A 55685-nucleotide genomic window follows, 5' to 3' on the forward strand; every position below is an offset into this window, starting at 1 on the left:
TTACGCGCTGGCGTCGGACGAAGTCGCCGACCTGATGAATCGCGTCCGCCAGCCGTTCAACGTCAACAATCTGGCGCTGGCCGCGGCCGACGCGGCGCTCGACGATCATGAATTCCTGCAGGCCAGCCACGACCTGAACCGGCGCGGCCTGGCCCAGCTGGTCGAGGCTTTGGAAGGCCTCGGGCTCGAATACATTCCGTCCTACGGCAATTTCGTCGCTTTCCGCGTCGCCGATGCAGCCTCGGTCAATCGCAAGCTGCTCGAGCAGGGCGTCATCGTCCGGCCGATCGCCGGCTACGGTCTGCCCGACTGGCTGCGGGTGACGGTCGGTACGGCGGCCGAGAACGCCAGCTTCCTCGACGCACTGGCCAAGGCGCTGTAAGTGAGCGAAGCGATGGCCGCCCGCGAGCCCGAATTCGCCAAGGTCGTCGTTTTCGGCACCGGCCTGATCGGCGGTTCCTTTGCGCTTGGCCTGAAGCAGGCCGGGGCGGTCGAGGAAGTCGTCGGTTTCGGCCGCACGCCGGCGACGCTGCGCGCCGCGCAGCAACTCGGTGTGATCGACCGCGCCGGGATCAATCCGGCACATGAAATCGCCGATGCCGACATCGTGCTGGTCGCCACGCCGGTCGCCCAGATGCCGGAAATCTTCGCCCGCATTGCGCCCTATCTCGGGCCGAACACGTTGGTCACCGACGGCGGTTCGACCAAGGGCGACGTGGTTGCCGCGGCGCGTACGGCGTTCAAGGGACACATCGGCAAGTTCGTGCCGGCGCACCCGATCGCCGGCGCCGAGAACAGCGGCCCGTCGGCTGCGCGCTGGGACCTCTACTGGGGCAAGAAGGTCGTCGTCACGCCGCTGCCGGAAAACAACGACGAACGACTGGACCGCATCAAGCGCGCCTGGTCGCTGTGCGGCGCCGATATCTACGAACTGACGCCCGAACAGCACGACCGCGTGTTTGCCGCCGTCAGCCATCTGCCACACCTGCTGTCGTTCGCACTGGTGCACGATCTGGCGGTACGCGACGACGCCGATCTGTTCTTCACCTTTGCCGCGTCCGGTTTCCGGGATTTCACGCGGATCGCCGCCAGCCATCCGGAAATGTGGCGCGACATCTGTCTGGCCAACCGGCAGGCGCTGCTCGGCGAACTCGATAGCTATCGCGCCCAGCTGGCCGATCTGCACGATGCCTTGGCTGCCGGCGACGGTGCCCGGCTGGAGGCGGTCTTCGACATCGCCCGCCAGCGGCGGCGGGCCTGGGGCGGTCAGGACTGAGCATGTCCGGGCTGCGCGCGCTGCTGCTCTGGCTGGCGCTGACGTGGCCGATCTGCGTTTTCCCGGCGCCGCCCGAACTGCTGCTGGCCAATCTTTATCGCGACGGTCTCGATCCGGCGCATTACCTGGTCAGCGAAAAACTCGACGGTGTGCGCGCCTACTGGGATGGTCACCAACTACTGAGCCGTGCCGGCCATCCGATCGCCGCCCCGGCCTGGTTTGTCGCCGGCTTGCCGGGGCAGCCGCTGGACGGCGAACTGTGGATCGGCCGCGGTCAGTTCGAGCGACTGTCCGGCATCGTGCGCAAGGCGGAGCCGCTCGATGCCGACTGGCGCGACGTGCGCTACATGATCTTCGAACTGCCCGGCGCCGACGGCAGCTTCGCCGAACGGGCGCAGCGCATCGCGGCCCTGGTGCGTGCCGCCAACGTGCCGTGGTTGCGGGAAATTCCCCAGTTTGCTGCGGTCGACCGCAACAAACTGCAGAAAATGCTCGCCGACGTCCTGGCCGGCGGCGGCGAAGGCCTGATGCTGCACCGGGCCGATGCGCCTTACGAAACCGGGCGCAGCGATACCCTGCTCAAGCTCAAACCCTGGCTCGACGCCGAAGGCGTGGTCGTCGCGCATCTGCCGGGCAAGGGCAAATATGCGGGCATGCTTGGCGCGGTTCGGCTGCGGCTGCCGGACGGCCGCGAATTCAATCTGGGCACCGGTTTCAGCGATGACCAGCGGCGCGATCCGCCGCCGCTCGGTGCGACCGTGACCTACCGTTACCGCGAGCTGACTTCGCGCGGCCTGCCGCGGTTTGCCAGTTTTCTGCGGGTGCGCGACGAGTGAGCGGCGGCTGCGCTAAAATTGCCGGCTTTTCCCTGGCGGATTTTCCGACATGATCCTGGTCACCGGCGGCGCCGGCTTCATCGGCAGCAATTTTGTCCTCGACTGGCTGGCGCAGTGCGACGAGCCGGTCATCAACCTCGATGCGCTGACCTACGCCGGCAACCGGCAGAACTTGGCCACGGTCGACGGCGATGCGCGGCACATTTTCGTCCATGGCGACATCGGGGATTTCGAACTGCTCAGCAAGCTGCTGGCCGAGCACCGGCCGCGCGCGGTGGTCAATTTTGCCGCCGAATCGCACGTCGACCGCAGCATCCACGGGCCGGAAGACTTCATCCAGACCAACATCGTCGGCACCTTCCGGCTGCTCGAAGCGGTGCGCGCCTGGTACGGTCAACTGGACGAAACCGGGAAAAACGCCTTCCGTTTCCTGCACGTGTCGACCGACGAAGTTTACGGCTCGCTGACCAAGGACGACCCGGCCTTCCGGGAAACCAACCGCTACGAGCCAAACAGCCCGTACTCGGCGAGCAAGGCGGCCTCCGACCATCTGGTGCGCGCCTACCATCACACCTACGGCCTGCCGGTGCTGACCACCAATTGCTCGAACAACTACGGCCCCTATCATTTCCCGGAAAAGCTGATCCCGCTGGTCATCCACAACGCGCTGGCCGGCCAGCCGCTGCCGATCTACGGCGACGGCCAGCAGATCCGCGACTGGCTCTACGTCAAGGATCACTGCAGCGCCATCCGCCGCGTGCTCGAAGCCGGCCAACTGGGCGAAACCTACAACGTCGGCGGCTGGAACGAAAAGGCCAATCTGGACGTGGTGCACACGCTGTGCGCCATCCTCGACGAACTGAGCCCGCGTGCCGACGGCCAGTCGTACGGGACGCAGATCACCTTCGTGACCGACCGTCCGGGCCACGACCGGCGCTACGCGATCGACGCCACGAAGCTCGAACGCGAGCTGGGCTGGAAACCGGCCGAGACCTTCGAGACCGGCATCCGCAAGACGGTGCAGTGGTATCTCGACAACCAGGCCTGGGTACATGACGTGACCAGCGGTGCCTACCGCGACTGGATCGGTCGCCAGTACGCCTGAAACCCTACGAAACAGGAACTTCATCCGCATGACCTTTCTCGATCTTCCGCAACTGACCGGCGCTGCCGGTACCGTCCGTCTGCCCGGCTCGAAGAGCATTTCCAATCGCGTTTTGCTGCTCGCCGCGCTGGCCGACGGTGAGACCGAGGTGCGCGACCTGCTGGCGTCCGATGACACCGAGCGCATGCTCGAGGCGCTCAGGACGCTGGGTGTCGGCGTCACCTCCCTGGGCGGCGAAGCCTGGAGGATCGTCGGTTGCGGCGGTCGTTTCCCGGTCAGGCAGGCGGAACTCTTCCTCGGCAATGCCGGCACCGCCTTCCGGCCGCTCACCGCGGCGCTGGCGCTGGCTGGCGGCGACTATGTGCTGAAGGGCGTTGCTCGCATGCACGAGCGGCCGATCGGCGACCTGGTTGACGGCTTGCGCCAGCTCGGCGCCGACGTTACCTACCTCGGTAACGACGGTTATCCGCCGCTGCAGCTGAAGCCGGCGATGATCCGCCCGGACGGCGCGATCAAGGTGCGCGGCGACGTTTCCAGCCAGTTCCTGACCGGCCTGCTGATGGCGCTGCCGCTGACTGGCGAGACGGTCACGGTCGACGTCGTCGGCGAGCTGATTTCCAAGCCCTACATCGAGATCACGCTGGCGATCATGGCCCGCTTCGGCGTTGTCGTCGAGCGCGATGGCTGGCAGCGCTTCACCGTCAAGGCTGGCAGTCGCTACGTCTCGCCGGGCACGGTCTATGTCGAGGGCGATGCCTCGTCGGCGTCCTATTTCCTGGCGCTCGGCGCGATTGGTGGCGGGCCGGTACGTGTCGAAGGCGTCGGCGCCGATTCGATCCAGGGCGACGTCAAGTTTGCCGAAGCGCTGGTGCAGATGGGCGCGCTGATCGAAACCGGGCCGAACTGGATGGAAGCGCGTGCGCCGCAAGGCGGTCTGGTCGCGGTCGACCTCGATTGCAACCACATTCCCGATGCGGCGATGACGCTGGCCACGGCCGCGCTGTTCGCCAAGGGTACGACCACCTTGCGCAACATCGCCAGCTGGCGGGTCAAGGAAACCGACCGCATCGCGGCGATGGCGACCGAATTGCGCAAGCTCGGCGCGGTAGTCGAGGTGGGCGCGGATTTCATCAAGATCACGCCGTCGACCGTCAAACCCGCCGCCATCGATACCTACGACGACCACCGCATGGCGATGTGCTTCTCGCTGGCCGCCTTCGCGACGCCGTTGCGCATCAACGATCCGAATTGCGTGGCCAAGACCTTCCCGGATTATTTCACCCGTTTCGCCGCGGTGACCCGCGCCGCACCGGTGATCGCCATCGACGGCCCGTCGGCTTCCGGCAAGGGCACGGTGGCGGCGCGCGTTGCCGCGGCGCTTGGGTTTTCCTACCTCGATTCCGGCGCGCTTTACCGGCTGACGGCGCTCGCCGCGCAGCGGGCGAACGTTGCCTGGGACGACGAGCCGCGCGTCGCGGCAATCGCCGCCGGGCTGGATGTGGTCTTCACCGAGAACGACATCCGCTTGGCCGGCGTGCCGGTCGGCGATGCCATCCGCACCGAGGAAATCTCGGCCGGCGCCTCGAAAGTCGCGGCGCTGCCGGCCGTGCGCGAGGCCTTGCTGTTCCGTCAGCGCGTCTTCAACACCGCGCCCGGCCTGGTCGGCGACGGCCGCGACATGGGCTCGGTGATCTTCCCGCAGGCGGGTCTCAAGGTCTTCCTCACCGCCAGTGCCGAAGCACGCGCCGAGCGTCGCTATAAGCAGTTGATCGAAAAAGGTTTCTCTGCTAATCTCGCGGACCTTCTGTCAGACTTGCAACAACGCGATGCGCGCGATTCGCAGCGCAGCGTGGCGCCGCTCAGACAGGAGGCGGATGCAAAGCTGCTCGACACCACGCACCTCACCATCGAACAGGCGGTGAACCAGGTGCTGGCGTGGGTGGCGGAAGCGCCGTAGCAAGGCGTCGCCGGTTGGTGCCGGCGATGGTTTTCAACCTCAACCCGCTGTGGACCGCAAGGTTTGCGGCATGAAAGTCAGTCCGTAATGGAATCTTTTGCTCAACTTTTTGAAGAATCCCTGGCTCGCCAGGAAATGCGTCAAGGCGAAGTCATCACCGCTGAAGTGGTGGCCATCGATCACAATTTCGTCGTGGTCAATGCCGGCCTGAAATCGGAATCCTATGTTCCGCTCGAAGAATTCCTGAACGATCAGGGCGAGATCGAAGTCAAGGAAGGCGACTTCGTTCAAGTTGCCATCGAAATGCTGGAAGACGGCTACGGTGCCACCCGCTTGAGCCGCGACCGCGCCAAGCGCATCGCCGCCTGGAACTTCCTGGAACAGGCCCTGAACGACAACTCCCTGGTCACCGGCACCATCACCGGCAAGGTCAAGGGCGGCCTCACCGTCATGTCCAACGGCGTCCGTGCGTTCCTGCCGGGTTCGCTGGTCGACATGCGTCCGGTCAAGGACACCACGCCGTACGAAGGCAAGACCCTCGAATTCAAGGTCATCAAGCTGGACCGCAAGCGCAACAACGTTGTGATGTCCCGCCGTGCCGTGCTCGAAGCCACCGCTGACAAGGATCGCGAAAAGCTGCTCGAGAACCTCAAGGAAGGCACCACCGTCAAGGGTATCGTCAAGAACATCACCGACTACGGCGCATTCGTCGACCTGGGCGGCATCGATGGCCTGCTGCACATCACCGACCTGGCCTGGCGCCGTGTCCGTCACCCGTCCGAAGTGCTGGCCGTGGGCGACGAAGTTACCGCCAAGATCCTCAAGTTCGACGCCGAGAAGAACCGCGTCTCCCTGGGCATGAAGCAGCTGGGCGACGATCCGTGGGTCGGCATCGGCCGCCGCTACCCGGCCGGCACCCGCCTGTTCGGCAAGGTCACCAACCTGACCGACTACGGCGCATTCGTCGAGATCGAACAAGGCATCGAAGGTCTGGTGCACGTCTCCGAAATGGACTGGACCAACAAGAACGTTCATCCGTCCAAGGTCGTCCAGCTGGGCGACGAAGTCGAAGTCATGATCCTCGAGATCGACGAAGAGCGTCGCCGTATCTCGCTGGGCATGAAGCAGTGCCAGGCGAATCCGTGGGACGAGTTCGCGATGAACCAGAAGAAGGGCGACAAGGTTCGCGGTGCGATCAAGTCGATCACCGACTTCGGCATCTTCATCGGCCTGCCTGGCGGCATCGACGGCCTGGTTCACCTGTCCGACCTGTCCTGGTCCGCAACCGGCGAAGAAGCGATCCGCAACTTCAAGAAGGGCGACGAAGTCGAGGCAGTCGTGCTCGGCATCGACGTCGAGAAGGAGCGTATCTCCCTGGGCATCAAGCAGCTCGACGGTGATCCGTACGCCAACTTCATCGCCACGCACGAAAAGAACAGCATCGTGCGCGGTGTCGTGAAGACGGTTGACGCCCGTGGTGCCGTCGTGGCGCTGGAAGGCGACAACGAAGGCTATCTGCGTGCCTCCGAGTTCGCCCGCGACCGTATCGAGGACCTGAGCCAGCACCTGAAGGTGGGCGACGAAGTCGAAGCGATGATCATCAACGTCGATCGCAAGACCCGTGGCATCAACCTGTCGATCAAGGCGAAGGACCAGGCCGAACAGCACGAAGCGATGCAGAAGTTCTCTGCCGATTCGTCCGCTTCCGCCGGTACGACCAACCTGGGTGCGCTGCTCAAGGCCAAGCTGAACCAGCAAGGCTGATAGGCAGGCAACATGACCAAATCCGAGCTCATCGCCCGGCTGGCGGAGCGTTTTCCGCAGTTGGTGGCGAAGGACGCCGATTTCGCAGTCAAGATGATTCTCGATGCGATGTCCGAAGCGCTGGTGCGCGGGGACCGCATCGAGATCCGCGGATTCGGCAGCTTCGCGCTCAACTACAGGCCACCGCGCACCGGCCGTAACCCGAAATCCGGGGACAAGGTCAGTGTGCCGGCGAAGTGGGTTCCCCACTTCAAGGCCGGCAAGGAGTTGCGCGAACGGGTCGATCAGTCGATCTGACGCCGGGCTTGGACCGCGGACTTGTGCCGTGTGGTAGATTCGGGGCAGTGATAATTCACTGCCCCTTTTCATTGGTATCGTCATGACTGCTCTGACCTGGGCCATACGGCTGATCATTTTTGCCTTTCTGGTGGTCTTCGCCATCGGCAACACCGAAACCGTCACCCTGCATTTCCTGTTCGGCTATCTCTGGGATGCGCCGCTGGTCATCCTGCTGCTGGCCTTTTTCGCCGCAGGTGCCGTGCTTGGTGCCTTGTCGCTGCTTGGCGTGATCTTTCGCCTGCGTCGCGAAGTCGCCCGTCTCAAGCGCGCGCAGAATGCGCCGGTCGTCGTGCCGTCCGAGGTCGTGCAACCTCCCGTCTTATGAATGAATTTTTCGAATACTGGCAGTTGCTGCTGATCCCGGCCTTTTTCGGGCTGGGCTGGATGGCCGCACGGGTCGACATCCGTCAGGTTGTCCATGAATCGCGGGCTTTGCCGCGCTCCTATTTCCAGGGGCTCAATTTCCTGCTCAACGAACAGCCCGATAAGGCCATCGACTCCTTTCTCGAAGTCGCCCGCGTCGATTCGCAGACCGCCGAACTGCATTTTGCGCTGGGCAATCTGTTTCGCCGGCGCGGCGAGACCGAGCGGGCGATCCGCATGCACCAGAACCTGGTCGACATGCCGGACATCGAGGAGAAAGTGCGCCTGCAGGCACTCTTCGAACTCGGTCAGGATTTCCTGAAGGCCGGTCTGCTCGACCGCGCCGAGGAAATCTTCGAAAAATTGCTGTCGACCGCAGAATGGCGCGAGGAAGCCAAGCGCAATCTGCTGGAGATCTATCAAATGGGCAAGGAATGGCAGAAGGCCATCGACATTGCCCGCGAACTGCCGGACGCCGCTTCCGGCCGCGATGTGGCCGAGTATCACTGCGAACTGGCGGCCGGCGAGATCATGCGCTCGCGCGGCGATACGGCCCGGCGTCATCTGGAAGCGGCATTGCAGGAAAACCGCAAGTGCGTGCGGGCCAATCTGCTACTGGGCGATTTGCTGCTGCAGGAAGGCGATCCGGCGGCCGCGATCGAAGCCTGGCAGCGTATCGAACAGCAGGATCCGGGCTATCTGGCGCTGGTCGCGCAGCGCCTGCTGCAGGCTTATCGCAAGCTGGGCCGGACGGACGAGGGGGCGGCCCTGCTCAGTGCGTATCTCGAGCGCTATCCTTCGCTCGACCTGCTCGAGGTGGTCTACCAGTTGATTCTGGAACGGGATGGCAACGAAGTCGCCTATCACCTGGTGCGTGCCGAACTGCAGCGCAATCCGACGATGCTCGGCCTCGACCGGCTGATCAGCGCCCGTTTGCCGATGGCTTCGCCGGAAATGCGTCCCGACCTCGAGCTGGCCAGAACCATCGTGCAGGGCTACACCCGTCGCCTGGCCCGCTATCAGTGCAATAATTGCGGATTCAAGGCCCGCCAGTTCTACTGGCGCTGTCCGGCCTGCGGCGGTTGGGAAAGCACGCCGCCGCGGCGTAGCGAAGAATTCGATCAATCCATCTAGGGTTTGTCATGCTGGAAAAATTGTCGCAGGTTCGCCTGCTTGTCGTCGGCGACGTCATGCTCGACCGTTACTGGTTCGGCGAGGTCAGCCGGATTTCGCCGGAAGCGCCGGTGCCGGTGGTCAAGGTCGAGCGCATGGAAGAACGCCTCGGCGGCGCCGCCAACGTCGCCCGCAATGCTGCCTCGCTCGGCGCGCGGACGACCCTGTTGTCGGTCGTCGGCGACGATGAGGCCGGAAGCTCGCTCGGTCGCCTGCTGGCCGAGGGCGGAATTTCGGCCGATCTGCAGGTCGACCGTGACATCGCCACGACGGTCAAGCTGCGCGTCATCGGTCGCCAGCAGCAACTGCTGCGCATCGATTTCGAGACGGCGCCGTCGCACGAGGTGCTGCAGGCCAAGCTGGCCGAATTCGAGCGCCGGCTGGCCGATTGCGACATCGTCATCCTGTCCGACTACGGCAAGGGCGGTCTCACCCACATCGCCGAGATGATCCGTCTCGCCCGCGCTGCCGCCAAGCCGGTGCTGGTCGATCCCAAGGGCGACGAGTGGGGCAAGTACGCCGGGGCGACGGTGATCACGCCGAACCGCTCGGAATTGCGCGACGTCGTCGGTCGCTGGTCGTCGGATGCCGAACTGTTCGCCAAGGCCGACAAGCTGCGCGGCGAACTCGGCCTCGAGGCCCTGCTGGTCACCCGCAGCGAGGAGGGCATGACGCTCTTCGCCGACGGCCAGACCTTCCACCAGGCGGCGCAGGCGCGCGAGGTCTTCGACGTCTCCGGTGCCGGCGATACCGTCATCGCCACGCTCGCCGTGATGCTTGCCGCCGGCGCCGACTGGGCCGAGGCCATCCGTATCGCCAACATCGCCGCCGGCATCGTCGTCGGCAAACTCGGCACTGCCGTCGTCACCCGCGACGAAATCGCCGGCGCCCTGTAAAGGAGAGAACATGTACACCATCGTCACCGGTGCTGCCGGCTTCATCGGTTCCAATATCGTCAAGGCGCTCAACGAACGCGGCGTGACCAAGATCATCGCGGTCGACAACCTGAGCAAGGCGGAAAAGTTCAAGAACCTGCTCGATTGCGAAATCGCCGACTACATCGACAAGCAGGACTTCATCGAGCGCATCCAGGCCGGCCATTTCGACGGCGAGGTCGACGCCATCTTCCACGAGGGTGCCTGCTCCGACACCATGGAAACCGACGGCCGCTACATGATGGAGAACAACTTCCGTTACTCCAGCATCCTGCTCGACTGGTGTCTCGACCAGGACGTGCAGTTCCTCTACGCCTCGTCGGCAGCGACCTACGGCGCGTCCAGCGTGTTCAAGGAAGAGCGCCAGTACGAGGGGCCGCTCAACGTCTACGGCTACTCCAAGTTCCTGTTCGATCAGGTCGTCCGCCAGCGTCTGGCGCAGCAGCCGTCGTCGCAGATCGTCGGTTTCCGCTACTTCAACGTCTACGGTCCGCGCGAGAATCACAAGGGGCGGATGGCCTCGGTCGCCTTCCACAACTTCAACCAGTTCCGCGCCGACGGCAAGGTCAAGCTGTTCGAAGGCTCACACGGCTACGAGAATGGCGGCCAGATGCGCGATTTCGTCTTCGTCGGCGATGTCGCCAAGGTCAATCTGTTCTTTCTGGATCACCCGGAAAAGTCCGGCATCTTCAACCTCGGCTCGGGTCGCGCGCAGAGCTTCAACGACGTCGCCGTGGCTGCGGTCAACGGCTGCCGCAAGGCAAAATCCGAGGCGCCGCTGGCGCTGGCTGAACTCCGGGCACAGGGCTTGCTCGAATACGTCGCCTTCCCCGAGGCGTTGAAGGGCAAGTACCAGGCGTTCACGCAGGCCGATCTGAGCAAACTGCGCGACGCCGGCTATGTTGCGCCGATGGCGACGGTCGAGGAGGGCGTTTCCCAATATATCGACTGGCTGCATGCCCATGTATAAAACCCTGCAGGATTTTGTCGGAAACACGCCGCTGGTTCGCCTGCAGCGCATTCCCGGTGCCATCAACGAGGCGCGCGGCAATGTCATCCTGGCCAAGCTCGAAGGCAACAATCCGGCCGGTTCGGTCAAGGATCGGCCGGCGCTGTCGATGATCCAGCGCGCCGAGGCGCGCGGCGACATCAAGCCGGGTGACACGCTGATCGAGGCGACCTCCGGCAACACCGGCATCGCGCTGGCCATGGCGGCGGCGATCAAGGGCTACCGGATGATCCTGGTGATGCCCGAGAACCAGAGCGTCGAGCGCCGCCAGAGCATGCGCGCCTACGGCGCCGAACTGGTGCTGACGCCCAAGGACGGCGGCATGGAATTGTGCCGCGACGTCGCCGAACGGATGCGCGACGAGGGCAAGGGCATCATCCTCGACCAGTTCGCCAACCCGGACAACCCGGTTGCCCACTACGAAGGCACCGGCCCGGAAATCTGGCGCGACACCGGCGGCCGCATCACCCATTTCGTGTCGAGCATGGGCACCACCGGCACGATCATGGGCACTAGCCGCTACCTCAAGGAAATGAATCCGGCGATCACCATCGTCGGCTGCCAGCCGGATGACGGCAGCCAGATTCCCGGCATCCGCAAATGGCCGGAAGCCTACCTGCCGAAGATTTATTCGCCGACCAATGTCGACCGCATCGAATACGTCAGCCAGGCCGACGCCGAGGCGATGACCCGGCGGCTCGCCGTCGAGGAAGGCATCTTCGCCGGCATCTCGTCCGGCGGCGCGCTCGCCGTGGCCTTGCGCATCGCCGCCCAGGTCGAGAACGCGACCATCGTCTCGATCGTCTGCGACCGCGGCGACCGCTATCTGTCGACCGGCGTCTTTCCGGCGTAACATCGTGCTCCCGCGGGGGATTTTTCTCCCGCGCCTGCGGTCGACCGCAGTTTTCGGCAAAAAACCTCACGGATTCCCGTTTTTCCATGAAGCCCGTACTCGTCTTCGATATCGAAACCATTCCGGATGTCGCCGGCCTGCGTCGCCTCAACGACCTGCCGGCCGAACTGTCCGACGCCGAGGTCGCCGAACTGGCCTTCCAGCAGCGCCGCGCCAGGAACGGCAGCGACTTCCTGCCGCTGCACCTGCAGCGCATCGTCGCCATCTCCTGCGTATTGCGTACCATCGAGGGGTTTCGCGTCTGGTCGCTGGCCGAACCGGAGCTCGACGAAGGCGCGATCATCCAGCGCTTCTTCGACGGCATCGAGAAATTCACGCCGCAGATCGTCTCGTGGAACGGCGGCGGCTTCGACCTGCCGGTGCTGCACTACCGCGGCATGCTGCACGGCGTGTCGGCGCCGCGCTACTGGGACATGGGCGATGGCGACTACGCCGACTCGCGCGACTTCAAGTGGAACAACTACATCAGCCGCTACCACACCCGTCACCTCGACCTGATGGACCTGCTGGCGATGTACAACGGCCGCGCCAACGCGCCGCTCGACGAGCTGGCCAAGCTGTTCGGCTTTCCCGGCAAGCTCGGCATGGACGGCAGCAAGGTGTGGGATGCCTGGCAAGCCGGGCAGGCCGCCGACATCCGCGATTACTGCGAAACCGACGTGGTCAATACCTACCTGGTCTACAACCGTTTCCGGCGCATGCGCGGTGAATTGAGCGCCGACGAGGAGCGTGCCGAGCAGGCCTTCATCCAGGGGCAACTGGCGAAAATCGATGCCGTGCACTGGCGCGAGTTTCTCGCCGCCTGGCACGAATGACGCCGCCGTACTGGCGCTATAATTACCGTTTTCCAAACCAAACGCAGAGAGCGCAGACATGTCCCTGAACAACGTGCCTTCCGGCAAATCGCTGCCCGACGACTTCAACGTCATCATCGAAATCAGCGCCAATTCCGACCCGATCAAGTACGAAGTCGACAAGGATTCCGGCGCCGTTTTCGTCGATCGTTTCATGGGTACGGCGATGCACTATCCGTGCAACTACGGCTACATCAATCACACCATCGCCGGTGACGGCGATCCGGTCGACGTGCTGGTCATCACCCCGTTCGCGCTGCCGCCGGGCGTCGTCATCCGCTGCCGTCCGCTGGGCATGCTGGCCATGGAAGACGAAGGCGGCCAGGACGCCAAGCTGCTGGCCGTGCCGGTCGACAAGCTGACCCCGCTGTACAAGGACATCAAGACCTTCGAAGACGTCCCCGAGCTGCTGCGCAAGCAGATCGCGCATTTCTTCGAGCACTACAAGGACCTCGAGCCGGGCAAGTGGGTCAAGGTGCTGGGCTGGGAAGGCATCGACTCCGCCAAGAAGGAAATCAACGAAGGCGTTGCCCGTTACCAGGCTGCCAAGTAATCCATGCTGCGTATTGCCGTTGCCCAGTTCAATGCCGTCGTCGGTGACCTGACGGGCAACGTCGAACGCATCCTGGCCCGTGCTGCCGAGGCGCAAGCCCGCGGCGCACGGGTGCTGCTGACGCCGGAACTGGCGTTGAGCGGCTATCCGCCGGAAGACCTGCTGCTGCGCCCGGATTTCTACCGCGCCTGCCGGCAGGCGCTGGTCGACCTGGCGGCGCGCGCTGCCGCCGTCGCGCCGGGCCTGGCGCTGATCGTCGGTCATCCGGAAGAAGCCGACGGCGCCTGCCACAACGCCGCCTCGGTCATCGAAAAAGGGCGTGTCATCGCGGTTTACCGCAAGAATCGCCTGCCCAACTACGATGTGTTCGATGAAAAGCGCTATTTCGAACCGGGCCATTCGGCCTGCGTCGTCGATATCGACGGCGTGCGTTGCGGCATCAACATCTGCGCCGACATCTGGGAAACCGGCGCCTTCGAGGCCGCCTGTGCGGCCGGTGCGGAAATCGTGCTGGCGCTCAACGCCTCGCCCTGCCATCTGGAAAAGCAGAACGAGCGTCTGCAGGTACTCGGCGACCGCATCGCGGCCACCGGCATCCCGGCGATCTACTGCAATCTGGTCGGCGGCCAGGACGAACTGGTCTTCGACGGCGGCTCCTTTGCCCTCGACGCCCGGCGCCAGGTGGCGATGCGCCTGCCGCAGTTCGACGAGGCCGTCGGCATCGTCGACGTCGACGGGCCGCGGCTGATCTCGTCCGACCGGGTCGAACCGCTGTCGCTGGAAGCCGAAGCCTATTCGGCGCTGGTTCTCGGCGTGCGCGACTACATCGGCAAGAACCGTTTTCCGGGCGTCGTCATCGGCCTGTCGGGCGGTATCGATTCGGCGCTGACGCTGTGTGTTGCGGTCGACGCGCTGGGGGCCGAAAAAGTCCGGGCGGTGATGATGCCTTCGCCCTACACCGCGCAGATGAGTCTCGACGATTCGCGCGAGATGATCCGCCAGCTCGGCTGCGCCTACGACGAAATCGCCATCGCCCCGGCGATGGCCACTTACGAAGGCATGCTGGCGCCGTTGTTCGCCGGCCTGCCCGGCAACACCACCGAAGAGAACATCCAGGCGCGGATCCGTGGCAACCTCCTGATGGCCTTGTCCAACAAGACTGGCAAGCTGGTGCTGACGACCGGCAACAAATCCGAAATGGCGGTCGGCTACTGTACGCTGTACGGCGACATGGCCGGCGGCTTTGCGGTGATCAAGGACGTCTACAAGACGCTGGTCTATCGCCTGGCGCGCTATCGCAATTCGCTGTGTGCCGGCGAGCCGGTGATTCCGGAGAACATCATCGTCCGGCCGCCGTCGGCCGAGCTGAAGCCGGACCAGAAGGACCAGGATTCGCTGCCCGATTACGAGGTGCTGGACGCCATCGTCCGCGCCTACATGGAAGAAGACCGCAGCCCGCGCGAGATCGTCGCCGCCGGGTTGCCGGAAGACGCTGTCCACCGGGTCGTGCGGCTGCTGCGCATCGCCGAGTACAAGCGCCGTCAGGCGCCGGTCGGCATCCGCATCACGCCGCGCGGTTTCGGCAAGGACTGGCGCTATCCGATCACCAACCGTTACCCCGACGAATACTGAGACACCTAGAGAGAGGGCACTGCCATGAAGAAAATCGAAGCGATCATCAAGCCGTTCAAGCTCGACGAAGTGCGTGAAGCGCTGTCGGAAGTCGGCATCACCGGCCTGACGGTGACCGAGGTCAAGGGCTTCGGCCGCCAGAAGGGGCATACCGAACTGTATCGCGGCGCCGAATACGTCGTCGATTTCCTGCCCAAGATCAAGATCGAGATCGTCGTTACCGGCGACAACGTCGAACCGGCGATCGATGCCATCGTCAAGGCGGCGCGCACCGGCAAGATCGGCGACGGCAAGATCTTCGTCATGCCGGTCGAACAGGTGGTGCGCATCCGCACTGGCGAAACCAACGAATCGGCGGTCTGATTTTTTGCCGAATCCTGCGGTCGACCGCAGGATTCACGCGATTTCCGACGGGGCGGCTCAGGCTGCCCCGGGTTTTTTCGGCGAGCGGAGCAGCACCAGCAACGCGCCTTCGCCACCGTCCTGCGGTTTGGCCTGGCAATAGGCCAGCACTTCCTCGCGCTGGGCCAGCCAGCCGCGGACCAGTTGGCGCAGGATCGACAGTTTCTGCGGCGAGCCATGGCCCTTGCCGTGCACGATGCGCACGCAGCGCCAGCCCTGCTGCAGGCTGTGCTGCAGGAAGCCGGCGACCGACTGGCGAGCCTGTTCGCGATCAAGTCCGTGCAGGTCGATTTCTCCCTGCTGCACCCAGCGACCGCGCCGCAGGTCGCGCAACACCGTGTTGGCCAGACCGTGACGCAGGTAGGCCGGTTCGTCGCCGCCTTCGAGCCGGTCCTGCAACGCGATCGGTGCGTGCAGGCTTTCGTGCAGTACCGCGGCGCGGTCCGCCTGCGACTGTTTCGGCCGCGGCGCCGGCGGCGGTTTGTCGAGGCTCGCCAGGTTGCGCTCGGGCAACGGTTCGACGCCGCTCATCGCGCGCAGGAAGGCGGCCTGTTCGGGATCGTCTGGCAGTCGGCGCGGCGCTTGATCGTTGTGCCAGAACGCTGGTAGATCGTCATCGTCGTGGCGCGTCCGGGATTGCGCCGGCGGGTCTTGCGGGCGCGGCGGCGCAATGCGGCGCGACGGCTTTTTGCTCAGTTCGACGCGGTTGACCGCAGGCAGCGGCCGGGCGTCGGCAACGGCGCGGCGGAAGGCCGCCTTGCCGTCATCCTCCGGCAGGGCGGGTGTCGCCGCGATTGCTGCCGGGGCGGCCGGGCGAATGGCCGGCGTGGCCACCTGTCCCGACCGCCAGACGGCCCGCAGGCCGTCCTTGAGGCTGGATTTTCCCGGCTTAGTGGCCAAGGTTGTCGAGGTAGCGCTCGGCGTCGAGTGCCGCCATGCAGCCGCTGGCCGCCGAGGTGCAGGCCTGCTTGTAGATCTGGTCCTGCACGTCGCCGGCGGCGAACACGCCGGGGATGCTGGTCTGCGTGGCGTTGCCGTTGCGCCCGGCCTGGGTGACCAGGTAGCCGTGGTCCATCTCCAGCTGGCCTTCGAAAATGTCGGTGTTCGGCTTGTGGCCGATGGCGATGAACACGCCATGCACGTCGATGTTCTGCGTGCTGCCATCCCGGGTGCTCTTGACGCGCAGGCCGGTGACGCCGGAATCGTCGCCGAGCACTTCGTCGAGCGTGCTGTTCCACAGGATCGTGACCTTGCCTTCCTTTTCCTTCTGGAACAGCTTGTCCTGCATGATCTTCTCGGCCTTGAACTTGTCGCGGCGGTGGATCAGCGTGACGTGGCTGGCGATGTTGGCCAGGTAGAGCGCTTCCTCGACGGCGGTGTTGCCGCCGCCGACGACGGCGACCGGCTTGTTGCGGTAGAAGAAACCGTCGCAGGTGGCGCAGGCGGACACGCCCTTGCCCTGGAAGGCCTGCTCGGATTCCAGGCCGAGGTACATGGCGGAAGCGCCGGTGGCGATGATCAGCGCGTCGCAGGTGTAGGTGCCGGCGTCGCCGATCAGCGTGAACGGCTTCTCGGTCAGCTTGGTCGTGTGGATGTGGTCGAAGATGATTTCGGTGTCGAAGCGGCGTGCGTGCGCTTCGAAACGCTGCATCAGCTCCGGCCCCTGGACGCCGTTGACATCAGCCGGCCAGTTGTCGACTTCGGTGGTGGTCATCAACTGACCTCCTGCTGCGAGGCCTGTGATCAGCACCGGCTTGAGATTGGCTCGTGCTGCGTAAATGGCGGCCGTATGTCCGGCCGGGCCGGAACCGAGAATGATCAGCGGGGTGTGACGGGTCGTCATGTCTTCTTCTGCCTTCGGATTGAGTCGGAAAATTATAGCCTGCTGATACAGCGCTGTTTTGTCTGCGCACGTAACCGAATTGCCAAACAGGTTTATAATCCTTCGCTAACTGTATGAAGCAAAAGATTTATGTCGATTCCCGCGCCTTCGGGGATCGAATGAGGGGAAAGCCGATGGCCAAACGAAACGATCCCAGTCCGATGCCCGAGAAAATCGGCAGCCTGCTCCAGGAATCCCGCTGGCTCGGCGTCGGTGCGCTGGCGGTCTTCCTGATCATGGCGCTGTGGGGGTTCCGCCGCGAGGACCCGGGCTGGTCGCATGCGGTCAACGGCAGCGGTCTGCACAATCCGGCCGGCAAGGCCGGCGCCTGGGTGGCCGATCTGATGCTCTACCTGTTCGGCCTGTCGGCCTGGTGGTGGGTGATCCTGCTCGGCATGGTCGTCTGGTGGGGCTTCCGCAAACTGCATAGCGGCAACGACCATCCGCTGCCGTCGCCTTACCTCGCGCTGCCCGGATTCGTCGTGCTGCTGGTCGCCAGCAGCGCCCTCGAAGCGCTGCGTTTCTACAGCATGGACGCCCAGTTGCCGTTGGCGCCCGGCGGCATGATCGGTCTCGAAACCGGTCGCGTGCTGGCCGAGGCGCTCGGCTACACGGTCGCCACGCTGCTGCTGCTGGGAACCATCGCCGCGGCCTGGAGCGCCTTTTCCGGCATGTCCTGGTTGTGGGCCTTCGAAAAACTCGGCCTGATCCTCGAAGCCCTGTTCGGTTTCGTCTACGGTCGTATCGATGCCTGGCGCGACCGCCGGATCGGCAAGGAAATCGCCCAGCAGCGCGAGGTCGTCGTCGAGGAGGAGAAACGGCGCGTCGAACTGCACGAACCGGTCTTCATCGAGCCGCCGGCGCCGGTTGAAGTGCCGGTCTCGAAGAAGGCCGAAGCGCGTGTCGAGCGCGAAAAACAGGCATTGCTGTTCCCCGAGGCGGTGGTCGGCGGCACGCTGCCGCCGCTGCACCTGCTCGATCCGGCGCCGCCGGCCACCGAAACGGTGAGCCCGGAAACCCTCGAATACACCTCGCGCCTGATCGAACGCAAGCTCGCCGACTTCGGCGTCCAGGTCAAGGTGCTGGCGGCGATGCCGGGGCCGGTGATCACCCGCTACGAAATCGAGCCGGCGGTCGGCGTCAAGGGCTCGCAGATCGTCAACCTGGCGCGCGATCTGGCGCGGGCACTGGCCATGGTGTCGATCCGCGTCGTCGAGACGGTGCCCGGCAAGTCGTGCATGGCGCTCGAACTGCCGAACCCGAAACGCCAGATGGTCAAGCTGTCCGAGATCATTTCCAGCAAGCCGTACAACGACATGAGCAGCCCGCTGACGGTCAGCCTCGGCAAGGACATCGGCGGCCAGCCGGTGGTTGCCGACCTGGCGAAGACACCGCACATGCTGGTGGCCGGGACGACCGGTTCGGGCAAGTCGGTCGGGGTCAACGCGATGATCCTGTCGATGCTCTACAAGTCCGAGCCGGATCAGGTGCGCCTGATCATGGTCGACCCGAAGATGCTCGAACTGTCGATCTACGAAGGCATTCCGCACCTGCTGGCGCCGGTCGTCACCGACATGAAGCAGGCGGCCAACGCGCTGCACTGGTGCGTCGCCGAAATGGAAAAGCGCTACAAGCTGATGTCGGCGATGGGGGTGCGCAACATCGCCGGCCTCAACGGCAAGATCAAGGATGCCGAGAAGAAGGGCGAATCGATCCCGAATCCGCTCAGCCTGACGCCGGAAGCGCCCGAGCCGCTGAAGAACATGCCGTACATCGTCGTCATCATCGACGAACTGGCCGACCTGATGATGGTGGTCGGCAAGAAGGTCGAGGAACAGATCGCCCGTCTGGCCCAGAAAGCACGCGCGGCCGGCATCCACCTGGTACTGGCGACGCAGCGGCCGTCGGTCGACGTGATCACCGGCCTGATCAAGGCCAACATCCCGACCCGTATCGCCTTCCAGGTATCCAGCAAGATCGATTCGCGGACCATCCTCGACCAGATGGGCGCCGAGGCGCTGCTCGGCCAGGGCGACATGCTTTATCTGGCCCCGGGGACCGGCTACCCGACCCGGGTGCACGGTGCCTTCGTGTCGGACGACGAGGTGCACCGCGTTGTCGAGCATCTGAAGACGACCGGTGCGCCGGAGTACGTCGAGGACATCCTGAGCGGTGCCGGCGGCGACGACGAAGGCGGTGAAGCGGGCGAGGGCGGCGCCGGCGATGCCGAGAGCGATCCGCTCTACGATCAGGCGGTCGACATCGTGCTGAAAAACCAGCGCGCCTCGATCTCGCTGGTCCAGCGTCACCTGCGCATCGGCTACAACCGCTCGGCGCGCTTGATCGAAGCGATGGAACAGGCCGGCCTGGTGTCGACGATGGACGCTCGCGGCGGCCGCGAGGTGCTGATGAAGAAGCCCGCCGAATGATCGGTTACACCCTGCAACAGCGGTGCGTCGCCGGCCGCGCTAAGCTGCCCCGCATGAAAAAACTGTTCCTGACCCTGTCGACCGCAGCCGCGCTGCTCGCTTCACCGTTTGCCCTGGCGGGCAGCATCGACCAGTTGCGCAGCTTCCTCGACAACACCCGCACCTACCGCGCCGACTTCGATCAGGCGGTGGTTGCGCGCAACGGGCGCAAGCCGCAGCAATCCTCCGGCACCGTCGCCATTGCCCGGCCGGGCAAGCTGCGCTGGGAAATCCTCAAGCCTTATCCGCAACTGGTGGTCGGCGACGGCGAGAAGATCTGGATTCACGATCCGGAACTGCAACAGGTCACCGTGCGCAAGGCCGGTCAGGCGATCGGCGGCTCGCCGGCCGCGCTGCTCGCCGGCAGCAACGAACTGGAAAAGAATTTCACGCTGCGCGAAACCGGCGATGCGGAAGGCCTGAGCTGGGTCGAGGCGACGCCCAAGCGCGGCGACAGCGGCTTCGAGAAAGTGCGCATCGGCCTCTTGGGCAACGAGCTGAAAGCGATGGAGCTGTTCGACAACTTCGGCCAGACCACGCACATCCGCTTCTCGCGCGGCGAACGCAATCCGGCGCTGGCCGCCGGTCTGTTCCGCTTCACGCCGCCGGCAGGGACGGACGTCATCGGCGAGTAAGCCCGGCGATTTACCCCCTTTAACCGGTGGCTAACCGCATTTAACGCATCGCCCGACAAGAATCGGCGGCATCTGCGATTCCTTTCCTGATGCGCCATGAACTCCCCGGAAGCCAGTTTGCTGCGCTTGCTGCAGGCAACCGAAGTGCGCCTGGCGGGCGATCTTTCCGCAGCACGCGGGCTGCTCGATGCCTTGCTCGACGCCGATCCGGATTTCCTGCCGGCCCGTGTCGAGCGCGCCAGCGTCAGCGATGCGCTGGGCGACTATGAGACCGCGCTGAGTGATCTCGAAGGTTTCCTGTGCCGTCTTCCCGGCAACGATGACATTGCGGCACTGTACGGCGAAATCCTGGACCGCGCTCTGCGTCGCCAGGACGACACCCTGCGCCGACAACCCGCCGACGATGAATGTCGGTTGCGCCGGGCTCATCTGCGTTGGCGCGCAGGGCAGGCCGGCGCGGCGCTGGCCGATTGCCGGCGTCTGCTCGCCGTCAATCCCTGGCACGATGCCGCGTTGAATCTTCAGGGCAACTGCCAGATCGATCTCGGGCGGCCGGAAGCGGCAATCGTCTCTTACCGTGAGGCGCTTGAGGTGCGGGACCGGCCAGACTACCGTTTCAATCTCGGCAACGTGTTGCAACAAACGGCTCGTTTCGACGAGGCGCGGATCGCTTATCGGCAGGTGCTGGAAGCTTCTCCGGCATTCGCGGAAGCGGCGCTGGAAATGGCGCATTGCGACCTGTCGACCGGGGACTTCGCGGCGGGCTGGGCTGCTTATGAGTCTCGTTGGCAGACGGCCCAGCTGGCGCCGTTCGCCTGGCGCGGGGAACGGCCCCGGTGGTCGGCGAATCTGGGGCCGAGGCCCGAGGCGACGCTGCTGGTCTGGGCAGAACAGGGATTGGGCGATGCGATCCAGTTCCTGCGTTATGTTGCTTTTCTGCGTCCCTGGGTCGGTCGGGTCGTACTGCGTTTGCCGCTTGCCTTGCTCGATCTGGCGGCGACGTTGGCCGTCGACTGCGTACGGGTGGCCGATATCGATCCGCTGCCCGAGCACGATTTTCAGTGTTCCTTGCTCAGCTTGCCGCAGGCGCTGAATCTGGCCGAGCCTCCGGCGGTCGGCGCTTATCTCCATGCCGATGCACAGCGCAGTACCCGTTGGCTGGCAGAACTGGGGCTGGCCGATCGGCCGCGGATCGGTCTTGCCTGGGCCGGCCGTCAGGGCTGGCGGGCGAATCCGACGCGCGATCTGCCGTTTGCCGAACTGCGTCTGCTGCTTGATCTGCCATTCGACTGGGTGTCGCTGCAACAAGGCGTGCCAGCGGTCGATGCGGCCGCGTTCGAACGGTCGCCGCTGCGTCGATTCCCGGCGTTTGGCAGTCTGGCCGATACCGCTGCCCTGATCGACCGGCTGGCGCTGGTGATCACCGTCGACAGCGTCATCGCCCATCTTTGCGGTGCGCTCGGCAAACCCTGCTGGCTGTTGCTGCGTCATGCCAGCGAATGGCGCTGGCAGCGCGAGCGTAGCGACAGCGTGTGGTATCCGTCGTTGCGCCTGTTCCGTCAGGCGCGGCCAGGCGACTGGGCGGGCGTTGTCCGGCAGGTCGGCCGGGCTTTGCTGGCCGCCGACAGTCCGCTTGCCTCGGCCGCGCGCACCATGTAGCGCGGCGTGCCGGGATATGCCTGCAGATGGGTGCGTTGCACCGCGTCGTCGACGGCGTGTTCGACAAAACCGGCTCGCTGCCAGAAATTCAGCGCATCCTGCACGCAGACCAGCGCGGCCGGGTAATCCGGTACGCCGCTCAGGGCATGCCGGACCAACGCCGCGCCGACGCCCTGTCCGCCGGCTTGCGGTGCGACGGCCAGGTCATGGATGTACAGGCAGTCCGGTGCTTCGGCGATTTCGAAGCTGCCGCCCAGCGGCGTGATCTTGCCGAGCTGCGACGGATAGGTCGCCAGATAGGCGCAAATCCTGCGGTCGACCGCCGCCACCCAGCAAAATCCCGGCGCCTGCGTCAGCCGTTCGAGGATCACTTCGCCCGGCTCGTTCATGGCCGGTACGTAGCAGTTGCGCTGGACGTCGAGTACATCGTCGAGGTCGGCCACGCGCATCGGGCGGATGGCGATTTTCGGGAACGCCATCGTCAGGCCGCTGCCACGGGCTTGCCGTCGGCACTGACGGTCAACCGGCCTTGGGCGTCAAAATTCAGCGCGATCTGCGACGACGGGTTCGTGCCGTCGAACAGGTAGCGGTACTTGGCGAGTACCGCAGCGATCTCGGCCTGGCTCTGAGCGGCCTGGTATTCGGTAATGAACGGCAGGCTCTTTTCCATTTCGACCTTGTGCGACGTCAGCGCGGCGACGGTCGACATCTGTCGTGCCAGCACCGGTTCGTCGTCGAGCGCGGCGCGGAACTCCTTGGCGTAGGCATAATCGGCCGGAAACTGCGGTTGACCGTAGGCATCGTAGCGGATGCTCGCCGGTGCCTCCGGAATGCCGTGTCTGGCCAGGAAGTCGGGCATCGCGGCGGAAACGTGCCGGCTCAGCGCGTCGATGTTGCGCTGGGTCGGTGCCAGCAGCGGCGTGTCTTCCAGCGAACGCGAGGGGTCCGGCGTGAAATAGGCGTCGATATCGATCGGCTGGCTGCCCTGGAAAGTGTCGTATTCGGCGCTGCTGCTTGCTTTAGGGGGCTCTGCGGCAAGTTTGTCGCGGGCAGCCTGCGAAATGGTGGCGACGGCAGAATTTTCCGCGGTGGCGGCCGAACTTGCCGTACTGCGGACCGAAGCCGCGCTGCCGCGACTAATCGACGAAAACAGGGAAAGTGCCGCGGAGGCGGCCAGACTGTTGATTTCCATGATCCGGACTGGGTTTGCGGTGGTCGAAGACAGCCCTTCAATCGCAAGGTCCGTGCCCGGCTCGCGGGCCGGCCGTTTCAGCGCAGTGCGTCGAGCACGATGCGCGTGGCGTCGGCGATCACCTCGTCGCGCCAGGGCGCCTTTTCCCGTTCCTGCGTGTAGTAGATGGCGAGGACCAGCGGCGCGCCGTGCGGCGGCCAGAGCACGGCGATATCGTTGGCGCTGCCGTAATCGCCGGAGCCGGTCTTGTCGCCGGCCTGCCAGCCCTCCGGCAGCGCGGCGCGGATGCGTTTGCCGCCGGTGGTGTTGCCGAGCAGCCAGTCGTTGAGTTGTCGGCGCTGGGCGGCTGGCAGCGCGTCGCCCAGGCACAGCGCGTTCAGGCTGTGCGCCATGTCGGCCGGCGTGGCGGTGTCGCGCGGGTCGCCGGGAATGGCGCTGTTCAGGTCGGTTTCCCAGCGATCCAGGCGAAAGGAGAGATTGCCGATCCCTTGCGCGAAGGCGTTCAGGGCGGCCGGCCCGCCCAGTTCGCGCAGCAGCAGGTTGGCCGCGGTGTTGTCGCTGTACTGCAGTGCCGCGGCGCACAGTTCGGCGACGCTCAGCCCCTGGTCCACGGATTTTTCGGTGATCGGCGACCAGGCGACCAGATCCTGCGCCGCGTAGCCGATCCGTCGGGCCGGCAGGCCGTCGTCGCCGGCGGCGCGTTGCAGGATGGCGCCGCACAGCAGCAGCTTGAAGGTGCTGCACAGCGCGAAGCGTTCGTCGGCCCGCCAGGCGATGTGGGCCGGCCGGCCGGTATCCTGCGCGAACACGCCGAGCCGTCCGCCGGCCTTCTTTTCCAGCCCGGCCAGGCGGTCGACCGCAGAAAAGGACGCGGCCCGTAGCGCGCCCGCGCTCAGCGCGAAGCTGCCGGCCGCCAGCAGGAAATGACGGCGCCGCATGTTCAGGCGACCAGCACGTGGCCGACCGTGCGCAGCGCAATGCCGACGCAGGCGCCGAAAGCCGCCGGTTTCCACACTGCGGCGACGCGCTTGCCGGCCGAAATCAGCACGGCGACGCCGGGCAGGTCGAACGGCGAGATCAGGAAGCCGGCGCTGGCGTTGAGCAGTTCCGCGCTCATCTGGCCGGCGCGCCGCATTTCGTCGACCACGCCCATCATCGCCGTACCGCCGGCCAGGTACTTGGTCAGCGACGGCAGGATCAGCAGCGGATCGATGTTGGCCAGCCGCAATACCGGCGTCAGTACGCCGGACAGCAGATCGATGGCGCCGAACTGCTTGAGCGCCGTCACCGCGACCAGCGACAGCACCAGCATCGGGATCGCGCCGACGGCGATCTTGAACGCCTCGGCGCCGGCCCGGTTGATCACGTCGAGGACGCCCTTGGCGCTCTCGGCGACCGGGTGCTGCAGGGTTTCGTCCAGTGTCGCCTCGGCCGTCGACAGCCTGCGTCCGAACAAGTAGTAAGTGGCCGCTGCTGCGGTCAACCCGCCGAGCAGCGAAAAAAGCAGCGTCGTACCGAAATCCAGTCCCATGGTCAGCATCGGGAAGGCGGCGTTGGCCTGCGACATGGCAAAGACCATGGCCATCGTCGCCGCCAGGTGGCGGTCGGAAGCGCCGCGCTGCTCCATCATGGTCAGCGTCGCCAGCGGTGCCGCAAAACTGACGAAGTTGATCTGCAACGCAGCGAACACGCCCAGCCCGGTCAGCCCGAAAGGCTTCAGCAGCGGCGCCAGCCAGACCACCACGCGGTCCAGCGCGCCGCGCGCTTCCAGCAGCCGCATCAGCGACAGCATGACCACCATGACGGGCAACAGGACGAACAACGACAGTTCGACCGCCGAGCGGCCGGCTTTCAGGATGATCTCGATCAGGATGTCCATGCGTATGCGAAACCGGGCAACAGACCGGCAGCTTGGACGAGCCGGCGACGGCGGTCAACACGAAGCAAGCTTCCTGGCGATCCGTCGCAGTCGCAAGCCGGCTAGAATGCCCGCTCACCAAACACGCCAAGCGATCAACCGAGGTCAGATGCCTTCGTTCCCCGATTTTTTCCGACGCTGGTTCGCCGGCCAGGGCCGCAGCGGTCTGCTGCTTGCGTTGAGCGCGCTGTGGATTTGCGCGACCGGAAATCTCGCCTTCTTCTCGCTGTTCGCCCAAAGTTATCCGCTGCAGTGGCCGCATCTGTTCGACTGGCTGACCGTCGCCGTGCTGCTCTTCTGCCTGCTCGGCATCTTCCTCGGCTTACTGGCCTGGGGGCGGGCGACGCGGCCGGTGCTGGTGGTGCTCCTGCTGATTTCGGCCGTTTGCGCTGCCTTCATGGACAGCTACGGCGTCGTGCTCAACGTCGAGATGATGCGCAATGCGGCGAATACCAATCTGGCCGAATCCGCCGACCTGATGAACTGGCGCTTCGTCGCGCAATGTCTGGTGACCGGCGTGTTGCCGGCGGTTTTCGTCTGGCGCTGGCAACTGCCGCGTCGCGGCTGGCGGGCGGAACTGGCCGGCCGCGCCCGCCTGCTGGCAACCCTGTTGCTGCTCGGTTTGCCTTTCGTGTTCGCCAACAGCGGTTTCCTGGCTTCCTTTGCCCGCAACGACAAGGCGATCCGCATTCATGCCAATCCGCTGTATCCGGTCTACGCCGCAGTCAAGTTCGCGACCGAGGCGCAGGGTGGCGACGACCGTCAGCCGCCGAAAAAGATCGGCGAGGATGCGCTGGTCGCCCCGGAAGACACCGCCCGCGACTTGTTGGTGATCGTCGTCGGCGAGACCGCCCGTGCCGACCATTTCGGCCTCAACGGGTATGCCCGCGACACGACGCCGGAACTGCGCCGGGCGAACGTGATCAGCCTGAGCCAGGTCGAATCCTGCGGCACCTCCACCGCCTATTCGGTTCCCTGCATGTTCTCCAGCGCCGGCGCTGCCCGCTACACGCCGAAAGGCGCCAAGAAGGAGGAAAACCTGCTCGATGTACTCGTTCACGCCGGCGTGCATGTCAGTTGGCTGGACAATAATTCCAGTTCCCTGGGCGTGGCCAGTCGCGTCGACTATCAGGATTTCCGCTCGCCGGACGTCAATCCGGTCTGCGATACGGAATGCCGTGACGAAGGCATGGTCGGCAAGATCCAGGAAATCGTCGATCGCCATCCCACCGGCGACGTGGTCATCGTGCTGCACCAGATGGGCAATCACGGACCGGCCTATTTCAAGCGCTATCCCGAATCCTTCGAGCGTTTCAAGCCGGCTTGCCGCGACAAGGATCTCGGGCAGTGCAGCCAGGCGCAGATCATCAACGCCTACGACAATGCGATCGCCTATACCGACCGTTTCCTGGGCAAGGTCATCGAGGTCCTGCGGCACAACGACGACAAGTTCGAAACCGCCTTGTTCTATTTCAGCGATCACGGCGAATCGCTCGGCGAGAACGGCATCTTCCTGCACGGCATGCCCAAGGCCATCGCGCCGGCCGCCCAGACTCACGTGCCCGGCATCCTCTGGTTCGGTAGCGCGGTCAACCGGATCGATAGCGAAAAATTGCGCGCCCAGGCCGCACTGCCGCGCAGCCACGACAACATTTTCCACACGGTACTCGGCTTTCTCGACATCGAAAGCGAAGTCTACCGGCCGGAGATGGACATCCTGCACGGTGCGCTGCGCGGCAGCGGCGCCGGCGGACCAGGTCCGCGCTAGGGGCCGCTGGCCGGGCCTAGCGGTTTTCCAGCCGGCTGTAGTCGAGAATCCCGTACTCCAGCGGCCGGATCGCTTTCTGCCGGGCGTGGATGGTATCGCTGACGGCCCAGAAGCGCGGGTCGCTGCGGCGCACGCCAAAGCGATCGACCAGGCGGGTCAGCGCCGCTGGCCCGTCCAGGTTCCGGACCGCGTCGGCGAAAGCCGGCAGCTGCGCCGAATCGACCGCGAACAGGGCGTTCGGATAGGCGCCGACGGCGCCGCCGAGGGCCAGCAACGTGTCCTCCTGCGGCAAGCGGCGGTCTTCCTCGTTGAACAGTTCGGCAACATTGGTATGCGCGCTGTTGCGTAGCAGCGCGATTACCGCCGGCTGGCCCTGGCGCGGGGTCACCAGCAGCAGGCTGTCTTCCGGCATCGACGAGGCGGCCAGGCCCTTGACGGCCGACAGGCGCTGCAACTGGGCGATGTCGGCGGCCGGCAGACCGGTGTTTTCCAGGTCGCGGCTATGATCCGCCGCCTTTGCCGTGTGCTTGCGGAGCATCCCGTACAACTCGCCCAGGGTGTCTTTCTGGCGGAAGCGGATGCCGGTCTCCAGCGGGAAGTAACGTGTCGCATCGGCCAGATACTCGTTGTGCGGCTGGCTGCGCTGGCGATACCACCGATCGAGCACCGCTTGCCGGTCCCCGATCGGCAGCAGGGCGAGAAAATTGAGTTCGCTTTCCATGCGCAGGAAATCCATGTACAGCCGGGTGGCCAGTTGATGGCCGACATTGCCGAACACATCGAAACCGGCGGTCAGCAGGTAGTGCATGCGTTCGAGCACCGGGTAGCCCATCACGAAGGCGGTTTGCGGGCGTTCGCCGGCCAGCCCCTTGACCACCGAAGCGCTGTCGAAATGGCGGAAGATGGTCAGCGTGGCGTTGGTATTCCGGCCGTCGCCGTCCCAGATATCGGTGAGCAGCGGGCGTTCGCCCTTGACGTGCAGCCTGGCGGTGACGGCGCTGCGTGCTTCGGTGTATTGCCGTTCGAGCCTGGCGTATTCCCGCCAGGCGAGCAGGCTGGCCGTGCTCTCCCGCTCGGCCGGCAGGGTCATGACCGGGCTGGCGGCATCGATGATCGTGGCCATGAAGTTGGCCGCCTTCTCGTTCGGAGCGACGAAGAAAACCCAGAAATGGTCGTTGATCGAATTCAGCGCTACCTGGCCGCGGCAGACCGGCCCCTTCATGAAACCGGCAATGGTGAATTGCGCCTCGTCGAGCAGCAGGCGATAGCGGGCGATCAGCGGCAGTTCGCGGAAGGTGACGAAGGGGTTGGCCGCGCGCTCCGGCGCATAGTCGGGCAGGGCGCTGACCGTGTAGGGCGGCGCGATGAACCAGTCGCGCAGCCGTTGCAGCCGGGCGGCATCGAACTGCAGCGGCATCAAGGTCTTGGCCAGCGGCGTTGCCTCGCTAGGCCGCAGTCGATACCAGACGCGCCCCACGCCGGGATCGTCGAATGGCCGCCGGGTGGCGATGACGTCGATCGGCTGGCCGGGTGGTGTTTTGCTGCGTACCAGCTCGAAGTACTGGCCGGGTTGCTCGGCAAACCAGATATGACCGATGAACCAGTGCTCGTACAGGTAGCGGGCGGTGAGTTGCGACTTCAGGTCGTCGGCGTTGAAGAAGGTTTCCCAGGTGTCGATCTGGCGCAGCACCGCCGGTGCCGGCGGCAAGGGCGGCCGGTAGGGGGCGCCGGCTTCCAGCCAGCGGCTGAGCGTCCGGTGTTCGTCGGGAGCCAGTGCCGGCAGGCCGAATGGCATGCCGCGTGTTGGGTGCTGGCGCTCGTACTGATCCAGCCCTTCACCGGCGACGCAGAGCTGGCTGCGGTCGAGCGAAAAGTCGAGATCGGGGTCGTCGATCCGCCCACCTTGCGGCCCCGGGTTTGTCTGCTTGAGCGCCAGCAGGCGATACATCACGCCGCCGACGCGATTGGCCTCGCTGCTTTGCTCGCGCTCGTTGAGCACCGGAAAAAAGTCGAGATCGCGCCAGGCGCGCGTACTTTGCGCGTCGAAGCCGAGCCGGGTCGGCCGGTCGGCCAGCAGGCGCGGGTTGCTGCCATAAACCTGGCGCGGATTGGCGCCCCGCACCACACCGGCGTAACTGGTCAGGTTCAACTGGCAGGGAGCGTCGTAGCAGGCGTGACAGCTGACGCAACGCTGATCGAGAATCGGCCGCACCTCCCGCCAGTAATCCGGCGCCCCCGCCACGGGCTGCGGTGGCGCGTCGAAACGTGCGGGATCGGCCCGGCCGAAGCGATCGTCAAGCTGCAGTGCGGCAACCGTCGCGCAGGCGCTGAGAAACAGAACGGCAAAAAGGGGGAAAAAACGCATGACAGCTTCCGCAGGTGGGGGCAGGTTTGGGGCGGGATGCTATCAAAAACCGCTGAGGCGATGATGGGGAGTTGGCAGAAAAATGATCTTCGTATGGAGCACCAGCGAAATTTCTCGTGCTGTTAAAAAATAAATCTCGAATGTCATTTCCAAAAATTCAAAATTTTTCCTGTGGCTATTCAATGTTAACCCGCCGGGAAATGGTGATAAGGCCTCTAGCATCAAGTTCTGAGCATTCCTTCCAGACCCTGTTTATTACCACGGATTTTCGAGCGTATAGTGGCGTAAATCCTGTACCAATAAATCCTATATAGCTTGGCCGGTTTTCTTCAATGCCGGATATGTGGAAAAATCTTCGGCTATTTTTTGCAAGAGAAACTTCTATTTTTTCAGCTCCCTCTGCTGTGCTGAAAAAGCCACCGTGCCTTGTTGTGAACTGGTAATTTCCTGGTGGTAGTGATAGAGCAACGTATGATTCCGGTGGTAGTCGAACGGTTCGTTTTTCACTGCTTTCGATTACCAATGCCTCGTTATCGTGAGGGGCGCGAAGAAAATAGATCAGCGACTCTCCCGGTTTTGGCTGTTCAAGAACGACTGTGTCCGGATGTGGATAGTTGACGGCACAGCTGGAAATGGCAATCAAAAGGCTGCACACAAACAATGATTTACAGGTATCGGAGATTTTCTTGATCAGCATGTTCAATGGGGGTCAATTGATTTCAGCCAAAGTTGCCTGAAGGGTTACATAGGCTTTTTTCTTGCCGACTAGACACTCAAGCGTTCCTGGTTGAACGTATTCTCCTTCCCAGTGGCTACGCAACTTTATGATCGCATTGAAGTTTCGCTCCTTTGCCTCATTGGCAATTTGGGAAAGTGCTTTGAGCGTTGCTGACCGACAAGCGTTTTCGGCACCTGATGCCGTGATTTCGGCTTCGTCCGAATAGTCGTCCGGACCCGATCGATGCTTGAATTCTGGAGAGGTTTTCCCCCAGTGTGCTGATAATCCGTGACTCAGGATTTTCCTGGCTTCCGGAGATTCGAATATCTGATCCATGGCAATAAATATGGCTCCTGTCGCTGGCGCCCGGGAAGGTAGATTGATGAAGATGTGTTCTTCATCCAGTTTTCTTTGTAAAGCTGATGCGGACAATGCCATCGTTCCTGATATGGAAACCGTGGTTACCTTGTAACCAGGCTCGCATTTCAAAATTCCAGGCTCGTTTTTTGGTGATTCACTCTCGGCTTGCTTGATTTCAAAAATGGCATCGTAACCATGCGAGATAGCGGTATCGATCATGGACTTCACCGCTTTTTGGAAGGCATCAAGACAATGGCGGCGACTGCCTCCAAACGGACTGAGGCTAATGCTCACTGCGGTGTAGGTTTCCGGACGTCCCACTTCGGGGAATTTTGGTGTTTTATCGCCGCTCAGGAATAATGAAACCTCGGTTTCAAATTGCGCTTTGAAATCGCTGGAGGTGATTTCTTTTTTTATGTCGAATCGCTCTTCTCCTGCTTGAACTGTTATGGCCAGAGAGATGAGGTAAGCTGTAATAACCGTTTTGATTTTCATGTGTTTTCAGTTTTGGTTTTGCTCGAGTGATGGGATGGACTCCCTCGTCTTTTCATCGCCAAATAAGCGATGCCTGTGCTCATGGGGATGGGCGTCGGGTTTCGACGAAAGGCGTCCGAAAGATCTTGCCAAGAGTGTATTCCAAATCGCTGTTTCCGATGACAATTGGAAAGTTGTCACGCAGGAGTGCCTGTCATTGCGACAGCGCTGGTGGCAGCGAGTGGCGCTAGCGGCGCCCATTCCAAGAATGCCCGGCACTTCGTAAGTTGGTTTGAACTGATACCCAAGGAATCTTCTTCCGGCAACAGTCGCAAACTCGGATGAATATCCGAGAAGGGCGACTGCTACCTGCCCTGCCAAATATACGGGCGCCCCTTGAGCAGACTGAACAAAACTTCGGCGACAAGGACAATGCCAAGCCCACTGAGACTGGCACTAAGTGAGAAATCAAATATGCCGCTCAAGATGAAGAACGCACCAACCACACGCATTGCTTGAAGGGCATGGGCAGCAGGCTTCTTCCAGAAAGGAAGTACTGAGATTTCGGCTCGCCGCAAAACATGCCATTCCTTCCGAGACAAGCGCGGCGGTTGTTTGACACCGGTCTTGGCTTCCTCGATGTCAGCGATACAGGCTACCGCGGGACACCCACAAGCGCCACATGCTTCAGAACCTGCGGGATTGGTGGCGTGGCAGGCATGACAGACCCAAGCGTAGAGCGGCATAGCGGCCTAACGTTGAAAATTACCGGACGTAGGCAAGCCAGCTTGCCGGAGGTCCGGTGGATTGGAATGTTGGGCATCACTTGCGACCGCTGCAAATTTGGCGGAAGTGGATAGGAACATATTTCGCCGAACGCCCGGCTGCGGCGTCGCGGATTGCTGCAGCACGCTGACGAATTGCAATGGCCTGCTGCGGCCGCCCGCTTTTTTCTTCTGAGTCCGCTTGTTCTCCCAGGTATCCCGCAAAACCAATGGGGTCGATGGTGAGTATGCCCATGCGCTCAAGTTCGGGAACGGCAAGGGAGTACCAACGCGCGGAGGCTTCGTATTTGCCTTGATCGAAATTGAGGCGAGCGAGTTCTGACCAGCGCTTAGTGATATTGGAAGCGCTCGGCTTTGGCAACGCCTGCTCCAGTTCGAGCGCCTCCCTAAGCAATGATTCGGCGCGATCAAAGTCACATGTGTATCCAGTCGCGCGGCCGAGGTTATAGGTAACTGCTGAAACATACTCGGGAGCTGCGCCACTAGAACGCGCATTAACCAAAGCACGGGAGTACATTTCCCTCGCTTGAGGCCAGTTGCCCTGGGACTCGGCCTGTAGGCCAGCCTCGTAGTAGCGATTAGCGTTCTTCTGATTGATGCTGGTGGCACAGCCGAATAGTCCGGCGGACACTGTGAGAAAAATAAGGGTACGCATATGTCTTTGATGTGATGCCCAACGTTATAGGTAAGGGGCGCGGCGCGGAGCTTTATCGCGCAGCGTCCAGCGGAGGCCGAAGGTCGGAGTGTTAGGTGGAATTTGTATTGGCATTTGAGCCCTTGATCTTGTGCAGCCTGGCGAATGCATAGGTTGCGAGGCACGACAGAAGTAGCCCGTTGGCGAGGTATAGCAACAGAGTATGGCGTGCGGATAGGTGTACAAATGTTTCTCGCGCAAAGGTATCGAAGAGAAACGGAATGGGAATGCCGAGTGCAAATAGTAGCGAATTTGCAACGACAGAGAATGAGCCTAGTTGAGGATGGTACAAGGCCGGAAAGTAGAAGTGGTTGAAGGTTTCAGCAACCAACAGCAGCTTGAGCACAAAGAACATAGCTAGGTAAGCAATGAAGCAGGCTGCTCCAATTTTCCATAGCGTAGGTATCCCACTGCTAGGCCTGATAGCTTCGGAATGTTCGCGTTTAGTCATAACCACAGCAAACACGCTAAGCAATACAGGAATTGCGGCGACTGCAGCAAAAGTGACTAAAAGAAACAATAAGGCCGATGCCATAGGGATTGCCTGACGTGGAAGTGACCGGCGCTGCGCGGATTTATCGCGCAGCGTCCAGTGACCGAAGGGAACGGGGGCGACTGCCGGGTTATGCGTCTTTTTCAATTCGAAAGCGGCCTGCAAGTTTGTAGCGTGGCCGCACTGTCGAATGGAACGACGGTAGTGTGAATAACTGTCCTATCTTTGGACTCGTCTGTCACGTCAGCAATGGTAACGACGTAACCTGAGTCGCTGACTACAGTGGAGGCCACATAGCTTCTGCTTAATTGCGCTTCGAAAGTGACGCATCCATACGTTTCGACCTTTCCGACTGGAGTTCCAATTGGAAGCCCCATCTTCTTGTTTTCGCCCCAAAGACGTACCAGTATTCTTCTTGTGCCTGCAGAGATGTAGCCGGAGCCTGCATTGAATCGACTCCAGTCCACTCGCGCTCCATCAATCCCTGCGATCTTTGTTGTAGCGTAAGCGCCCATTTCCACCCTTTGAAAGCAAAAGCTGAGCAGAGACCATCCGGCTACGGATTCGCCAGCCAAGAGTTAACTCTTGGCGTTGCTTGAAGGGAACTGCGCTCCCAAAAACCGGCCTGTCAAATAGTCATTTATGCAACAAGAACCATGGTTGCCGATCCCGAGAGAGAAGCGAAGCGAGAATTGCTAACGCGGCTACCGTGGGAGATTGGGGGAGCGGTATTGAGGATGGCCAAGTCGCTTTGAGGTCTTCAGTTCTAAACACGTCATGCCCAATCGACCAAACCAAGTTCTGCCCTCCCTCCATCGTCAGCGCGTTGAATTGCATATAGTCACTTGGGATGTAGGCGGAGAAGGAAACTCCATCCAACATCCAGAGACTTTCATCGAAGATTTCCTCTATCCCAAAAAGGCTTGATGCTTTTAGCAAAACCGTAAGGGTTTCGATCGGGCGTTCTACCAAGTCCGTACAAGCCGAATAGTCGTTGTTTCGTCGCGCAAGGAGGTAGTCCCATGCTCGCTCCGGCGGCAGATCCCATCTTGCTAAGTTCCCCGAACACCGAACTAGCGAGTGAAATACCAATCCTGCAAGCTGCTCACCCGCTTCCTGCAAGCCTAGCGTGGCCGCACTCGACAGAGCTACGCACCACAATGGAGCCTGCGCATCGCTAAGAGCAACGACGGAACCACTGTATAACTCAAGAGTTAACTTCAACAGCGAACTGAACTGAAGCTCCGCCTCAGCCCGATCAGCCGCCTCTTGACATAGCAACATCGAAACAGCCGCCCATCCAAGCACTTTAGCAACGCGCTGAGGTAACAGATATAGGTCGCAAAGTCCTCCCCCTGTATCGGCCAACAAGGCGTATCTATTAGATTGAAGGTCGGCAAGTAGAGATGCATTCGCTTTTATTAACGCTGAGCAGCATTGGCCTAATAGCCGTTGTGCGCTGGCTTCAACCGCTTCCGACTCAATATACGGGAGTAGGCAAACTGCGATGCTTGCTGCTACTTGAGCCCTTCTGTAAGGATCTTGTGACTGAGCTGCCCTCTCTAGAAAGCTGGCTGCCATACGCTCAGCCAAGCCTCCGAGGAAGCTTGGTTCAATGCCGGGCGCACTAAGTACCGCACCAATGACTTCGGAGAATTGGTCCTGATTCCAAGAGCCGCTGGTTGCAGAAAAAACTGTCCAAAGCGCATCGTAGTTCAGTTTGATCGTCTCATCGCTTGATGCTGGCCAATTTTGGACGATATCACGCAGAGGGGCCATCGGATCACTGGCATACCTTGGGTTCCTACAGAAGCTAGAGCGTGTGGACATTTGTGATTAAGAGGCTGTTCACAAAGGGTTGATTGTGTTTACATCCTGTCTTTTGGGTTGAGGACGGGATGCCGAGATTGCTGTTACGTGACGACCAGTGGCTACGAATCGAACCGATGCTGCATGGCAAGGTAGGAGATCGTGGGCGCAGCGGCGCAGATAATCGCTTGTTTGTTGAAGCGGTTCTCTGGATGGCAAGAACAGGTGCGCCTTGGCGTGATCTTCCTGCCGATTTCGGGCCATGGAATACGGCCTTTCGGCGCTTCTCTCGCTGGGCGGACAAAGGTGTTTGGCAGGCACTCTTTGCCAAGCTTTGCGAAGACGCGGACTTTGAGGAAGTGTTTCTCGACAGCACGATTGTGCGGGCGCACCAGCATGCTGCCGGCGCCCCCAAAAAAACGGGCAACAAAGTCTTGGCCGTTCTCGTGGGGGCTTGAGCACCAAGATTCATGCAGCGGTTGATGGTCTGGGCAATCTGGCGCGTTTCCGTCTGACAGGAGGCGAACGACACGACATTGTCAACAACAACCTAAAACTGACCCGCTAAGACAACACCCATCAACATAAAATTGACCCACATGGGGTGGTTGACGCATCGTTCTGGTTGGGTGGTTTTGACCTTCCTTCTGCTGTCGGCCATTATAGTTAGTCCATCCTGTTTTCCGTGATACTGGTCACAGCCAGCAGGTAGCTGCTGGTGAAAACGGGATATGCACCTGCGGATTACGAATTACTCGGCCAAAACATCCGATGTTCACCGCTTTGATTTCGAATTCGCAGGTGCGCTTGAGCGCGACAACGAATACTCAGGGCTTGCCGTTGCACCGGCTCTCTATATTGCCTTCGCAGCGCTCAAGCAGGCACATCCCGTACGCTTACCTTAGCACTTCGGAGGTCAGCCATGAAGACGCACACGACCGGGCAATCTGAACAGGAATTCGCCGCTTTTATCGGCATCGATTGGGCGGACACGAAACACGACATTTGCTTGCAGGCCGCCGAGAGCAGTCAGCGTGAATTTTCTGTTCTACCGCATCGTCCCAAAGAGATCGACGAATGGGCAGGCTCGCTAAGACGACGTTTCCACGGTAACCGGGTGGCAGTCTGCATAGAAACATCTCGCGGCGCCTTGGTCTATGCGCTCCAGAAGTATGACTTCATTGTTCTGTTTCCAATCAATCCAGCTACGCTCGCGAAATACCGTCAGGCCTTCAAGCCCAGTCGGGCCAAGGCCGATCCCACCGATGCGCAAATCGCCCTTGAGATTCTTCTAGGCCACCGTGACAAGTTAAAGGCTTTGCAGCCGCAAAGCCCTGCTGTCCGTGAATTAGCCATGCTGCTAGAAGAGCGGCGCCAGGTCGTCGATGATCAAAGGCGCATCATCAATCGCCTGATCAGCAATCTGAAGCATTACTACCCGCTGGCCCATGATTGGTTCGAGGACAAAGGGACGATCCTGTTCTGCGATTTTCTGACTCGCTGGCCAACCTACAAACAGTTGCACCAGGCCCGCAGAGCAACCCTGGAGGCCTTCTTTCGAGCTCACAATTGCCATCACCCTAAACTGATTGAAGAGCGGCTGGCGGCGGTCAGGAATGCCGCTCCACTTACTGAAGATCCTGCCATCATCCGGCCGAAACAACTCTTGGTTGAAGGCCTGGTGGAGCAATTGCGAGCCACCTTGAAGAGCATCGAGCGTTTTGATGCCGCGATCGCCTGCTTGGCGCCGACACTACCGGACTACGAACTATTTCATGCATTGCCAGGCGCAGGTCCCACGTTGGCGCCGCGCTTGCTCGTTGCCTTTGGTGAGCAGCGTGATCGATACGCCAGTGCCGCCGAGCTCCAGATGTATGCGGGCATAGCTCCGGTGACCGAGAGCAGCGGCAAGCAGCACTGGGTACACTGGCGAATGCAATGTCCCACTTTCCTGCGTCAGACCTTTGTCGAATGGGCCGCCTTGACGATTCCACGCTCGTTCTGGGCCAAGGCCTACTATCGCCAGCAACGGGCAAGAGGTTGTGCCCATCAGGCCGCTATCCGATCCTTGGCCTTCAAATGGGTCAGAATCCTGTACCGGTGTTGGCTAACTCACACACCCTACGACGAATCGGCCTACCTAAACGCCCTGAAGCGCCGAGGGTCACCTCTGCTTGCATCGCTCGCAACCTGAAAAAAACACTTGACGACCATCTCAGGGCACAAAGCGGCCGGACACCTATTCGCTATAGCCGACCTCAGAGGCCCGCTCCACTCCGAAACCTGCCGGATGGTCAATTCGGGCTTCTCGGCCAAAGCCGCCATCTGGTGGAAGAGCCGCCGATGGCAGCTTTACACAAAATCCGGGATATGCCCTTGGGGCTCATAGAGAGTGATGGTAGTTCAAGGCGGCGCAGGCTTTGCGCACGGTGTCTGCGAGAACGCCTTGCAGGGGGTGCGGAGCTGCGATTTCCGGAAGAAGCATATTCACCTGGTAAGCGATGGCAACGGTAAGCGGCCGCACTACTAGGTCCGGTCCACTGAGTTCCAGTGCGGTGAGCGGGTTTACGATGGCAACACCCAGGCCCTGACGCACCATGGCGCAGACGGCCACTGCGCTCGTGGTCTCAAGCGGGGTTGCGCGATGTACTTTAGCGTCGTCGAACATCGCATCAATGGCGGTTCGATACGGGTCGCCAACCGCGAGACTGATGAAGCGCTCGCCTGTAAAGTCGCGTGGTTGCAGTCGCGCCTTGCGGCACAGGCTGTGATCACGTGGCAAAACAGCGACTTCATTGACTTTCAGTAAGGGCTGCAAGGCAACTCCAGCAGGTGCCTCTTGGATTTCACTCAGTCCCAGGTCAAAACGCTGTTCACTCATGGCTTGCTCCAGCCAGGGCGACTCTAAGGGATGCACGCTGACTCCTAGTTCAGGATGTGCATGTGAGAGATATACCAGTGCGCGGGGTACCAAGGCATGGGCCAATGCCGGCAGACACGCTATGCGCAAGCGACCTGTCGCTTGCGTGCGCAATTCGCTGGCGCGCGCTGCGATCTGTTCCAAACCTATAAACGAGCGTTCTACTTCCTGCATCAGCGCAAGTGCCCGCACGGTAGGTCGTAATCGGCCACGCACCCGGTCAAAAAGGTTAAACCCCAGTAACTGCTCCAGACGACCCAGCTCGCGACTCAAAGTGGGCTGGCTTGACGCGCACGCGTCAGCGGCACGCCCCAGGTTGCCGTGCAGCATGATGGCGCGAAACATCGTCAGCTGGCGATGAGTTAAATTCATATCAATATTGAATAGGTGCGTAACAAGAATAGCATTGATTGAATTAACTATGGACGGGATCATCCACCCATGAACCCTTTTACTCCCGCTACCATCGCTCCTTTGGCCCAGCAGTTCGGTACCCCGCTGTGGATCTATGATGCCGACACCATTACACGCCAGATTGCCGCTCTGCGGTTGTTTGACGTCGTGCGCTTCGCTCAGAAAGCCAACTCCAATACACACATCCTTCGCCTTCTGAGGCGACAGGGCGCAGTGGTGGACTCGGTGTCTTTGGGTGAAATCGAACGCGCGTTGGCTAGTGGTTTTACGCCGGGCTTGCACAACGGGCACGCAGACATCGTGTTCACGGCCGATCTGCTGGACCGCGCTACGCTTGCGCGCGTGGTGGAACTCCATATTCCAGTGAACTGCGGCTCCATGGACATGCTGGACCAATTGGGTGCGGTCAACCCCGGGCACCCGGTGTGGCTACGCATCAACCCAGGTTTCGGGCATGGCCATTCCAAGAAAACAAATACCGGAGGCGAGCATAGCAAGCATGGCATCTGGCATGGCGACCTGGTACGCGCCTGCGAAAAGATCAAGTTCAACGGTCTGGCCTTGCAGGGCCTGCACATGCATATCGGCTCAGGCGTGGACTACGCGCACCTGCAGGAAGTGTGCGGTGCCATGCTAAAGCTGGTAGCAATAGTGCATGCGCAGGGTTTGGACCTGCAAGCCATCTCTGCGGGCGGCGGTCTGTCCGTTCCCTATCAGGCCGGTGAACCCGCGATTGATACGGCGCACTACTTTGCATTATGGGATGCCGCGCGTCATGCCGTGGAACAACTGCTGGAGCATCCAGTACAACTGGAAATAGAACCGGGCCGCTATTTGATGGCCGAGTCCGGCGTGCTGGTCACCGAGGTACGCGCCACGAAGCAACAGGGCACCAACCATTTTGTGATGGTGGACGCCGGCTTCAGTGATCTGGTTCGCCCGGCCCTATACGGCTCTTACCACGGCATGGAGTTGATCCACTCTGATGGCACAGCGGTTAATGGCCTGCAGTTTGACACGGTGGTTGCCGGACCTCTGTGTGAGTCGGGAGATGTGTTTACGCAGGGAGAAGGTGGCGAGGTGTTGCACCGGTCCTTGCCGCAGGCGCAGGTGTCAGATCTGCTGGTGTTGCACGACACCGGTGCGTATGGTGCCTCCATGTCATCGAACTACAACGCGCGCCCGCTGATTGCCGAAGTGCTGATGGAAAATGGTGAGCCCCGGCTTATTCGACGAAGGCAGACGGTGGCTGAACTGCTCGCGCTGGAGGCGGTGTAAGGCATCTATAGCCGAATGGCTGCATAGGAGAAACTGACTGGCTGCTTGGGGTCGGGGCCCGCATGTCACGAATGGCCGGTTGCGGGTAGCCATTTCCACGGGGGAAGTGACAGCAACGGGCACGTTGCGGTCGTAGGGCACCTTGCCTGAGCCATCCTTCACAGAACGGCTCAGGATGCTGCCGAGTCAGTTGCTTGCGCCCCCTTGTGTGCCAACAAACCCCGCCTTTTTCTTGTCCTTCAGCCGATAGCTATCGCCCTTGATCTGGATGATGTGGGCGTGATGAAGGAGCCGATCCAGCAGGGCTGCGGTCAGGGTGTCATCGCCATTGAAAGCAGAGCCCCACTGCCCAACCGGAAGATTGGACGTAACGATCACCGATCCCTTCTCATACCGCTTGGCAATGACCTGGAAGAACAGGTTTGATTCTTCCCGCCCGAACGGCAGGTAGCCAATTTCGTCGATCACCAGCAGGCGGTAGGCAAGCACATTGCGTTTCATCACTTCGTTGAGACGCCCCTGGCGCTGAGCTGCCGCGAGTTGCAGCGCCAGGTCCGCCGCACTGACAAAACGGGTCTTGATCCCCGCCTGCGTTGCGGCGTAGCCCAAGGCAATCGCCAGGTGGGTCTTGCCGACACCAGAAGGCCCAAGCAGCATGATGTTCTCAGTACGCTCGACAAAAGCCAAACTGAACAACTCCTGGATGCGCGCCTTCGGGATGTCGCTGGCAAATTTGAAGTCAAAGCTATCGAACGTCTTGATGGCGGGGAACCCAGCGAGTCGGGTCAATACGGTTCGACTGCGTTGCTGCCGGCCACTGACTTCCTCTTTAAGTAGCGCTTCGAGGAAATCAGCAAACCCCTGTTCGGCCTTGATCGCCGCTTCGGCGATCACCGGGTAGATTTCAGTGACTCGATCAAGGCCCAACAACTCACAGGAAGCGCGGATGCGTTCTGCTTGAATATCCATGGGGTTCCTCCTCAAGCGGCAGCGGCGACCAGCTCGTCGTAAAACGACAGAGGACGCTGCAACGGGGTAATCACATGAGCCACCGGCTTGGTCAGCGACTGCTCGCGGACCGAGACGCCGGTATAGCTTGGGGGGAAGGCCTGCAGATGAGGCTGCTCAGCCTTCAACAGTTTATCCGGTTGCTCCTTGGTCGTGGCATGGATACGAACATTCGCCGTTTCGCGCAGCCAACGGCGTACCTCGACATTGGCAGTATCCTTGTCCAGATGAATGCCGCTCATCTTCAGCCGACTAGCCAGCGTAACGTGGAAGGTACGACGCAAATAGCGGTTGAAGCGTTCCACCTTGCCCTTGGTACGGGCGCGATAAGGCTGGCAAAGCTTGGGAACGAAGCCCCAGTGCTTGGCGAAGTCCAGGAACAGCGGGTTGAGCTTATGGTTGCCTTCCCCGTAGCCATCCCGCTCAATGACAACCGTCTTCATGTTGTCGTAGAGCACCTGCTTGGGGACGCCACCGAAATACTCGAAAGCATGCTCGTGGCAAGCCAACAGGGTTTCGATCTTCTCGTCGGTGACGTACTCCACGAAGCTGGCGCGGGAGTAGCCCATCGTGGCGACGAAGGCCGACAAGCGATCCTTGCCGCGACGGAAAACAACCCAATCCACCTGCATCTGCTTGCCGGGGTCGGTCTCAAAACGATTGTCCGGTTCAGCCGGCGCCGTAGCAGGCTTGTAGTCAACCAGGAATTGGCGGAGGCGGGTTATACCACCTTCGTACCCCTGATTCTGGATTTCTTCGAGAAGGCTGGTGGCTGGAATCCAGTCGGGTTTGGCCGACTCGATGCGCCGGATGAGATAGGGTTTGAAAGGGTCCAGCTTCTCGGTGCGCTTGGCGCGCTCCTTGAGAGCAGGTTTGCCCTCGGATCTCAGGTACTTCCGTATGGTGTTTCGCGCGCAGCCGGTGATATCGACCAAAGCGCGAATGCTCATGCCGTGACGATGCAACACAGTAATCTCCACTGATTGTTCAGCGTTTAACATGCTGTCTCCATACCGTAGGGACAGTATGGAGAAGCGACCTAGGCGTTTCTGAAAAAAGTGAGGTGGGTCAATTTTCAGTTGATGCCCTGGGTCATTTTTACTGTGTTGCTAACAACATCACCGAAGCCGCCAATCTCATCGATGGCATGGAGAACGTGGGCGCTGTCGTAGCCGACAAGGCGGTTGACGCCACCAGCCTCATTGACTGTATCGAGGCAATGAACGCCACGGCCGTCATTCCGCCGAAAGCCAATCGGAAGGTGCTCAGAAGCTATGACAAGCATGTTTATAAAAGCCGAAATCTCATCGAAAGGTTCTTTGCCCGCCTGAAGCAGTTTCGCCGTATCGCTACGCGCTACGACAAACTCGACACCCGGTTCGAAGCATTCATTTCTATCGCCGCCGCTCTGATTTGGCTCGCCTGATTGTCCACACTCCCTAACTGCGCAATTGTTTTGCCACGACTTGTCCATTCAGGATTCATGCTGAGGAGCTCTAACGTTGTAGGTAAGGGGCGCTGCGCGGCGCTTTATCGCGCAGCGTCCAGCGACCGGAGGGAGCGGCCTTGACCGCAGTGTTAGGCCAGAGCGCGTGCAATTTGCGGCCACCGACACCAAAGGAATACAACCATGGCCCAACCCAGCGCAAGCAGTAGAACGGGAAAGACATACTGCGGAAACTCGCCAATGCGATAGAGGGGAATAACCCAGAGCGATTCCCAGGCACGAGTTGAAGGAAAGCTCAGCCCCAACTGTGGATACACATATGCGACAAACAGACGAATTGGCACGGTGACGATGAGCCAAAGCAGAAGCGCGGCACCATACGCTAGGGCGGAGGCTACGAAGACAAATGTGCTGCGCTTGGGCACAGCGCTCCCTCCTCGGGCGACCAGCACCAGCGCGACGAGAACTGGCGAAAACACAACCGCGAGAAGCACCCCGAAGACAGCGAGTGGAAGTAAGAGATCAGGCATAGTCGGGACAGTGGCCTAACGTTGTAGGTAAGGGGCGGCCCGCTTGCGGGACGTCCCAGCGGCCGAAGGCCGCGCCTTGACCGGAATGTTAGAACTCATGGGCCGGGATTGAATTAGCTGGTCCACTCTATTACCCACGCTGATTCGGCGAAGAACTGTTTAAGCGAGGAGATGTTTTCAACCCAGGAATCAAACGCCCCATTTGCATTTGGCCCTGTCGAGTTTTCCCACCACTCAATAACGAGAAAACCACCTGAATTTTCTCTGTCATCTCGTACTAGAACGCAATGTCCGCGATGCTCGCTATTGCTTATACGGCCCTTAGTGTTGAGTGGGATGTGCATTTGAGTTCTAACGTTTGAGATGAGGGGCCGCCGAAGCGGCGAAGCCGCGAAGGGAACTGAGAAGCGCAGCTTCTCGGCGGTCCCTCTCGATCGATGGGTTAGGCATGAACTTTACGCCTGGAGAACCAGACGATAAGCGAAATGCTAAGGAAAAGGCCAAGCGCAGACCCGATTGTGGCACGTGCCTCGCTAAGGGAAAACTCCAGAAAGAAACCGATCACGTCGGCCTTAATGGCGTAAAACGACATGCCACTAGACGGAGCCATGAACCCGGCCACTCCACCAGTAACAGCACTTGCGACGGCGATTAGAAAATGCCGCCATCTCTTTTTGAGCAGCCAAGTTACGAGCATAACGATGGCCATGAGATGAGAGATGAAAGCAGCGGCAAGTGTGTAAAGGAAGGCCACCATGGTGCATGCCTAACGTCTGAATTCACCGGCCTGCGCGGCTTTTCGCGCAGGTCCGGTGGAATGATGGGTTGGGCCGCGCTTGACGACTAGCTCAAAACTTAGTGTTCGCATGGCGTAGATGAGCTGTACTCGTTTGGAGAAATGGCAACCCACTCGATTTGGCTTTGATCCGGCGACTGCGTACGCGCAAGTTTGGCACTGACCCGATAGAAACCTGCCTGTGCTTCAACTTGGGCGGACTGGTAGCCAGCCGCCGCAACCGAAAAAGTGAACGGCATCGCATCGGCACGATGCACGTTGAAGCAGCCTCTCGAGTCAGTGGCGGTCGTAGCACCATACATTGTGACCGTCGCATTGGCGACAGGAAGACCGTTGGTGTCCCGAACTGCGCCGACAAGCGAAGTGGCGGGGTGGCATGGCATGAAGGCACAGCAACCTGCCAAGGAGCCACACATGACCGCTGTGAAAGAGAATGCAAAGAGACGCCGCATGCTTTGCGAGGCCCAACGTTGAAGGTGAGGAGCGGCCGGAGCGCGAAGCGCGGAGGGCACCTGCAAGCGCAGCTTGCAGGCCGTCCCCTCGACCGCCCGGTTAGCCACGAAATATCTCCAGAAAGCGTTCAACAGGCCACTGCTTTCGGTCGGAGACCTGACCATCGCCGAGCTCGATGAGGCGCGGCGTACCATCGGCGGAGAGCACAACGTCCACGGAGAAGAATGGGCTGTCGATTCGTGGTGCGATAGATTGAACGATCTCAGGTACAACACCGTTGCGTGCATAAGGTTTGCCTCGAAACACAAAGTAGCGCTCTTCGGTGTCGGGAGCCAAGTGCTCAAATTTCCTGATGCAGACGCCACCCTCAACTTGGCCCCTGTATTTCTCAATTAGCGAGACGACCTCTGCGACTTCTCCGACCGAGTTCGCGACCGAGCCCCGGTTTGTGGTCAGCGACTTCACATAGTCTTTGACGAAGAAGGCGGGCCAATGAAGATTAGCAACGGCGGCTGCATAGTCTGCGCCCTTCTCTACAAAGATGGTTTCGGGAGTGAAATCTTTGCAGAGTGAGTACCACTCTGGGAGGTAGTGACAGAGGCAATACTGCGCAACGGAAGTAACTGCACGAGCGCCGTTACACTCAATTGCGTCCAGCAATTGCCCATAGCCGTTCGGGTTTAGCATCCATCCACGGTAGAGGACCTCTTCCTCTGAAGCGAAGAGCGGACGCGGCTTGAAATCACCGGACTCGAAATCCTCTGCTGAGTAGAGCGAGCACGCCATGCCAGCAGTCTGAGCGGCCAAGAACTCCTCAGCATAGGTTTCGTCGGGGTCCTTCTTGTTGAAGGGATCACAAGGGTAGAGAAGGCGCATGGCTTGGGTGGCTAACGTGCAGCTAAGGGGCGCGCCGAAGGCGCGTCCCAGCGACCGGAGGGAGCGAACTTGAGCGTAGGGTTAGATGTAAAACGGTTACACATCGCGAACAGGCTCCACCTCAAGGTGAATATTGCCAGAATAATTAATGCAGGCATTTATTGCATCGCCATACTCATCGAGTAGTGCCATGCCATTTTTATCAAAGTCATTGGTTGCCAAAAAACGAAGGGTTCCTTCTTTCCACTTAAACGCAGCATCTGTGTGCCAAGGGCGATGAGAAAACTCTTCGAGGAGATCTGATATCGCACCGCGACCCTCGGTTTCGGTCAATCCTGTACAGATTAGCGTCACTCTATACATAGCATCTAACGTTTGACATGAGGGGCCGCCGATAGGCGGTCCCTCTCGATGGATGGGTTAGCCAGCATTTTTGACCTGAAAGCCGCTGGGCAAGATGCGAACCTCGGAGAGAAGACAAACGCTATTGCCGCCAGCTAAGGGGCGAACACCAACTGCGGTTCCAGTAGAAATAGATTCGGCTTGAATGATGACAACGGGTAGTTCGGAGCCGTCATCGAGAGTCTGAAACGCGCAACTTGGGATCGGGACCTGAGCGGGCTCAGATCCATTTGGCACGTAAAACACCGCGCGGCCAGCGGCCACATCATTTTCTGTAGCGCAGCGCCCGGCTACACAAGGTGTGTGTCGCCAGATGGCTTCGTCAATTGGTCCCCAGAGATCGTTCATTATGGCTAACGTTGGAGGTAAGGGGCGCTGCGCGGCGGTTTATCGCGCAGCGTCCAGCGGAGGCCGAAGGCCGGAGCGGCCTTGACCGCAGCGTTAGGCCGCACCTTAAACACCGCACCTATTTCTTTTGAAGAAGAGTGCACCAATAGGACCGAAGCTCGGCAGGCCTTGCATAAGGGGTTGGTTCATTGGCTCGGAAGTAGTTGCAGTTGTACTCGACCGCCGGACGCAGCCGCACGGGGACACTTTGACCTTTTTCTACTCTATGGCCAAGGCTGACCATCTGATTCCACGCGATGGAATCGAGCTGAGCATCGGCATCGGACAGATGGCCTTCCCGCAGGAGCTGCAACACCATTGTCTTTTCAAGCAGCAAATCTTCAGTAGTGGTATCGACCTGACGAACGATCTTTTCGACGAAGTACGAGTAGCAGGTAATGCCGCCAGCCACGAAGGCGACCCCGATCAGCGCGACGACAGCAAATATTTTGCGGATGGACATGGTCATACGGCCTAACGTGCTAGCTCAGGGGCGACCGGAGGCCGAAGGCCGGAGGGCACCGGCAAGCGTAGCTTGCCGGGCGTCCCCTGGAGCGGCGGGTTAGCCCTCGCTCTAGAAATAGCCACCCTCTGCCTCCTTCCACATGTTGTAGCCCTCAAATTCGTCAGCAGTAACCGGAACGACTTTGATGAAGCGGGCCCCCCAAGATGAAAATGAACGACGACTTATTGGAGCGTGGCCCATGCCCAGTGATTCATTGGGCTTTCGGTTCATACCGGCTATGTAGAGCGATTTCTCGTCAAGCTGCGACGGATGGCTGGGGAACTGGTTGCTATAGAGGCGAACGTGGACACCATCGGGATCGAGCTTGAGAATCTTGAGCACTGAATAGCTTCCGTTTTCTTGGCGCGTCGAGTACAGGCCCCCTTCGACAAGGGATGTCTGACCGAGAGCACTCGATATGAGGCAGAACCAACCGAGGATGAAAGTGGGAATCTTCATGAGAGGGCTAACGTTTGACGTGAGGGGCGGCTGGAGCCGCAGGCGAAGGGAACCGCAAGCGTAGCTTGCGGACGTCCCTCTCGACGGAATTGTTAGAGCGTTGCGTCATGTTGAATGGCTGTTGGCTCGTCTTGGCTATTTTCAAGAATCGCGTACTTTCCATTTCTTTTCGCAACCAGTGATATTGGATACGAGGTAGAGCCAGCATCCAAGGAGATACGAACCTCAAGGCTTTGATCTTCAAAGGAACGAAGCTCCTCAATTAACTGCGCAATTGTTTTGCCACGACTTGTCCATTCAGGATTCATGCTGAGAAGCTCTAACGTTCAAGGTAACCGGCCTTGCGCGGCTTTATGCGCAAGGTCCGGTTGACCGCAGGGTTGGGCGTCATTGCCAACACTCCAGCGAACTTAGGCCAGAGAACGACCCCTTGAATCTTGGAAGCTCCGGCACAGCCATGACCTTATTGATTAGCGCGCGGGCAGCAGATGACGTCGGGGATGCTCGCATTTCGTAAGGGCCGCCTGGAAGTGCCCAGTCGAACACGTACAGGCCAAGAGCGGCATAGTCCTTCCAAACCTCCGGCGTTCCGGTTCTCGGTGCAGGCAGCGACTCCGAGAGTGATGAATGATCTTCGTGGTGTTCGGCGACCGATTCAGGGAAGAACCCTTCGCCTGCGGTAGCGAAGAGAGCAACGTTGCCATCAAGGTCCGTGGCAAACCAATCGAACTCAATTCCGCGTAGATCGGGGTACATGGTTTATGACGCCCAACGTCTGACATAACCGGCGCTGCGCGGTTTCATCGCGCAGCGTCCGGGTTGATGGATGGGTTGGGCCGCATTTAACTCTGCCTACGCTTGTAGCCCAGTTGCGAGAATTCTTGTTGAGAGACGGCTGTCATTCGCAGCAATAGCATCAACCAGCGCAAAGACTCTTTGGCCATCTTCCAACGCCGATTCGCGATTAGCAATTGCGCCGAAAGCTCCAAAGTCGGGCCAAGGAGCAGCTTCGGGTTCAAGGATGGTATAGACGAGTACGTGAGCTTCAATTCTGGCTGAAACACAAGCAACCCCTGGGACTAAGAGATCATCATCGTCGAAGCGCGCTATAGCCAAGCTGAATCGCCCCTGATGCCCCTCAGACCATTGATACCAAAATGCCGCCAGTGACTGGCCTTCAGACATGAGCCAGCCGTGCCCCCAATAAATGGGTCGGCTGCAGCAGGAACACAGAGTCGAGAACTCTTCGCCTTCCGGTTCGATGGAAATCGGAACGTCTTTCATGCGGCCCAACGTTGAAAATCACCGGACGGAGGCAAGCGCAGCTTGCTGGAGGTCCGGTGGATTGTGATGTTGGGCGTCATTGCAGGGAAAACCTTTCAATGAGGTTTTGGCATGCCTGACTGGCAAACTCCTTCGCCCAGGTTTCGGTTTTCTCAAATTCAGGCTGTACCCGCTGGAGCGCCTCGCTGGACCAGCGATGCTGGATTTGCCGTGGAGGAAGATGATCAGTTTCGGATTCGATAGCCACGAACGCCAGGAGGTCAGAGTCAGTTTCCGACACACCGATGCTGGAGCGAAGAGAGCAGACTTGGATTGCACCTTCAAAGAATGACAATTCACCATTGAGCATTTGCCGACAGAGCGACACGAGCTGGTCACGCGCCAGGGCTTGAGATTCATTGATCGGTGGAGAGTCCTTGATCATGACGCCCAACGATGAAGCTCACCGGACGGCGGGCAGCGAAGCTGGCCGACAGTCCGGTGGAGCGGATTGTTGGGCGTTAAAGCCGCTGCTATTGGCACAAATACCCTCTTTTCCGCGAGTGAAATGGGGGCTGAACATGAAGCCAGCGGCTTACCTCGGGCGACGAAAGAGCAAAAGGGCTGCGCTTTATTGGGCGCTGGGTCAGCAACTTGGGAACCGGCCCAAAAGTGCGCTCGCAAAAAGCTGCTGCCCGCAATGAAACCTGGTTCCAAAAGAAGTAGCTGCCGCTACCAGATAACTTTGCTGCTTTAGCTTTGTGAGCCGCCTTGCTGACAGCGAATTTCGCCCAGTACTCGTGCTGCGACCAAAAATAGCGATGCCACCAGTTTTTTTGGCTTCCTCGCCTATTGTGTTTAATGACCTCGAATCTCATGACGCCCAACGTTGAAAATCACCGGATGGCAAAAAGCGCAGTTTTTTGACAGTCCGGTGGATTGTAGTGTTGGGTGTGTATGTCATGGAGACAGCCAATGGGCAGTGTGAATGACTTGGTTTTTGTCGTTGAACTCTACCGACCATGCCTTTGAGCACTGGATGCTCCCACCACACTCTGAATGCACATGGTGTATTACAGGCTTGGGACGGCATGGCATAGCGTAGAAATGGTTGTGCAGGATATTCGGTGACGCTTGGCTTGCCGAAACGCTTCACGACAAGAGAGTACGGGTCCCCATTGGTGGTAGCCTCGAAGGCTTGCTCGTACCGAGACACGATGTATGAACAAGCGGCCACTCCCACAACAGATAGTGCCAAGAGCGATAACGAAACAAATTTCGCGGGGATTTTCATGACGCCCAACGTGCTAGCTCAGGGGCGACCGGAGGCCGAAGGCCGGAGGGAACCGAGAAGCGCAGCTTCTCGGGCGTCCCCTGGAGCGGCGGGTTAGGCCGCGGCTCTCGTGCAAGAAATGCCTGGCTGTGTGACGGGGAGAAATGCCAGTACACGATGGGCCTCATTTCTCGTATGCCTCGAAGAACAGGCCGTAGAACTGCTCCAGTGCCTGACCAATAGACGCTGCCGCTTCTGGCGTGGGCGAAACGATATCTGCGAGGGAGAGCATGGGTTCCTGCCCCGACATTGTGGGACTGTGAATGACTTGCTGTACGGCGATTTGCCCAGAGAAACCGGCATTCGGAACAACGGCGCTGCTGAGCGAGACAAGCTCTCCTGTACGCGGGAGTGATGGAAAGTCCATTGGCCCGGACACTCGGCCGATCGCCGTGCTAGGTGTAAGTAGCGAAATGTCGATGAAGACGCGCATCTCAGTGGTTAGTGGAAAGTGCTTCCGCCGAGGCCTAACGTTCAAGGTAACCGGCCTTGCGCGGCTTTCTGCGCAAGGTCCGGGTTGACCGCAGGGTTAGCCCGCACTGGCGCAACCCGCTTTGACAGAAACGCTGACGAAGACGGGCAAAGACCCGAGAACTGCGACGTGGCCCGAATGACCGATGGCGCCGAACTGCGAGAAGCGGGCGAGTAACCAAGCCGCAGAAAAAACCCTTCGGCGGTGGTTGTGAGAAGAAACACCGCTTCAACATTTTGCGCGGCCGCAAACGACTCAGCGTACCCAACCAACTCATGAGCAAGACCGCGACCCCGAAACGCAGGGACGACAGCGAGGGAACGCAGCAAGGCAAAGGGCGGATAGAGTTCGATCCCCACCACAGCGACTAAACCACCACCGACGCGAACGCCAAAGAAATGAAGCAACGGCGATGGCGAAATATCGGCGACAGGCAAAGCGCACTCGGCGAGAAAAGGAACCACTTCTTCAATTGACGATAACGGCTCGATGCTCATGGTGTGCGGGCTAACGTTGTAGGTAAGGGGCGGCCCGCTTGCGGGACGTCCCAGCGGCCGAAGGCCGCGCCTTGACCGAAATGTTAGGGGTCATAGTGCAAGACGACGCCAAATAGCTGGGCCTGCAATAAAGGCGACAGCACCAATTAATAAATTTGCATAGACAGCGTACATAACGGAGGGCGATGCCTCTGGAACTTGAAGTAGTTTGGCGACAAGCGCAGGGATAGCCATAGCACCGAAAAAAACAACCAGCCAAATAAGCACAAGTACGACAAAGCCAAGTTTCCCGAGTAGCGAGTAACTACCTGGGGGAGCAGCGGCTAGCAGAACCCACTTATTGGTACTTTTTAAGATTGCCCCTCCGAGCTTGTAACGATGAGCCGCTAACCCGACCCCGAAAGGAATCCACAGGACAACGCCAGCTAGCAAGCCAGAAACAACGACGAGAGCTTCGCGCATAGAGGGCTGACACCTAACGTGTAGCTGACCGGCGCTGCGCGGCTTTATCGCGCAGCGTCCAGCGACCGAGGGGAGCGTGGTCGAGCGAAGGGTTATGCATCGGGCGGCACATTACTGTGATTGTTTTGGCGGGTAAACCGTCCACGTTGAAAGGAGGTCTGGATCAACAACCACCTCGCCTGAGTCTTTGAGTCTGTAGTTGCCCGGAGTCGCTGGCTCTAGGCGGGAAAGGTCGGGCGGCACCCAGCGCTCTTTGTCTGAGCCGCTCAAACGAAGGATGATCCCTTCCTCTCGGCTGGCACGAATGATCTCGCCGTGAAACTGTTCGAGGCCTGTGACTTCTTCGCTGTGGTTTCGATGCGTGACACCCACAAGAAGGTGCTTGCCAATAACGGCTTTCGCCTCTTCTTCGTCGAAGTACGGTTCCCAATGCTCGGAAGTGTATTCAGTCATGATGCATAACGTTAAATGTGGAACCTAATTGACGGGAAGCTATCCGCCATATACGCTGGATAAAAAAACAGTATCATGTTGTTTCAGTGACTTGGCTGATTTTAGGGGGGCGCGATGAACATCTTGAATCCTTCGTTGCAGAAGCCTCTTGGCACTACGGCCCCCAGATTGCTTGACCGAGTGCGCGAGAAAATTCGCTTGAAGCACTACAGCTTGCGTACCGAAGAGGCTTATACCGATTGGATTAGACGATTTATCCTGCATCATGGCAAGCGTCATCCTGATGGGATGGGTGCTGTCGAGGTGGCGGCATTTCTGACGCATCTTGCCGTGGCGGGAAAGGTGGCGGCGTCGACGCAGAATCAGGCCAAAAGCGCCTTGCTGTTCCTGTATCGCGAAGTTCTTGAAATGGACCTTCCGTGGCTGGATAACGTCGAGCGTGCCAAGGCGCCGAAACGTTTGCCCGTGGTCCTGACCAGGGATGAGGTGCATGCCGTCCTGAATCGATTGGTCGGAACCCATCGTTTGATCGGTGGCTTGTTGTATGGCACGGGCATGCGCATCATGGAGTGCTTGCGTCTCCGGGTGAAGGACATCGAGTTTTCGCGGCGGGAAATCCTCATCCGCGATGGCAAGGGCTTCAAGGATCGGGTCACCATGCTGCCCGCCTCCGCCATTGAACCGCTACAGGCGCATTTGCTGCGGGTTCGCGAACTGCATGAGCGTGATCTGGCGGATGCTGTGGCGCCGGTTTTCTTGCCTTATGCCCTGTCGCGGAAGTATCCGGGGGCAGGGCGTGAATGGGGGTGGCAGTACGTGTTTCCGGCCGCCGGGTTGTCGGAAGATCCGCGCAGTGGCGAGGTTCGGCGCCATCATCTCCTTGACCAGGCATTCCAGCGTGCGATGAAGCAGGCTGTCCGGGAGGCTGCTCTTGTCAAGCCGGCGACGCCGCATACCTTGCGCCATTCCTTTGCCACCCACCTGCTGGAATCGGGCTACGACATCCGTACCGTCCAGGAACTGCTGGGCCACTCGGATGTGTCGACGACGATGATCTACACGCATGTACTCAACCGGGGCGGGCGGGGTGTGGTGTCGCCGCTGGATGCGGTGCGCTGAGTGGATTTATTTGTTTGCTGCGCATACCATGCGCAGAGGAGATTGCCGGATGAAATCGCTGCCCCAAACCTCGCCGGCCAAGCGCCCGGTCAATTTGTTGCTCAATGAGGGCAACGTCGAGCGGGCGCGGCAGTACACCGCCAATCTGTCGGCCACGGTCGATGCCTTGCTGGCCGAGTTCGTCGAGCGCGAGCGCCTGCGCCGCGATGAGCAGCGCCAGCATTATGCGGCGGTGGCCGAGGCGTGGAACCGCCTGGAGGCGCTGAACGGTTCGTTTGCCGACGAGCATTCGACGCTATGAGCCAGTTCGATGTGCATCGTAACGCCGGGCGGCACGCGGCGCTGATTCCCTTTGTCGTGGTCGTGCAGTCGGCGGTCTTCGACGAGCGTCGACGCCGGGTCGTGGTGCCGCTGGTGGCCAGCGATGTGGCGCAGCAGCAGGTGAGTTTGCCGGCGTCGCGGGTGACGCCGGCGTTTTTCGTCGAGGGGCGCAAGGTGATCCTGAATCCGCTGGAGATGGTTTCCGTGCCGCTCGATGCGCTGGGGCCTTGTGTCGCTTCGCTGGCGAGCGAGGGCGAGGCCATCGTTGCCGCGCTGGATGAAGTGTTTTCGCGCGCCTGGGGTTGAGTTCATGAGCGATTTGTTTTCCACCAACGAAGTTGACCGTTCCGCGCCGCTGGCTGAACAGTTGCGCCCGCAGACGCCGGACGAGGTGATCGGCCAGCAGCATCTGCTCGGGCCGGGCAAGCCACTGCGCCTGGCATTCGCGTCGGGCCAGCCGCATTCGATGATCCTGTGGGGGCCGCCGGGCGTTGGCAAGACCACGCTGGCGCGGATGATGGCGACGCAGTTCCAGTGCGAGTTCATCGCGCTGTCGGCGGTGTTTTCCGGGATCAAGGAGGTGCGCGAGGCGGTGGCCCAGGCCGAGCTGTGGAAGGCGCAGGGCAAGCGGACCATCCTCTTCGTCGATGAAATCCACCGCTTCAACAAGTCGCAGCAGGACGGCTTTTTGCCCTTTGTCGAAAGCGGGCTGTTCACCTTCATCGGCGCGACGACCGAAAACCCGTCGTTCGAGGTCAATTCGGCGCTGTTGTCGCGGGCGTCGGTCTATGTGCTGAAGTCGCTCGACGAAGCCGAGATGGGGCAATTGTTCGACCGCGCCCAGGCGCGGGCGCTGGCCGACCTGGCTTTTGACGACGACGCGAAGACGCGCCTGACCGGGCTGGCCGACGGCGACGCCCGGCGCCTGCTCAACCTGCTCGAACAGGTGCGCACGGCGGCGCGGGCGGCCGGGGTTGCTGCGGTCGACGGTGCTTTCATCGAAGAAACCATGGCGCAGAACCTGCGTCGTTTCGACAAGGGCGGCGATGCCTTCTACGACCAGATTTCGGCACTGCACAAGTCGGTGCGCGGTTCCAGCCCGGACGGCGCGCTTTACTGGTTCGGGCGGATGATCGACGGCGGCGCCGATCCGCGTTACCTGGCCCGGCGCATCGTGCGCATGGCCTGGGAGGACATCGGCCTGGCCGATCCGCGGGCGATGCAGATCGCCAACGACGCCGCCGCCACCTACGAGCGCCTCGGTTCGCCCGAGGGCGAGCTGGCGCTGGCCCAGGCGGTCATCTACCTGGCCGTCGCGGCCAAGTCGAACGCCGGCTACATGGCCTGGAACCAGGCCCGCGCCTTCGTCGCCAAGGAGGCTTCGAAACCGGTGCCGGTGCATCTGCGCAACGCGCCGACCAAGTTGATGAAGGAACTCGGCTACGGCAAGGAATACCGCTACGCGCACGACGAGCCGGAGGCCTACGCCGCCGGCGAGAGCTACCTGCCGGACGGCATGGCCGAGCCGCGCTGGTACCAGCCGACGCCGCGCGGGCTGGAAGGCAAGATCGGCGAGAAGCTGGCCCACCTGCGCGAACTCGATCGCAAGGCGGGCAAGAAGTAGTTTTTGCCGCTTACTTGCGGTCGACCGCAGGAATCGGCGCTTTCTTGCGTGGCTCGATGGTCCGTTTCATCCACGTCAGCATGTCTTCCCACATCTGCCGCTGCTCGCGTTGCTGCGGCATGGTGGCGGCGTTGGGCAGTTCGATGGTGATCACCGGAATCTGTTTGTGCAGGCCGCCGTAGTTGCCCAGCGAGCCGGGGTAGACGCCCAGCCGGTTGAGCGCCAGGCGGCCGAAGCGCAACGGCTGCGGCGCCGGGCCGTCGTAGTCGAGCAGGTTGTAGGGCGCGTGGATGGAAATGATCAGGTCGGGCTGGAACTCGTCGATCTGCTTGACCAGCCATTGCGTTTCGATTTCCGACCCGGCCGCCTTGCCGGGAAAACGGCGCGGGTCGCGCTTGGTGCGGTCGACCCAGTATTTTTCCGCATTTTTGTCCCAGTCCGGCGTCGGGAAGTTGCGGTTGAGGTCGACGCCGTTGGCGTTGGCGCGCGTCGGCGGGCGCAGCATCAGGCCGTCCGGGTTGACCAGCGGCACGATGCGCCAGTGGTAATTGCCGGCGGCCGGGTCCTTGATCCACTGCAGCCAGCGGAAGACCACCGAGATCGAGGTCAGTTCGTCGCCGTGGATGCCGCCGATGACCAGCACGTGCGGCGCCTTGTCCGGTTCGCGACCGCGTGGCGCGACGTCGTGCCAGACCAGCGCGCGGCCGCCCGGCGTGCGTACCGTCGGATCGGCAACGAAGCCCTGGCGCCGGCATTGTTCGCCGGAAACGCTGCGCAGGCGTTGGTCGAGTTCATGGCACCAGGTGTGGATCAGGGGATCGGCCAGCACGGGGCGGGCCAGCAGGCAGGCAAGGATGAAAAACGGCAGACGCATGACGAATGGCGGGGCAGGGCGAACGGCAAAGCTGCAATGATAACCGGCCCGTCGGCTGCGCCGGCCATCGACGGCCCTCGCGTATAATCCGCGCTTTCGCCGCGGCGCCTTTTTTCGGGCTTTTCTGCGGTCGACCGCAACAATCAGGGAAAAAGCCATGCTCGACATCCAACAACTTCGCGCCAACCTCGATACCGTCGCCGCCGGCCTGGCCAAGCGCGGCAAGCCGATCGACTTTTCCGCCTTCTCGGCCCTCGAAGCCGAGCGCAAGACGCTGCAGACGCGCACGCAGGAACTGCAGGCGCAGCGCAACAGCCTCTCCAAACAGATCGGCATGCTCAAGGGCAAGGGCGAGGACGCGTCCGAAGTGATGGCGCAGGTCGGTGCGCTGGGCGACGAACTGAAGGCTTCCGAAGCCCGGCTGGCCGAACTGCTCGGCGAGTTCAACGCGATCCTCGCCGCGCTGCCGAACATCCCCGACGACTCGGTGCCGGTCGGCGCCGACGAAAGCGCCAACGTCGAGATCAAGCGCTGGGGCACGCCGAAGGCCTTCGATTTCCCGGTCAAGGATCACACCGATGTCGGCGAAGGCCTCGGCCAGCTCGATTTCGCCACCGCCGCCAAAATTTCCGGCGCCCGCTTCTCGCTGCTCAAGGGCGGCCTGGCCCGCCTGCACCGCGCGCTCGCCCAGTTCATGCTCGACACGCACACCGCAAAGCACGGCTACACCGAGCTCTATGCACCTTACCTGGTCAACGCCGCCAGCCTGCACGGCACCGGCCAGTTGCCCAAGTTCGAGGAAGACCTGTTCAAGGTGCTGCGCGGCGAGCAGGACCCGCTCTACCTGATCCCGACCGCCGAAGTGCCGGTGACCAACATCGTCCGCGACGAAATCCTCGCCGCCGAGGCGCTGCCGCTCAAGCTCGTCTGCCACACGCCGTGCTTCCGTTCCGAAGCCGGCTCCGGCGGGCGCGACGTGCGCGGCATGATCCGCCAGCACCAGTTCGACAAGGTGGAGTTGGTGCAAATCGTCCATCCGGACCTGTCGACCGCAGCCCATGAAGAACTGACCGGCCACGCCGAAGCGATTCTCGAAGCGCTCGAACTGCCGTACCGCCGCATCGTGCTGTGTTCCGGCGACATGGGCTTCTCCGCCGCCAAGACCTACGACCTCGAAGTCTGGCTGCCGGCGCAGGACACCTACCGCGAGATTTCCTCCTGCTCCAACTTCGGTGCTTTCCAGGCCCGCCGCATGCAGGCGCGTTTCCGCAATGACAAGAACAAGCCGGAGCTGGTGCATACGCTGAACGGCTCCGGCCTGGCCGTCGGTCGTACGCTGGTGGCCATTCTGGAAAACAATCAGCGCGCCGATGGCAGCGTTGAAGTACCGGCCGCCCTGCGTTCCTACATGGGCGGTCTGGAACTGCTGGAACCGGCGCGCTGATCGTTGCGGCGCGGGCT

58 protein-coding genes and 1 pseudogene (1 of these 59 only partly in view) are annotated in these 55685 nt (G+C 61.1%); 30 read left to right on the forward strand and 29 right to left on the reverse strand.

Annotation, left to right across the window (positions count from 1 at the left end):
• The 16 genes from hisC to L0962_RS10020 all read left to right on the forward strand — a co-directional run.
• A protein-coding gene (hisC, locus tag L0962_RS09945; protein ID WP_234086283.1) for a histidinol-phosphate transaminase crosses the window boundary here: on the forward strand, positions 1 to 382 show its 3' end. The gene continues 707 nt to the left of window position 1, outside the view; the window shows 382 of its 1089 coding nt (coding positions 708–1089); its start codon lies beyond the left edge, outside the window; its stop codon occupies positions 380 to 382.
• 12 nt (positions 383 to 394) lie between these two features.
• The gene (locus L0962_RS09950) at positions 395 to 1276 is read left to right on the forward strand and encodes a prephenate dehydrogenase/arogenate dehydrogenase family protein (RefSeq protein ID WP_234086919.1); all 882 of its coding nucleotides are present in this window, start codon (positions 395 to 397) and stop codon (positions 1274 to 1276) included.
• A 2-nt stretch (positions 1277 to 1278) separates the two neighbouring features.
• On the forward strand, positions 1279 to 2112 hold the full coding sequence (locus L0962_RS09955) for a DNA ligase (protein WP_234086284.1): 834 nt from the start codon (positions 1279 to 1281) through the stop codon (positions 2110 to 2112).
• A gap of 49 nt (positions 2113 to 2161) precedes the next feature.
• Complete coding sequence (rfbB, locus tag L0962_RS09960; protein WP_234086285.1) at positions 2162 to 3217, forward strand: dTDP-glucose 4,6-dehydratase; 1056 nt, start codon at positions 2162 to 2164, stop codon at positions 3215 to 3217.
• 28 nt (positions 3218 to 3245) lie between these two features.
• Positions 3246 to 5174, forward strand: coding sequence for a bifunctional 3-phosphoshikimate 1-carboxyvinyltransferase/cytidylate kinase (locus tag L0962_RS09965; RefSeq protein WP_234086286.1), 1929 nt, complete (start codon positions 3246 to 3248; stop codon positions 5172 to 5174).
• A gap of 87 nt (positions 5175 to 5261) precedes the next feature.
• Positions 5262 to 6938, forward strand: a complete 1677-nt coding sequence (gene rpsA / locus L0962_RS09970; RefSeq protein ID WP_234086287.1) for a 30S ribosomal protein S1 — start codon at positions 5262 to 5264, stop codon at positions 6936 to 6938.
• A gap of 12 nt (positions 6939 to 6950) precedes the next feature.
• The gene (locus L0962_RS09975) at positions 6951 to 7235 is read left to right on the forward strand and encodes an integration host factor subunit beta (RefSeq protein ID WP_234086288.1); all 285 of its coding nucleotides are present in this window, start codon (positions 6951 to 6953) and stop codon (positions 7233 to 7235) included.
• An 82-nt stretch (positions 7236 to 7317) separates the two neighbouring features.
• Positions 7318 to 7602: a lipopolysaccharide assembly LapA domain-containing protein gene (locus L0962_RS09980; RefSeq protein WP_234086289.1), complete on the forward strand. Its 285-nt coding sequence runs from the start codon at positions 7318 to 7320 to the stop codon at positions 7600 to 7602.
• Positions 7599 to 8774: a lipopolysaccharide assembly protein LapB gene (gene lapB / locus L0962_RS09985; protein ID WP_234086290.1), complete on the forward strand. Its 1176-nt coding sequence runs from the start codon at positions 7599 to 7601 to the stop codon at positions 8772 to 8774. Before L0962_RS09980 ends, lapB begins: the two co-directional genes overlap by 4 nt.
• An 8-nt stretch (positions 8775 to 8782) precedes the next feature.
• Positions 8783 to 9709: a D-glycero-beta-D-manno-heptose-7-phosphate kinase gene (rfaE1, locus tag L0962_RS09990; protein ID WP_234086291.1), complete on the forward strand. Its 927-nt coding sequence runs from the start codon at positions 8783 to 8785 to the stop codon at positions 9707 to 9709.
• Between the two features lie 10 nt (positions 9710 to 9719).
• Positions 9720 to 10718 (forward strand): ADP-glyceromanno-heptose 6-epimerase, encoded by a 999-nt coding sequence (gene rfaD, locus L0962_RS09995; RefSeq protein ID WP_234086292.1) that lies wholly within the window; start codon positions 9720 to 9722, stop codon positions 10716 to 10718.
• Positions 10711 to 11610 (forward strand): cysteine synthase CysM, encoded by a 900-nt coding sequence (gene cysM, locus L0962_RS10000; RefSeq protein ID WP_234086293.1) that lies wholly within the window; start codon positions 10711 to 10713, stop codon positions 11608 to 11610. Before rfaD ends, cysM begins: the two co-directional genes overlap by 8 nt.
• An 86-nt stretch (positions 11611 to 11696) precedes the next feature.
• The gene (locus tag L0962_RS10005; protein ID WP_234086294.1) at positions 11697 to 12485 is read left to right on the forward strand and encodes a 3'-5' exonuclease; all 789 of its coding nucleotides are present in this window, start codon (positions 11697 to 11699) and stop codon (positions 12483 to 12485) included.
• Between the two features lie 58 nt (positions 12486 to 12543).
• A complete protein-coding gene (ppa, locus tag L0962_RS10010; RefSeq protein ID WP_234086295.1) occupies positions 12544 to 13077 on the forward strand; it encodes an inorganic diphosphatase in 534 nt (177 codons plus the stop codon).
• A 3-nt stretch (positions 13078 to 13080) separates the two neighbouring features.
• Positions 13081 to 14709, forward strand: a complete 1629-nt coding sequence (locus L0962_RS10015) for an NAD+ synthase (protein WP_234086296.1) — start codon at positions 13081 to 13083, stop codon at positions 14707 to 14709.
• 24 nt (positions 14710 to 14733) lie between these two features.
• Positions 14734 to 15072 (forward strand): P-II family nitrogen regulator, encoded by a 339-nt coding sequence (locus L0962_RS10020; protein WP_234086297.1) that lies wholly within the window; start codon positions 14734 to 14736, stop codon positions 15070 to 15072.
• Between the two features lie 57 nt (positions 15073 to 15129).
• On the opposite strand, the gene L0962_RS10025 is transcribed toward L0962_RS10020, so the two are convergent.
• Positions 15130 to 16011 carry a Smr/MutS family protein gene (locus L0962_RS10025; protein ID WP_234086298.1) on the reverse strand — a complete coding sequence of 294 codons (882 nt, stop codon included), beginning with the start codon at positions 16009 to 16011 and terminating at the stop codon, positions 15130 to 15132.
• Entirely contained in the window at positions 16001 to 16954 is a 954-nt protein-coding gene (trxB, locus tag L0962_RS10030) for a thioredoxin-disulfide reductase (protein ID WP_234086299.1), read from the reverse strand. The genes L0962_RS10025 and trxB overlap by 11 nt, the downstream gene beginning before the upstream one ends.
• A 173-nt stretch (positions 16955 to 17127) precedes the next feature.
• On the opposite strand from trxB, the gene L0962_RS10040 reads away from it, so the two are divergent.
• The 3 genes from L0962_RS10040 (at position 17128) to L0962_RS10050 (ending at position 21755) form a co-directional block, all read left to right on the forward strand.
• The gene (locus tag L0962_RS10040; protein ID WP_301332264.1) at positions 17128 to 19422 is read left to right on the forward strand and encodes a DNA translocase FtsK; all 2295 of its coding nucleotides are present in this window, start codon (positions 17128 to 17130) and stop codon (positions 19420 to 19422) included.
• 53 nt (positions 19423 to 19475) lie between these two features.
• On the forward strand, positions 19476 to 20096 hold the full coding sequence (lolA, locus tag L0962_RS10045; protein ID WP_234086300.1) for an outer membrane lipoprotein chaperone LolA: 621 nt from the start codon (positions 19476 to 19478) through the stop codon (positions 20094 to 20096).
• A 96-nt stretch (positions 20097 to 20192) separates the two neighbouring features.
• Entirely contained in the window at positions 20193 to 21755 is a 1563-nt protein-coding gene (locus L0962_RS10050; protein WP_234086301.1) for a hypothetical protein, read from the forward strand.
• On the opposite strand, the gene L0962_RS10055 is transcribed toward L0962_RS10050, so the two are convergent.
• The 4 genes from L0962_RS10055 to L0962_RS10070 form a co-directional block, all read right to left on the reverse strand.
• Positions 21656 to 22234 (reverse strand): GNAT family N-acetyltransferase, encoded by a 579-nt coding sequence (locus L0962_RS10055; protein WP_234086302.1) that lies wholly within the window; start codon positions 22232 to 22234, stop codon positions 21656 to 21658. The genes L0962_RS10050 and L0962_RS10055 overlap by 100 nt on opposite strands.
• A 2-nt stretch (positions 22235 to 22236) precedes the next feature.
• Positions 22237 to 22947: a hypothetical protein gene (locus tag L0962_RS10060; protein ID WP_234086303.1), complete on the reverse strand. Its 711-nt coding sequence runs from the start codon at positions 22945 to 22947 to the stop codon at positions 22237 to 22239.
• Between the two features lie 77 nt (positions 22948 to 23024).
• The gene (gene bla / locus L0962_RS10065; RefSeq protein ID WP_367398031.1) at positions 23025 to 23891 is read right to left on the reverse strand and encodes a class A beta-lactamase; all 867 of its coding nucleotides are present in this window, start codon (positions 23889 to 23891) and stop codon (positions 23025 to 23027) included.
• Complete coding sequence (locus tag L0962_RS10070; protein WP_234086305.1) at positions 23888 to 24826, reverse strand: nucleoside recognition domain-containing protein; 939 nt, start codon at positions 24824 to 24826, stop codon at positions 23888 to 23890. The genes bla and L0962_RS10070 overlap by 4 nt, the downstream gene beginning before the upstream one ends.
• A gap of 148 nt (positions 24827 to 24974) precedes the next feature.
• On the opposite strand from L0962_RS10070, the gene L0962_RS10075 reads away from it, so the two are divergent.
• Positions 24975 to 26633: a phosphoethanolamine transferase gene (locus tag L0962_RS10075; RefSeq protein ID WP_234086306.1), complete on the forward strand. Its 1659-nt coding sequence runs from the start codon at positions 24975 to 24977 to the stop codon at positions 26631 to 26633.
• 16 nt (positions 26634 to 26649) lie between these two features.
• Here L0962_RS10075 and L0962_RS10080 read toward each other — a convergent pair whose 3' ends face one another.
• The 3 genes from L0962_RS10080 to L0962_RS10090 all read right to left on the reverse strand — a co-directional run bounded on the left by L0962_RS10080 (position 26650) and on the right by L0962_RS10090 (position 30571).
• Entirely contained in the window at positions 26650 to 28998 is a 2349-nt protein-coding gene (locus L0962_RS10080) for a fatty acid cis/trans isomerase (protein WP_234086307.1), read from the reverse strand.
• Between the two features lie 175 nt (positions 28999 to 29173).
• Entirely contained in the window at positions 29174 to 29695 is a 522-nt protein-coding gene (locus tag L0962_RS10085) for a hypothetical protein (protein ID WP_234086308.1), read from the reverse strand.
• A gap of 12 nt (positions 29696 to 29707) precedes the next feature.
• Positions 29708 to 30571, reverse strand: coding sequence for a hypothetical protein (locus L0962_RS10090; RefSeq protein ID WP_234086309.1), 864 nt, complete (start codon positions 30569 to 30571; stop codon positions 29708 to 29710).
• A 186-nt stretch (positions 30572 to 30757) separates the two neighbouring features.
• Here L0962_RS10090 and L0962_RS10095 point away from each other — a divergent pair, with 186 nt between their 5' ends.
• Positions 30758 to 30895: a transposase gene (locus L0962_RS10095; RefSeq protein WP_367398023.1), complete on the forward strand. Its 138-nt coding sequence runs from the start codon at positions 30758 to 30760 to the stop codon at positions 30893 to 30895.
• A 477-nt stretch (positions 30896 to 31372) separates the two neighbouring features.
• Here L0962_RS10095 and L0962_RS10100 read toward each other — a convergent pair whose 3' ends face one another.
• The 3 genes from L0962_RS10100 to L0962_RS10110 all read right to left on the reverse strand — a co-directional run bounded on the left by L0962_RS10100 (position 31373) and on the right by L0962_RS10110 (position 34301).
• A complete protein-coding gene (locus L0962_RS10100) occupies positions 31373 to 31990 on the reverse strand; it encodes a tetratricopeptide repeat protein (protein ID WP_234086310.1) in 618 nt (205 codons plus the stop codon).
• A 91-nt stretch (positions 31991 to 32081) separates the two neighbouring features.
• Positions 32082 to 32687, reverse strand: a complete 606-nt coding sequence (locus tag L0962_RS10105) for a hypothetical protein (protein WP_234086311.1) — start codon at positions 32685 to 32687, stop codon at positions 32082 to 32084.
• A gap of 471 nt (positions 32688 to 33158) precedes the next feature.
• The gene (locus L0962_RS10110) at positions 33159 to 34301 is read right to left on the reverse strand and encodes a hypothetical protein (RefSeq protein WP_234086312.1); all 1143 of its coding nucleotides are present in this window, start codon (positions 34299 to 34301) and stop codon (positions 33159 to 33161) included.
• A 119-nt stretch (positions 34302 to 34420) separates the two neighbouring features.
• On the opposite strand from L0962_RS10110, the pseudogene L0962_RS10115 reads away from it, so the two are divergent.
• Both L0962_RS10115 and L0962_RS10120 read left to right on the forward strand, forming a co-directional pair.
• Positions 34421 to 34872: pseudogene (locus L0962_RS10115) on the forward strand (IS5 family transposase); the annotation flags it as partial.
• Positions 34873 to 35253: 381 nt separating this feature from the next.
• Positions 35254 to 36525, forward strand: coding sequence for an IS110 family transposase (locus L0962_RS10120; RefSeq protein ID WP_109042003.1), 1272 nt, complete (start codon positions 35254 to 35256; stop codon positions 36523 to 36525).
• A gap of 189 nt (positions 36526 to 36714) precedes the next feature.
• Here the strand turns inward: L0962_RS10120 and L0962_RS10125 are convergent, their stop codons facing one another.
• The gene (locus L0962_RS10125; protein WP_234086313.1) at positions 36715 to 37686 is read right to left on the reverse strand and encodes a LysR family transcriptional regulator; all 972 of its coding nucleotides are present in this window, start codon (positions 37684 to 37686) and stop codon (positions 36715 to 36717) included.
• 6 nt (positions 37687 to 37692) lie between these two features.
• On the opposite strand from L0962_RS10125, the gene lysA reads away from it, so the two are divergent.
• Complete coding sequence (gene lysA, locus L0962_RS10130; protein ID WP_234086314.1) at positions 37693 to 38943, forward strand: diaminopimelate decarboxylase; 1251 nt, start codon at positions 37693 to 37695, stop codon at positions 38941 to 38943.
• Between the two features lie 186 nt (positions 38944 to 39129).
• Here the strand turns inward: lysA and istB are convergent, their stop codons facing one another.
• Positions 39130 to 39912, reverse strand: coding sequence for an IS21-like element helper ATPase IstB (gene istB / locus L0962_RS10135; protein WP_109042001.1), 783 nt, complete (start codon positions 39910 to 39912; stop codon positions 39130 to 39132).
• 11 nt (positions 39913 to 39923) lie between these two features.
• The gene (gene istA, locus L0962_RS10140) at positions 39924 to 40952 is read right to left on the reverse strand and encodes an IS21 family transposase (protein ID WP_109042002.1); all 1029 of its coding nucleotides are present in this window, start codon (positions 40950 to 40952) and stop codon (positions 39924 to 39926) included.
• A 62-nt stretch (positions 40953 to 41014) separates the two neighbouring features.
• On the opposite strand from istA, the gene L0962_RS10145 reads away from it, so the two are divergent.
• Positions 41015 to 41377 (forward strand): transposase, encoded by a 363-nt coding sequence (locus L0962_RS10145; RefSeq protein WP_367398024.1) that lies wholly within the window; start codon positions 41015 to 41017, stop codon positions 41375 to 41377.
• Between the two features lie 993 nt (positions 41378 to 42370).
• On the opposite strand, the gene L0962_RS10150 is transcribed toward L0962_RS10145, so the two are convergent.
• The 13 genes from L0962_RS10150 to L0962_RS10205 form a co-directional block, all read right to left on the reverse strand.
• Positions 42371 to 42685: a hypothetical protein gene (locus L0962_RS10150; protein WP_234086315.1), complete on the reverse strand. Its 315-nt coding sequence runs from the start codon at positions 42683 to 42685 to the stop codon at positions 42371 to 42373.
• 98 nt (positions 42686 to 42783) lie between these two features.
• Positions 42784 to 43371: a carboxypeptidase-like regulatory domain-containing protein gene (locus L0962_RS18315; protein ID WP_367398025.1), complete on the reverse strand. Its 588-nt coding sequence runs from the start codon at positions 43369 to 43371 to the stop codon at positions 42784 to 42786.
• Complete coding sequence (locus L0962_RS10155) at positions 43277 to 44053, reverse strand: ATP-grasp domain-containing protein (protein ID WP_234086316.1); 777 nt, start codon at positions 44051 to 44053, stop codon at positions 43277 to 43279. Before L0962_RS10155 ends, L0962_RS18315 begins: the two co-directional genes overlap by 95 nt.
• A 96-nt stretch (positions 44054 to 44149) precedes the next feature.
• Positions 44150 to 44386, reverse strand: coding sequence for a hypothetical protein (locus L0962_RS10160; protein ID WP_234086317.1), 237 nt, complete (start codon positions 44384 to 44386; stop codon positions 44150 to 44152).
• Between the two features lie 535 nt (positions 44387 to 44921).
• On the reverse strand, positions 44922 to 45305 hold the full coding sequence (locus tag L0962_RS10165; RefSeq protein WP_234086318.1) for a hypothetical protein: 384 nt from the start codon (positions 45303 to 45305) through the stop codon (positions 44922 to 44924).
• Between the two features lie 111 nt (positions 45306 to 45416).
• Positions 45417 to 45806, reverse strand: a complete 390-nt coding sequence (locus tag L0962_RS10170; RefSeq protein WP_234086319.1) for a hypothetical protein — start codon at positions 45804 to 45806, stop codon at positions 45417 to 45419.
• A 92-nt stretch (positions 45807 to 45898) separates the two neighbouring features.
• On the reverse strand, positions 45899 to 46114 hold the full coding sequence (locus L0962_RS10175) for a hypothetical protein (protein WP_234086320.1): 216 nt from the start codon (positions 46112 to 46114) through the stop codon (positions 45899 to 45901).
• Between the two features lie 544 nt (positions 46115 to 46658).
• Complete coding sequence (locus L0962_RS10180; RefSeq protein WP_234086321.1) at positions 46659 to 47090, reverse strand: hypothetical protein; 432 nt, start codon at positions 47088 to 47090, stop codon at positions 46659 to 46661.
• A gap of 76 nt (positions 47091 to 47166) precedes the next feature.
• Complete coding sequence (locus L0962_RS10185) at positions 47167 to 47514, reverse strand: DUF2489 domain-containing protein (RefSeq protein WP_234086322.1); 348 nt, start codon at positions 47512 to 47514, stop codon at positions 47167 to 47169.
• A gap of 1012 nt (positions 47515 to 48526) precedes the next feature.
• Positions 48527 to 48835 (reverse strand): hypothetical protein, encoded by a 309-nt coding sequence (locus L0962_RS10190; protein ID WP_234086323.1) that lies wholly within the window; start codon positions 48833 to 48835, stop codon positions 48527 to 48529.
• A gap of 41 nt (positions 48836 to 48876) precedes the next feature.
• Positions 48877 to 49371: an arsenic resistance N-acetyltransferase ArsN2 gene (arsN2, locus tag L0962_RS10195; RefSeq protein WP_234086324.1), complete on the reverse strand. Its 495-nt coding sequence runs from the start codon at positions 49369 to 49371 to the stop codon at positions 48877 to 48879.
• A 90-nt stretch (positions 49372 to 49461) separates the two neighbouring features.
• Positions 49462 to 49833 (reverse strand): hypothetical protein, encoded by a 372-nt coding sequence (locus L0962_RS10200; RefSeq protein ID WP_234086325.1) that lies wholly within the window; start codon positions 49831 to 49833, stop codon positions 49462 to 49464.
• 111 nt (positions 49834 to 49944) lie between these two features.
• Positions 49945 to 50286 (reverse strand): hypothetical protein, encoded by a 342-nt coding sequence (locus tag L0962_RS10205; protein WP_234086326.1) that lies wholly within the window; start codon positions 50284 to 50286, stop codon positions 49945 to 49947.
• A 114-nt stretch (positions 50287 to 50400) separates the two neighbouring features.
• Between L0962_RS10205 and L0962_RS10210 the strand changes: the two genes are divergently transcribed.
• The 4 genes from L0962_RS10210 to L0962_RS10225 are packed head-to-tail and all read left to right on the forward strand — an operon-like array spanning position 50401 to position 53350.
• The gene (locus L0962_RS10210) at positions 50401 to 51405 is read left to right on the forward strand and encodes an integron integrase (protein ID WP_234086327.1); all 1005 of its coding nucleotides are present in this window, start codon (positions 50401 to 50403) and stop codon (positions 51403 to 51405) included.
• Between the two features lie 49 nt (positions 51406 to 51454).
• The gene (locus L0962_RS10215; protein ID WP_234086328.1) at positions 51455 to 51706 is read left to right on the forward strand and encodes a type II toxin-antitoxin system CcdA family antitoxin; all 252 of its coding nucleotides are present in this window, start codon (positions 51455 to 51457) and stop codon (positions 51704 to 51706) included.
• Complete coding sequence (locus tag L0962_RS10220) at positions 51703 to 52032, forward strand: CcdB family protein (RefSeq protein ID WP_234086329.1); 330 nt, start codon at positions 51703 to 51705, stop codon at positions 52030 to 52032. The genes L0962_RS10215 and L0962_RS10220 overlap by 4 nt, the downstream gene beginning before the upstream one ends.
• Before the next feature lie 4 nt (positions 52033 to 52036).
• On the forward strand, positions 52037 to 53350 hold the full coding sequence (locus tag L0962_RS10225; RefSeq protein ID WP_234086330.1) for a replication-associated recombination protein A: 1314 nt from the start codon (positions 52037 to 52039) through the stop codon (positions 53348 to 53350).
• A 10-nt stretch (positions 53351 to 53360) separates the two neighbouring features.
• Here L0962_RS10225 and L0962_RS10230 read toward each other — a convergent pair whose 3' ends face one another.
• Positions 53361 to 54224, reverse strand: a complete 864-nt coding sequence (locus tag L0962_RS10230; RefSeq protein WP_234086331.1) for a M14 family murein peptide amidase A — start codon at positions 54222 to 54224, stop codon at positions 53361 to 53363.
• Between the two features lie 157 nt (positions 54225 to 54381).
• Here L0962_RS10230 and serS point away from each other — a divergent pair, with 157 nt between their 5' ends.
• Positions 54382 to 55668: a serine--tRNA ligase gene (serS, locus tag L0962_RS10235; protein WP_234086332.1), complete on the forward strand. Its 1287-nt coding sequence runs from the start codon at positions 54382 to 54384 to the stop codon at positions 55666 to 55668.
• Positions 55669 to 55685 lie beyond the last annotated feature (17 nt).

It is taken from the genome of Azonexus sp. R2A61 (genome assembly GCF_021401135.1).
GTDB lineage: Bacteria > Pseudomonadota > Gammaproteobacteria > Burkholderiales > Rhodocyclaceae > Azonexus.

Coding starts and splice junctions, on each gene's coding strand:
- L0962_RS09950 (WP_234086919.1), top strand. CDS start 395: ATGGCCGCCCGCGAGCCCGAATTCGCCAAGGTCGTCGTTTTCGGCACC.
- L0962_RS09955 (WP_234086284.1), top strand. CDS start 1,279: ATGTCCGGGCTGCGCGCGCTGCTGCTCTGGCTGGCGCTGACGTGGCCG.
- rfbB (WP_234086285.1), top strand. CDS start 2,162: ATGATCCTGGTCACCGGCGGCGCCGGCTTCATCGGCAGCAATTTTGTC.
- L0962_RS09965 (WP_234086286.1), top strand. CDS start 3,246: ATGACCTTTCTCGATCTTCCGCAACTGACCGGCGCTGCCGGTACCGTC.
- rpsA (WP_234086287.1), top strand. CDS start 5,262: ATGGAATCTTTTGCTCAACTTTTTGAAGAATCCCTGGCTCGCCAGGAA.
- L0962_RS09975 (WP_234086288.1), top strand. CDS start 6,951: ATGACCAAATCCGAGCTCATCGCCCGGCTGGCGGAGCGTTTTCCGCAG.
- L0962_RS09980 (WP_234086289.1), top strand. CDS start 7,318: ATGACTGCTCTGACCTGGGCCATACGGCTGATCATTTTTGCCTTTCTG.
- lapB (WP_234086290.1), top strand. CDS start 7,599: ATGAATGAATTTTTCGAATACTGGCAGTTGCTGCTGATCCCGGCCTTT.
- rfaE1 (WP_234086291.1), top strand. CDS start 8,783: ATGCTGGAAAAATTGTCGCAGGTTCGCCTGCTTGTCGTCGGCGACGTC.
- rfaD (WP_234086292.1), top strand. CDS start 9,720: ATGTACACCATCGTCACCGGTGCTGCCGGCTTCATCGGTTCCAATATC.
- cysM (WP_234086293.1), top strand. CDS start 10,711: ATGTATAAAACCCTGCAGGATTTTGTCGGAAACACGCCGCTGGTTCGC.
- L0962_RS10005 (WP_234086294.1), top strand. CDS start 11,697: ATGAAGCCCGTACTCGTCTTCGATATCGAAACCATTCCGGATGTCGCC.
- ppa (WP_234086295.1), top strand. CDS start 12,544: ATGTCCCTGAACAACGTGCCTTCCGGCAAATCGCTGCCCGACGACTTC.
- L0962_RS10015 (WP_234086296.1), top strand. CDS start 13,081: ATGCTGCGTATTGCCGTTGCCCAGTTCAATGCCGTCGTCGGTGACCTG.
- L0962_RS10020 (WP_234086297.1), top strand. CDS start 14,734: ATGAAGAAAATCGAAGCGATCATCAAGCCGTTCAAGCTCGACGAAGTG.
- trxB (WP_234086299.1), bottom strand. CDS start 16,954: ATGACGACCCGTCACACCCCGCTGATCATTCTCGGTTCCGGCCCGGCC.
- L0962_RS10040 (WP_301332264.1), top strand. CDS start 17,128: ATGGCCAAACGAAACGATCCCAGTCCGATGCCCGAGAAAATCGGCAGC.
- lolA (WP_234086300.1), top strand. CDS start 19,476: ATGAAAAAACTGTTCCTGACCCTGTCGACCGCAGCCGCGCTGCTCGCT.
- L0962_RS10050 (WP_234086301.1), top strand. CDS start 20,193: ATGAACTCCCCGGAAGCCAGTTTGCTGCGCTTGCTGCAGGCAACCGAA.
- L0962_RS10055 (WP_234086302.1), bottom strand. CDS start 22,234: ATGGCGTTCCCGAAAATCGCCATCCGCCCGATGCGCGTGGCCGACCTC.
- L0962_RS10060 (WP_234086303.1), bottom strand. CDS start 22,947: ATGGAAATCAACAGTCTGGCCGCCTCCGCGGCACTTTCCCTGTTTTCG.
- L0962_RS10070 (WP_234086305.1), bottom strand. CDS start 24,826: ATGGACATCCTGATCGAGATCATCCTGAAAGCCGGCCGCTCGGCGGTC.
- L0962_RS10075 (WP_234086306.1), top strand. CDS start 24,975: ATGCCTTCGTTCCCCGATTTTTTCCGACGCTGGTTCGCCGGCCAGGGC.
- L0962_RS10080 (WP_234086307.1), bottom strand. CDS start 28,998: ATGCGTTTTTTCCCCCTTTTTGCCGTTCTGTTTCTCAGCGCCTGCGCG.
- L0962_RS10085 (WP_234086308.1), bottom strand. CDS start 29,695: ATGCTGATCAAGAAAATCTCCGATACCTGTAAATCATTGTTTGTGTGC.
- L0962_RS10090 (WP_234086309.1), bottom strand. CDS start 30,571: ATGAAAATCAAAACGGTTATTACAGCTTACCTCATCTCTCTGGCCATA.
- L0962_RS10100 (WP_234086310.1), bottom strand. CDS start 31,990: ATGCGTACCCTTATTTTTCTCACAGTGTCCGCCGGACTATTCGGCTGT.
- L0962_RS10110 (WP_234086312.1), bottom strand. CDS start 34,301: ATGGCCCCTCTGCGTGATATCGTCCAAAATTGGCCAGCATCAAGCGAT.
- L0962_RS10120 (WP_109042003.1), top strand. CDS start 35,254: ATGAAGACGCACACGACCGGGCAATCTGAACAGGAATTCGCCGCTTTT.
- L0962_RS10125 (WP_234086313.1), bottom strand. CDS start 37,686: ATGATCCCGTCCATAGTTAATTCAATCAATGCTATTCTTGTTACGCAC.
- lysA (WP_234086314.1), top strand. CDS start 37,693: ATGAACCCTTTTACTCCCGCTACCATCGCTCCTTTGGCCCAGCAGTTC.
- istB (WP_109042001.1), bottom strand. CDS start 39,912: ATGGATATTCAAGCAGAACGCATCCGCGCTTCCTGTGAGTTGTTGGGC.
- istA (WP_109042002.1), bottom strand. CDS start 40,952: ATGTTAAACGCTGAACAATCAGTGGAGATTACTGTGTTGCATCGTCAC.
- L0962_RS10150 (WP_234086315.1), bottom strand. CDS start 42,685: ATGGTGGCCTTCCTTTACACACTTGCCGCTGCTTTCATCTCTCATCTC.
- L0962_RS18315 (WP_367398025.1), bottom strand. CDS start 43,371: ATGGTACGCCGCGCCTCATCGAGCTCGGCGATGGTCAGGTCTCCGACC.
- L0962_RS10155 (WP_234086316.1), bottom strand. CDS start 44,053: ATGCGCCTTCTCTACCCTTGTGATCCCTTCAACAAGAAGGACCCCGAC.
- L0962_RS10165 (WP_234086318.1), bottom strand. CDS start 45,305: ATGTCCATCCGCAAAATATTTGCTGTCGTCGCGCTGATCGGGGTCGCC.
- L0962_RS10170 (WP_234086319.1), bottom strand. CDS start 45,806: ATGAAGATTCCCACTTTCATCCTCGGTTGGTTCTGCCTCATATCGAGT.
- L0962_RS10175 (WP_234086320.1), bottom strand. CDS start 46,114: ATGAATCCTGAATGGACAAGTCGTGGCAAAACAATTGCGCAGTTAATT.
- L0962_RS10180 (WP_234086321.1), bottom strand. CDS start 47,090: ATGAAAGACGTTCCGATTTCCATCGAACCGGAAGGCGAAGAGTTCTCG.
- L0962_RS10185 (WP_234086322.1), bottom strand. CDS start 47,514: ATGATCAAGGACTCTCCACCGATCAATGAATCTCAAGCCCTGGCGCGT.
- L0962_RS10190 (WP_234086323.1), bottom strand. CDS start 48,835: ATGCGCGTCTTCATCGACATTTCGCTACTTACACCTAGCACGGCGATC.
- arsN2 (WP_234086324.1), bottom strand. CDS start 49,371: ATGAGCATCGAGCCGTTATCGTCAATTGAAGAAGTGGTTCCTTTTCTC.
- L0962_RS10200 (WP_234086325.1), bottom strand. CDS start 49,833: ATGCGCGAAGCTCTCGTCGTTGTTTCTGGCTTGCTAGCTGGCGTTGTC.
- L0962_RS10205 (WP_234086326.1), bottom strand. CDS start 50,286: ATGACTGAATACACTTCCGAGCATTGGGAACCGTACTTCGACGAAGAA.
- L0962_RS10210 (WP_234086327.1), top strand. CDS start 50,401: ATGAACATCTTGAATCCTTCGTTGCAGAAGCCTCTTGGCACTACGGCC.
- L0962_RS10215 (WP_234086328.1), top strand. CDS start 51,455: ATGAAATCGCTGCCCCAAACCTCGCCGGCCAAGCGCCCGGTCAATTTG.
- L0962_RS10220 (WP_234086329.1), top strand. CDS start 51,703: ATGAGCCAGTTCGATGTGCATCGTAACGCCGGGCGGCACGCGGCGCTG.
- L0962_RS10225 (WP_234086330.1), top strand. CDS start 52,037: ATGAGCGATTTGTTTTCCACCAACGAAGTTGACCGTTCCGCGCCGCTG.
- L0962_RS10230 (WP_234086331.1), bottom strand. CDS start 54,224: ATGCGTCTGCCGTTTTTCATCCTTGCCTGCCTGCTGGCCCGCCCCGTG.
- serS (WP_234086332.1), top strand. CDS start 54,382: ATGCTCGACATCCAACAACTTCGCGCCAACCTCGATACCGTCGCCGCC.